The 57,671-nt window shown below is 34.8% G+C and carries 58 protein-coding genes, 2 pseudogenes, 1 CRISPR repeat array and 2 riboswitches (2 of these 63 running past the window's edge); of the genes and pseudogenes, 51 read left to right on the top strand and 9 right to left on the bottom strand.

Annotation, left to right across the window (positions count from 1 at the left end; genetic code table 11):
- From EDD62_RS06000 to rpsI, 11 genes are all read left to right on the top strand, one after another.
- On the top strand, positions 1-284 hold the 3' portion of the coding sequence (locus EDD62_RS06000) for a DNA-directed RNA polymerase subunit alpha (RefSeq protein ID WP_077139651.1). 664 nt of this gene lie to the left of the window's left edge; only the last 284 of its 948 coding nucleotides appear in the window; the start codon falls outside the window, past its left edge; its stop codon occupies positions 282-284.
- 19 nt (positions 285-303) lie between these two features.
- Entirely contained in the window at positions 304-672 is a 369-nt protein-coding gene (rplQ, locus tag EDD62_RS05995; RefSeq protein WP_077139652.1) for a 50S ribosomal protein L17, read from the top strand.
- Between the two features lie 161 nt (positions 673-833).
- Positions 834-1,595: an energy-coupling factor transporter ATPase gene (locus tag EDD62_RS05990; protein WP_123807930.1), complete on the top strand. Its 762-nt coding sequence runs from the start codon at positions 834-836 to the stop codon at positions 1,593-1,595.
- A complete protein-coding gene (locus tag EDD62_RS05985) occupies positions 1,592-2,431 on the top strand; it encodes an ATP-binding cassette domain-containing protein (RefSeq protein WP_123807929.1) in 840 nt (279 codons plus the stop codon). Before EDD62_RS05990 ends, EDD62_RS05985 begins: the two co-directional genes overlap by 4 nt.
- A complete protein-coding gene (locus EDD62_RS05980) occupies positions 2,418-3,224 on the top strand; it encodes an energy-coupling factor transporter transmembrane component T family protein (RefSeq protein ID WP_123807928.1) in 807 nt (268 codons plus the stop codon). Before EDD62_RS05985 ends, EDD62_RS05980 begins: the two co-directional genes overlap by 14 nt.
- 15 nt (positions 3,225-3,239) lie before the next feature.
- Complete coding sequence (truA, locus tag EDD62_RS05975) at positions 3,240-4,019, top strand: tRNA pseudouridine(38-40) synthase TruA (protein ID WP_123807927.1); 780 nt, start codon at positions 3,240-3,242, stop codon at positions 4,017-4,019.
- Positions 4,020-4,050: 31 nt separating this feature from the next.
- On the top strand, positions 4,051-4,719 hold the full coding sequence (gene deoC / locus EDD62_RS05970; RefSeq protein WP_123807926.1) for a deoxyribose-phosphate aldolase: 669 nt from the start codon (positions 4,051-4,053) through the stop codon (positions 4,717-4,719).
- Positions 4,720-5,180: 461 nt separating this feature from the next.
- Positions 5,181-6,497, top strand: a complete 1,317-nt coding sequence (locus EDD62_RS05965; protein WP_123807925.1) for a pyrimidine-nucleoside phosphorylase — start codon at positions 5,181-5,183, stop codon at positions 6,495-6,497.
- Complete coding sequence (deoB, locus tag EDD62_RS05960; protein WP_123807924.1) at positions 6,494-7,681, top strand: phosphopentomutase; 1,188 nt, start codon at positions 6,494-6,496, stop codon at positions 7,679-7,681. The genes EDD62_RS05965 and deoB overlap by 4 nt, the downstream gene beginning before the upstream one ends.
- A 256-nt stretch (positions 7,682-7,937) precedes the next feature.
- Positions 7,938-8,375: a 50S ribosomal protein L13 gene (gene rplM / locus EDD62_RS05955; RefSeq protein ID WP_077139661.1), complete on the top strand. Its 438-nt coding sequence runs from the start codon at positions 7,938-7,940 to the stop codon at positions 8,373-8,375.
- A gap of 18 nt (positions 8,376-8,393) precedes the next feature.
- Positions 8,394-8,786 (top strand): 30S ribosomal protein S9, encoded by a 393-nt coding sequence (gene rpsI, locus EDD62_RS05950; protein ID WP_077139662.1) that lies wholly within the window; start codon positions 8,394-8,396, stop codon positions 8,784-8,786.
- 177 nt (positions 8,787-8,963) lie between these two features.
- Here rpsI and EDD62_RS05945 read toward each other — a convergent pair whose 3' ends face one another.
- On the bottom strand, positions 8,964-9,362 hold the full coding sequence (locus EDD62_RS05945) for a GNAT family N-acetyltransferase (RefSeq protein WP_282957925.1): 399 nt from the start codon (positions 9,360-9,362) through the stop codon (positions 8,964-8,966).
- 218 nt (positions 9,363-9,580) lie between these two features.
- On the opposite strand from EDD62_RS05945, the gene EDD62_RS05940 reads away from it, so the two are divergent.
- The 12 genes and pseudogenes from EDD62_RS05940 to EDD62_RS05885 all read left to right on the top strand — a co-directional run bounded on the left by EDD62_RS05940 (position 9,581) and on the right by EDD62_RS05885 (position 20,555).
- Positions 9,581-10,117, top strand: a complete 537-nt coding sequence (locus tag EDD62_RS05940) for a hypothetical protein (protein WP_123807922.1) — start codon at positions 9,581-9,583, stop codon at positions 10,115-10,117.
- A gap of 569 nt (positions 10,118-10,686) precedes the next feature.
- Positions 10,687-11,052, top strand: a complete 366-nt coding sequence (locus tag EDD62_RS05935) for an ArsR/SmtB family transcription factor (protein WP_123807921.1) — start codon at positions 10,687-10,689, stop codon at positions 11,050-11,052.
- Entirely contained in the window at positions 11,045-13,453 is a 2,409-nt protein-coding gene (locus tag EDD62_RS05930) for a heavy metal translocating P-type ATPase (protein WP_123807920.1), read from the top strand. The genes EDD62_RS05935 and EDD62_RS05930 overlap by 8 nt, the downstream gene beginning before the upstream one ends.
- A 78-nt stretch (positions 13,454-13,531) precedes the next feature.
- The gene (locus EDD62_RS05925) at positions 13,532-14,149 is read left to right on the top strand and encodes a CadD family cadmium resistance transporter (RefSeq protein WP_123807919.1); all 618 of its coding nucleotides are present in this window, start codon (positions 13,532-13,534) and stop codon (positions 14,147-14,149) included.
- Between the two features lie 686 nt (positions 14,150-14,835).
- A pseudogene (locus EDD62_RS09340) lies at positions 14,836-14,964 on the top strand (group II intron reverse transcriptase/maturase); the annotation flags it as partial.
- Positions 14,965-15,156: 192 nt separating this feature from the next.
- Positions 15,157-17,010, top strand: coding sequence for a heavy metal translocating P-type ATPase (locus tag EDD62_RS05915; protein ID WP_123807918.1), 1,854 nt, complete (start codon positions 15,157-15,159; stop codon positions 17,008-17,010).
- Positions 17,011-17,203: 193 nt separating this feature from the next.
- Positions 17,204-17,437 (top strand): heavy-metal-associated domain-containing protein, encoded by a 234-nt coding sequence (locus EDD62_RS05910; RefSeq protein WP_123807917.1) that lies wholly within the window; start codon positions 17,204-17,206, stop codon positions 17,435-17,437.
- A gap of 47 nt (positions 17,438-17,484) precedes the next feature.
- Complete coding sequence (locus EDD62_RS05905; RefSeq protein ID WP_123807916.1) at positions 17,485-17,784, top strand: iron-sulfur cluster repair di-iron protein, ric; 300 nt, start codon at positions 17,485-17,487, stop codon at positions 17,782-17,784.
- 43 nt (positions 17,785-17,827) lie between these two features.
- A complete protein-coding gene (locus tag EDD62_RS05900) occupies positions 17,828-18,061 on the top strand; it encodes a heavy-metal-associated domain-containing protein (RefSeq protein WP_123807915.1) in 234 nt (77 codons plus the stop codon).
- Positions 18,062-18,125: 64 nt separating this feature from the next.
- Positions 18,126-18,833: a Crp/Fnr family transcriptional regulator gene (locus tag EDD62_RS05895; RefSeq protein WP_123807914.1), complete on the top strand. Its 708-nt coding sequence runs from the start codon at positions 18,126-18,128 to the stop codon at positions 18,831-18,833.
- A 394-nt stretch (positions 18,834-19,227) separates the two neighbouring features.
- Positions 19,228-20,094, top strand: a complete 867-nt coding sequence (locus tag EDD62_RS05890; protein WP_123808112.1) for a helix-turn-helix transcriptional regulator — start codon at positions 19,228-19,230, stop codon at positions 20,092-20,094.
- A 173-nt stretch (positions 20,095-20,267) separates the two neighbouring features.
- Positions 20,268-20,555, top strand: coding sequence for a type II toxin-antitoxin system death-on-curing family toxin (locus EDD62_RS05885; protein WP_211329116.1), 288 nt, complete (start codon positions 20,268-20,270; stop codon positions 20,553-20,555).
- A 174-nt stretch (positions 20,556-20,729) separates the two neighbouring features.
- Here the strand turns inward: EDD62_RS05885 and EDD62_RS05880 are convergent, their stop codons facing one another.
- Positions 20,730-20,915, bottom strand: coding sequence for a helix-turn-helix transcriptional regulator (locus tag EDD62_RS05880; RefSeq protein ID WP_123807913.1), 186 nt, complete (start codon positions 20,913-20,915; stop codon positions 20,730-20,732).
- A 5-nt stretch (positions 20,916-20,920) separates the two neighbouring features.
- Positions 20,921-21,250 (bottom strand): hypothetical protein, encoded by a 330-nt coding sequence (locus EDD62_RS05875; protein WP_123807912.1) that lies wholly within the window; start codon positions 21,248-21,250, stop codon positions 20,921-20,923.
- A 531-nt stretch (positions 21,251-21,781) separates the two neighbouring features.
- On the opposite strand from EDD62_RS05875, the gene EDD62_RS05870 reads away from it, so the two are divergent.
- Together EDD62_RS05870 and EDD62_RS09375 are read left to right on the top strand one after the other, a co-directional pair.
- Complete coding sequence (locus tag EDD62_RS05870; protein ID WP_148086841.1) at positions 21,782-21,976, top strand: hypothetical protein; 195 nt, start codon at positions 21,782-21,784, stop codon at positions 21,974-21,976.
- 137 nt (positions 21,977-22,113) lie between these two features.
- A complete protein-coding gene (locus tag EDD62_RS09375) occupies positions 22,114-22,239 on the top strand; it encodes a hypothetical protein (protein ID WP_282957920.1) in 126 nt (41 codons plus the stop codon).
- Between the two features lie 126 nt (positions 22,240-22,365).
- On the opposite strand, the gene EDD62_RS09290 is transcribed toward EDD62_RS09375, so the two are convergent.
- Positions 22,366-22,650, bottom strand: a complete 285-nt coding sequence (locus EDD62_RS09290) for a hypothetical protein (RefSeq protein WP_211329115.1) — start codon at positions 22,648-22,650, stop codon at positions 22,366-22,368.
- A gap of 760 nt (positions 22,651-23,410) precedes the next feature.
- Here EDD62_RS09290 and EDD62_RS05860 point away from each other — a divergent pair.
- The 6 genes from EDD62_RS05860 to EDD62_RS05835 all read left to right on the top strand — a co-directional run bounded on the left by EDD62_RS05860 (position 23,411) and on the right by EDD62_RS05835 (position 29,101).
- Entirely contained in the window at positions 23,411-24,016 is a 606-nt protein-coding gene (locus EDD62_RS05860) for a class I SAM-dependent methyltransferase (RefSeq protein ID WP_123807910.1), read from the top strand.
- Positions 24,017-24,217: 201 nt separating this feature from the next.
- Entirely contained in the window at positions 24,218-25,843 is a 1,626-nt protein-coding gene (locus tag EDD62_RS05855; RefSeq protein ID WP_123807909.1) for an AAA family ATPase, read from the top strand.
- On the top strand, positions 25,830-26,876 hold the full coding sequence (locus EDD62_RS05850) for a 5-methylcytosine restriction system specificity protein McrC (RefSeq protein WP_123807908.1): 1,047 nt from the start codon (positions 25,830-25,832) through the stop codon (positions 26,874-26,876). Before EDD62_RS05855 ends, EDD62_RS05850 begins: the two co-directional genes overlap by 14 nt.
- 129 nt (positions 26,877-27,005) lie before the next feature.
- Entirely contained in the window at positions 27,006-27,776 is a 771-nt protein-coding gene (locus EDD62_RS05845; protein ID WP_123807907.1) for a c-type cytochrome, read from the top strand.
- Positions 27,777-27,866: 90 nt separating this feature from the next.
- Positions 27,867-28,064 (top strand): hypothetical protein, encoded by a 198-nt coding sequence (locus EDD62_RS05840; protein ID WP_148086840.1) that lies wholly within the window; start codon positions 27,867-27,869, stop codon positions 28,062-28,064.
- Positions 28,065-28,165: 101 nt separating this feature from the next.
- Positions 28,166-29,101, top strand: coding sequence for an alpha/beta hydrolase (locus tag EDD62_RS05835; RefSeq protein ID WP_123807905.1), 936 nt, complete (start codon positions 28,166-28,168; stop codon positions 29,099-29,101).
- Positions 29,102-29,254: 153 nt separating this feature from the next.
- On the opposite strand, the gene EDD62_RS05830 is transcribed toward EDD62_RS05835, so the two are convergent.
- A complete protein-coding gene (locus EDD62_RS05830; protein WP_123807904.1) occupies positions 29,255-29,710 on the bottom strand; it encodes a hypothetical protein in 456 nt (151 codons plus the stop codon).
- Positions 29,711-29,714: 4 nt separating this feature from the next.
- Positions 29,715-29,906, bottom strand: a complete 192-nt coding sequence (locus tag EDD62_RS05825) for a helix-turn-helix transcriptional regulator (RefSeq protein ID WP_077139690.1) — start codon at positions 29,904-29,906, stop codon at positions 29,715-29,717.
- A 105-nt stretch (positions 29,907-30,011) separates the two neighbouring features.
- Between EDD62_RS05825 and EDD62_RS05820 the strand changes: the two genes are divergently transcribed.
- Positions 30,012-30,386 (top strand): GNAT family N-acetyltransferase, encoded by a 375-nt coding sequence (locus tag EDD62_RS05820; RefSeq protein WP_123807903.1) that lies wholly within the window; start codon positions 30,012-30,014, stop codon positions 30,384-30,386.
- Positions 30,387-30,442: 56 nt separating this feature from the next.
- Here EDD62_RS05820 and EDD62_RS05815 read toward each other — a convergent pair whose 3' ends face one another.
- Together EDD62_RS05815 and EDD62_RS05810 are read right to left on the bottom strand one after the other, a co-directional pair.
- Positions 30,443-31,732: an LLM class flavin-dependent oxidoreductase gene (locus tag EDD62_RS05815; protein WP_123807902.1), complete on the bottom strand. Its 1,290-nt coding sequence runs from the start codon at positions 31,730-31,732 to the stop codon at positions 30,443-30,445.
- 9 nt (positions 31,733-31,741) lie between these two features.
- Positions 31,742-32,491 carry a 3-oxoacyl-ACP reductase gene (locus EDD62_RS05810; RefSeq protein ID WP_123807901.1) on the bottom strand — a complete coding sequence of 250 codons (750 nt, stop codon included), beginning with the start codon at positions 32,489-32,491 and terminating at the stop codon, positions 31,742-31,744.
- A 96-nt stretch (positions 32,492-32,587) separates the two neighbouring features.
- Positions 32,588-32,693: riboswitch (TPP riboswitch) on the bottom strand.
- 135 nt (positions 32,694-32,828) lie between these two features.
- Between EDD62_RS05810 and EDD62_RS05805 the strand changes: the two genes are divergently transcribed.
- The 4 genes and pseudogenes from EDD62_RS05805 to EDD62_RS05785 all read left to right on the top strand — a co-directional run bounded on the left by EDD62_RS05805 (position 32,829) and on the right by EDD62_RS05785 (position 36,710).
- On the top strand, positions 32,829-34,067 hold the full coding sequence (locus EDD62_RS05805) for an aminoacyltransferase (protein ID WP_123808108.1): 1,239 nt from the start codon (positions 32,829-32,831) through the stop codon (positions 34,065-34,067).
- A 464-nt stretch (positions 34,068-34,531) separates the two neighbouring features.
- Entirely contained in the window at positions 34,532-35,086 is a 555-nt protein-coding gene (locus EDD62_RS05800; RefSeq protein WP_170152785.1) for an MOSC domain-containing protein, read from the top strand.
- 13 nt (positions 35,087-35,099) lie between these two features.
- Positions 35,100-36,320, top strand: a pseudogene (locus EDD62_RS09335) (DUF2254 domain-containing protein).
- An 81-nt stretch (positions 36,321-36,401) separates the two neighbouring features.
- Positions 36,402-36,710: a thioredoxin family protein gene (locus EDD62_RS05785; RefSeq protein WP_123807898.1), complete on the top strand. Its 309-nt coding sequence runs from the start codon at positions 36,402-36,404 to the stop codon at positions 36,708-36,710.
- A gap of 121 nt (positions 36,711-36,831) precedes the next feature.
- Here the strand turns inward: EDD62_RS05785 and EDD62_RS05780 are convergent, their stop codons facing one another.
- On the bottom strand, positions 36,832-37,179 hold the full coding sequence (locus EDD62_RS05780) for a DoxX family protein (protein ID WP_123807897.1): 348 nt from the start codon (positions 37,177-37,179) through the stop codon (positions 36,832-36,834).
- Positions 37,180-37,275: 96 nt separating this feature from the next.
- Between EDD62_RS05780 and EDD62_RS05775 the strand changes: the two genes are divergently transcribed.
- The 15 genes from EDD62_RS05775 to EDD62_RS05705 all read left to right on the top strand — a co-directional run.
- Complete coding sequence (locus EDD62_RS05775; RefSeq protein ID WP_123807896.1) at positions 37,276-38,025, top strand: GNAT family N-acetyltransferase; 750 nt, start codon at positions 37,276-37,278, stop codon at positions 38,023-38,025.
- Positions 38,026-38,254: 229 nt separating this feature from the next.
- Positions 38,255-41,434: a type II CRISPR RNA-guided endonuclease Cas9 gene (cas9, locus tag EDD62_RS05770; RefSeq protein ID WP_123807895.1), complete on the top strand. Its 3,180-nt coding sequence runs from the start codon at positions 38,255-38,257 to the stop codon at positions 41,432-41,434.
- On the top strand, positions 41,434-42,336 hold the full coding sequence (gene cas1 / locus EDD62_RS05765) for a type II CRISPR-associated endonuclease Cas1 (protein ID WP_123807894.1): 903 nt from the start codon (positions 41,434-41,436) through the stop codon (positions 42,334-42,336). Before cas9 ends, cas1 begins: the two co-directional genes overlap by 1 nt.
- Entirely contained in the window at positions 42,281-42,649 is a 369-nt protein-coding gene (gene cas2 / locus EDD62_RS05760; protein WP_331463352.1) for a CRISPR-associated endonuclease Cas2, read from the top strand. The genes cas1 and cas2 overlap by 56 nt, the downstream gene beginning before the upstream one ends.
- A gap of 53 nt (positions 42,650-42,702) precedes the next feature.
- Positions 42,703-43,644: a hypothetical protein gene (locus tag EDD62_RS05755; RefSeq protein ID WP_148086839.1), complete on the top strand. Its 942-nt coding sequence runs from the start codon at positions 42,703-42,705 to the stop codon at positions 43,642-43,644.
- 17 nt (positions 43,645-43,661) lie between these two features.
- Positions 43,662-47,260: direct repeats of the CRISPR family, unit length 36 nt; unit sequence GTTTTAGTACTCTGCGAAATTTAGTATAAGTGAGAT.
- A gap of 127 nt (positions 47,261-47,387) precedes the next feature.
- A riboswitch (SAM riboswitch) is annotated at positions 47,388-47,474 on the top strand.
- An 84-nt stretch (positions 47,475-47,558) separates the two neighbouring features.
- On the top strand, positions 47,559-48,662 hold the full coding sequence (locus EDD62_RS05750; protein WP_123807891.1) for a 5-methyltetrahydropteroyltriglutamate--homocysteine S-methyltransferase: 1,104 nt from the start codon (positions 47,559-47,561) through the stop codon (positions 48,660-48,662).
- Between the two features lie 112 nt (positions 48,663-48,774).
- A complete protein-coding gene (locus EDD62_RS05745; protein ID WP_123807890.1) occupies positions 48,775-50,496 on the top strand; it encodes an acyltransferase family protein in 1,722 nt (573 codons plus the stop codon).
- A gap of 70 nt (positions 50,497-50,566) precedes the next feature.
- The gene (locus tag EDD62_RS05740; RefSeq protein WP_123807889.1) at positions 50,567-50,749 is read left to right on the top strand and encodes a hypothetical protein; all 183 of its coding nucleotides are present in this window, start codon (positions 50,567-50,569) and stop codon (positions 50,747-50,749) included.
- 3 nt (positions 50,750-50,752) lie between these two features.
- Complete coding sequence (locus tag EDD62_RS05735) at positions 50,753-51,145, top strand: NUDIX hydrolase (RefSeq protein WP_077139705.1); 393 nt, start codon at positions 50,753-50,755, stop codon at positions 51,143-51,145.
- A complete protein-coding gene (locus EDD62_RS05730; RefSeq protein WP_123807888.1) occupies positions 51,142-51,597 on the top strand; it encodes a 2-thiouracil desulfurase family protein in 456 nt (151 codons plus the stop codon). Before EDD62_RS05735 ends, EDD62_RS05730 begins: the two co-directional genes overlap by 4 nt.
- Positions 51,598-52,413: 816 nt before the next feature.
- Complete coding sequence (locus EDD62_RS05725; protein ID WP_123807887.1) at positions 52,414-53,145, top strand: (Fe-S)-binding protein; 732 nt, start codon at positions 52,414-52,416, stop codon at positions 53,143-53,145.
- 2 nt (positions 53,146-53,147) lie between these two features.
- A complete protein-coding gene (locus EDD62_RS05720; protein ID WP_123807886.1) occupies positions 53,148-54,575 on the top strand; it encodes a LutB/LldF family L-lactate oxidation iron-sulfur protein in 1,428 nt (475 codons plus the stop codon).
- Positions 54,575-55,261: a LutC/YkgG family protein gene (locus tag EDD62_RS05715; protein ID WP_123807885.1), complete on the top strand. Its 687-nt coding sequence runs from the start codon at positions 54,575-54,577 to the stop codon at positions 55,259-55,261. The genes EDD62_RS05720 and EDD62_RS05715 overlap by 1 nt, the downstream gene beginning before the upstream one ends.
- A 154-nt stretch (positions 55,262-55,415) precedes the next feature.
- A complete protein-coding gene (locus tag EDD62_RS05710; protein ID WP_123807884.1) occupies positions 55,416-57,002 on the top strand; it encodes an L-lactate permease in 1,587 nt (528 codons plus the stop codon).
- 227 nt (positions 57,003-57,229) lie between these two features.
- Positions 57,230-57,671 carry the beginning of a PTS transporter subunit IIC gene (locus EDD62_RS05705; RefSeq protein WP_123807883.1) on the top strand. Its footprint extends 566 nt past the window's final position, so only the first 442 of its 1,008 coding nucleotides appear in the window; the start codon lies at positions 57,230-57,232; the stop codon falls past the right edge of the window.

Genomic DNA, 57,671 nt, shown 5'->3' with positions numbered 1-57,671 from the left:
ATATATTTGTAGGCTTGACAGATGAAGCGCAAAACGCTGAAATCATGGTTGAGAAACAAACAGATCAAAAAGAAAAAGTCCTTGAAATGTCGATAGAAGAATTAGACTTATCAGTGCGTTCATACAACTGCTTGAAGCGTGCAGGCATTAATTCTGTACAAGAATTAGCAGATAAGAGTGAGGCTGATATGATGAAAGTTCGTAATTTAGGACGTAAGTCATTAGAAGAAGTGAAAGTTAAGTTAGAAGACTTAGGTCTATCACTACAAAAAGAAGACCAATAGAGTAAAGGAGGTTACACATATGGGTTACAGAAAATTAGGTCGTACATCAGACCAACGTAAAGCATTGTTACGTGACTTATCGACATCATTAATCGTTAAAGAACGTATCGAAACGACAGAAGCGAAAGCGAAAGAAGTTCGTAAATCTGTAGAGAAATTAATTACTTTAGGTAAACGTGGAGATTTAAATGCACGTCGTCAAGCGATTAAAGTATTGCGTCCAGTTGAAATCACGAATGAAGATGAATCAACTCAAGATGCAGTTCAAAAATTATTCGCAGAAATCGCACCACGTTACGAAGACCGTCAAGGTGGATATACTCGTATCATGAAAAAAGGTCCTCGTCGTGGAGACGGTTCAGAAATGGTGATTATCGAGTTAGTATAGTCACTAAACCTAAAAGTGAAGAGTGTTACGATGATGTTTTGATAAAACATTCGTCTAGCTCATTCGTGCCCTGAATATCATTTCATATATACGCGTGATCCCTTCAGGGCACGCGCTTTTTTTATACATAATATACAATAGGTGTAAGGAGGTGTTTAGCAATGTTTGAGTTCGATCATGTATCATTCCAATACAAGCAATCATCAGAGCGAATTATTGATCAATTGTCATTTCAAATTCAACCGACGCAGCATATCGCAATCATCGGAGCGAACGGATCAGGGAAGTCAACCATTGCTAAACTCGCTCTATCCATATTGAATCCTACAGAGGGTAAGATTAAGGAGAAGCCCAATTTAAAGAAATCAATCGTCTTCCAAAATCCCGATAATCAATTTGTCGGAGTGACCGTAGAAGATGATATTGCATTCGGATTAGAGTATCATCAAATTCCACAGTATGAAATGAAAGATAGAATATACGAATCATTGGAGCTTGTTGATATGATCGATTATTTACAACATGAAGTATCGAAACTGTCGGGGGGACAGAAACAACGTGTTGCTTTAGCAGGGGCGCTTGCGATACAACCAGATTTGATTTTTTTAGATGAAGTGACCAGTATGTTAGATCCAAATGGACGTCAACAATTTGGTGATATATTAAAACGTCTTAAGCATAGACAACAGATGAGTATGATTCAAATTACACATGATATGGAAGAGGCAAAGCTTGCAGATTTAGTCATTGTCATGAATGATGGTCGTAAAATCATGGAAGGGTCTCCAGAAGAAATATTTACTCGAGTTGATGAACTTCGTGCTGTTGGTTTAACGGTACCGTATGCGATGCGAATTGCTCATGAGATGGGGATGGATACGTCTGTTTATATTACAGAAGATGAGTTGGTGAACAGAATATGATTCAAGCTAAACAGCTATACCACACGTATCAACCGAACTCACCGCTCGCTCATAATGCATTAAGTGACATTAATTTTACGATTGAGAAGCAACAGATTACCGCGATTGTTGGTCACACGGGTTCAGGAAAGTCTACGTTAATTCAACATTTCAATGGATGGTTGCAGCCGACGGATGGAATATTACATGTGCTTGATCAACACGTCACGAAACGAGCGAAGCCGAAACGATTATTTAATCTACGTCAGCGTGTTGGGATTGTATTTCAATCTCCTGAAACTCAATTGTTCGAAGCGACAGTGCTTGATGATATTATCTTTGGTCCAATGCGCTATGGGATGTCTAAAGAAGATGCGATTGACCGCGCTTATCGATTAGCTGATGAGTTGGGATTAGATCGGTCATTGCTTGATCGGAACCCTATTCAATTATCTGGTGGTGAGAAAAGACGTGTCGCATTATTATGTATTATTGCAATGAATCCAGACATTCTCGTATTAGATGAACCGACTGCTGCACTTGATTATAAAGGTGTTCAAGATGTTATGAAGATGATTCACACATTGAGACGCCAAGGGATTACGATCATTATCGTCTCACATGATATGGATTTAGTCGCTGAACTGAGTGATGCAACGATTGAACTCTCTGATGGACGTTTGTCATTCGTTGGTTCAACTGACCAGTATATAGATCATTTATATACATCAAATTTAGTTGAACAGTTGCCAACGATTGTTAGACTACAATTACGCGCGGGCTATTCAATCGATGACTGCATCATAAAAGAAAAGGACTTTATAGAGCAATGGAGGATTCGCCATGCTAAAAGATAATTTAGTCGGCAAATATATTCCTCAAGATTCTGTGATTCATCATTTAGACCCAAGAGCGAAATTTTTGGCGTTCTTTCTATTAATGTTAATCGTTTTTATTGCGAATTCTGTTGTGACATACGGTGTGTTAATTGCTGTCGCATTGATATTGACTCTATTTGCTAAATTTAATATTAGTTATGTATTGAATGGGTTAAAGCCTATTCTATTGATTGTATTATTCGCATTCTTTGTCCATTTATTCACAACAAAGGGTGGAGAGTTGTTATGGTCATGGAAGTTTCTATCAATCTATTCTCACGGATTAGTCCAAGGAATATTTATATCATTACGATTTATTTTATTGATGTATTTTGCAACGATTTTAACGCTATCAACGAGTCCAATCGAATTGACGCAAGGGATAGAATCGTTATGTGCACCACTTAAAGTTATCGGTATTCCCGTTGAATCGATTGCGTTAATGATGTCTATCGCGATTCGTTTTATTCCGACACTCATTGACGAACTTGATTTAATTCGAAGAGCTCAAGCGGCGCGTGGTGCTGATGTCGCAATGGGCTCATTGAGTGCACGATTTAAAGCAGTACAAGCGTTGGTCATCCCAATCTTTATTCAATCATTTAAGCGCGCTGAAGATTTAGCTAATGCGATGGAAGCTAGAGGTTATGATACGAATGTTCAGCGAACATACTATAAAGTACTGACGTGGAAATTTAAAGATACATTGATTATAATTTCAGTGATGTGCATTGGAGTACTATTAATACTGTTGAGACTTAACAACATTTAAGATAAGGAGATTCATATGGAGCGAATTTTAATGTCGTTACAATATAATGGTGCAGCTTATCAAGGGTTTCAGATTCAACACGATTTGAAGACGGTGCAACGTGAATTAGAACGCATTACACAACGGATGCATCAACAATTCGTCCGAATTCACCCAGCGAGTCGAACAGATAAAGGCGTTCATGCTTTGGAACAATTTATTCATTTCGATAGCCATTTAACGCTACCAGAAGATAAATGGATGCATGCGTTTAATTCAGCCCTTCCTAATGACATCGTTGTTACTCGAGTGAATAAGGTGGATGACCAATTTCATTGCCGATATGACACAATCGGGAAGATGTATCGTTACCGAGTGTATACGAATCCTTTGCGAGATCCATTGAAGGTTAACTTAATGACACATATGCCTTATGACTTGAATATTACTGACATGCAAAAAGCTGCTAGACTTTTTGAAGGAACGCATGATTTTACTAGTTTTTGTTCAGCGAAAACCGAAATCGATCGAAAAGTCCGCACCATTTATTTATCGAAAGTGATTGAAACAACATATGGATTTGATTTCGTCATTGTCGGCGATGGCTTTTTGTACAACATGGTTCGTATTATCGTCAATTTTTTAACCGACATAGCACAAGGATTTCGCGAAGTTGATGATGTCCATAAGGTCATCGAAGCTCGTGATCGTACGAAAGCACATAAGACCGCACCAAGTGAAGGGCTCTATTTAGAGCGAACATTTTATTCAGAAGATGAGTTAAAACATTGTGTTGCTGAATTAAATACGTTATAAAAGAATTAAGAAAGTATGAGGAGGAATGATGATGGAATATAATCAATATATTGATCATACGCAATTGAAGCAAGATGCAACATTAAATCAAATCAATACACTAATCGAAGAGGCAAAACAATACAACTTCAAAAGTGTCTGTGTTCAACCGAGTTACGTCGCACATAGTCGTAAAGCATTACAAGACAGTGAAGTCCTCGTATGTACAGTCGTTGGATTCCCATTAGGTCAAAACGCGACCGAAACGAAAGTCTTCGAAACAGTTCAAGCAATCAAAGACGGAGCCGATGAAATTGATATGGTGATCAACGTCGCGAAGTTAAAAGATGAATTATACGATGAAGTCCAATTAGATATCCAAAGCGTTGTGTCAGCAGCGCATAAAGAATCAAAAATCGTCAAAGTCATATTAGAAACGTGCTTATTATCAGATGATGAAATTAAGAAAGCGTGTGAAATCTCTGAAAAAGCCGGAGCAGATTTCGTCAAAACATCGACAGGATTTTCAACAGGCGGCGCAACGGTTGAAGCCGTTCAACTGATGAAGCAAACTGTAGGAGACAGACTTGAAGTGAAAGCAAGCGGAGGTGTTCGCTCATTAGAAGACATGAACAAAATGATCGAAGCCGGCGCAACGCGCATCGGCGCATCAAGCGGAGTGAAAATCATGCAAGGATTAGAGAGCGATAGTGATTACTAAAAAATACTAAACCCGATAAAATTTTATTTTATCGGGTTATTTCTTTGCCAAAATTTTAAGTGATTGAATTTAGTTTGCAATATTAGTTGAGTATAGTGGGTAGATTGAGTAACAAATGTTGAAACTACCTACTAAAAAAGGTTTATAGTGGGTAGATTGAGAGAAAAGTGTTGAAACTAACCACTAAAGTAGTTGTATAGTGGGTAGATTGAGAGAAAAGTGTTGAAACTACCTACTAAAAAAGGTTTATAGTGGGTAGATTGAGAGAAAAGTGTCGAAACTACCCACTAAAGTAGTTGTATAGTGGATAGATTGAGTAGGAAACTCAAAACGACCAACCAAAAAATTTTAGTCAACAGCATTTAATAAGAATATCGCGTTTGTTAAATCAATCACCATCGAGTGAACATCATCATCAATTAAGGTATAATATAATTAAAACAACCGAGGAGGTTATGACAATGAGAATGGTTGATGTTATTGAAAAAAAGCGTGATGGACATGCATTGTCGGCAGAAGAAATTGAGTTTTTCGTTCAAGGTTACTCGAAAGGTGATATTCCAGATTATCAAGCATCTGCATTAGCAATGACGATATTTTTCCAAGATATGAATGATGAAGAACGTGGTGAATTAACACGACAGATGGTCTTATCTGGACAGGAAATCGATCTCTCTGAAATTGATGGTATCAAAGTGGATAAGCATTCAACGGGTGGTGTTGGAGATACGACGACATTAGTGCTGGCCCCATTAGTTGCGAGTGTTGGTGTGCCAGTTGCGAAGATGAGTGGTCGTGGGTTAGGGCATACCGGTGGAACATTAGATAAGTTAGAGTCTTTCGAAGGCTTCAACATCGAGTTAGACCAACAATCATTTATCGATTGCGTCAATCGAGATAAAGTTGCAGTCATCGGTCAATCAGGTGATTTAACACCAGCGGATAAAAAATTATACGCCCTTCGAGATGTGACAGCGACTGTGAACTCAATTCCGTTAATTGCCTCTTCAATTATGAGTAAAAAAATCGCATCAGGTGCAGAACGGATCGTTCTCGATGTTAAAGTGGGTAAAGGTGCATTTATGAAAGACATCGAAAGTGCCTCTGAACTAGCAAAAGCAATGGTTTCTATCGGTCAACATATCGGACGTACGACGGAAGCGGTTATCTCTGATATGAATCAACCACTCGGTTATGCAATTGGTAATGCGTTAGAAGTGAAAGAAGCGATTGATACATTGACTGGCAATGGGCCTGAAGATTTGACTGAACTTGTATTAGAACTAGGCAGTCGAATGGTTGTACTCGGTGAAAAAGCTTCAACGATTGAAGAAGCCCGTGAAATGTTAATCGAAGCGATTGAATCGAAGAAAGCATTAGAAACGTTTAAAACATTTATAAAAAATCAAGGCGGTAATCCATCGCAAGTAGATAATCCAACGACATTACCAACCGCTCAGTATCAAATCGATGTACCGGCTGAATCATCAGGTTACATTACTGAACTGATCGCGAATGAACTCGGTGTTGCAAGTATGCATTTAGGTGCCGGTCGAGCGACAAAAGATGATGTGATTGATCTTGCTGTCGGCATCGTATTACACAAAAAGATTGGTGACCAAGTAGAAGCTGGAGAATCTATCGCAACGATACATGCCAATCAACAAGACGTTGAAGCGGTGAAGGAGAAAGTGTTGAATGCGGTGAAGATCAATGATGAACGTATTGAATACCCACTCATTCATAAAGTCATCACAGGAAAGGATGTTACACAATGACATATTCATTTAAACGTATCCATTTAATCGTTCTAGACTCAGTCGGCATCGGAGAAGCACCAGATGCGAAGGATTTCAATGATGAAGGCAGTCATACGTTAAAGCACATATTAGAGCACACACCAACAGAACTCCCTAACTTAGAACAACTTGGCTTAGGTAATATTGAATCGTTACCAACAGTGAAACCCGTTGATGAACCGAACGCTTTTTATACGAAGATGGAAGAGTCGTCTGTTGGTAAAGATACGATGACAGGCCATTGGGAGCTCATGGGACTAAATATTCAAGAACCATTCAAAGTATACCCGAACGGATTCCCGGATGATCTTATCAAGCAGATTGAAGAACATACAGGACGCAAAGTTGTTGCAAATCGACCAGCGAGTGGTACACAAATCATCGATGAATGGGGAGAGCATCAGTTGAATACTGGTGATTTAATCGTCTATACTTCGGCAGATCCAGTATTGCAAATTGCGGCCCATGAAGATGTCATTCCAGTGGATGAACTGTATGAAATCTGTGAATATGTCAGAGAAATTACGAAAGATCCTAAATATTTGATCGGACGAATTATCGCACGACCTTATATCGGAATACCGGGGCAATTTGAACGAACATCAAACCGTCATGATTACGCGTTAAAACCATTCGGTGAGACGACGATGAACGCGCTTAAAGATGCTCAATTAGACGTTATCGCAGTCGGTAAAATTAATGATATCTTCGACGGTGAAGGGGTCACTCAATCTGTCCGAACGAAAGATAATATGGACGGCGTAGATCAATTATTGAACGTCATGAAGCAACCTTTTACAGGACTTAGCTTTACGAATCTTGTCGACTTTGATGCGAAATACGGTCACCGAAGAGATCCGAAAGGATATGCGGAAGCGTTGAAAGCATTCGATGATCGACTGCCAGAATTGATGAATCACCTTGAGCAGGATGATTTACTCATCATTACAGCAGATCATGGTAACGACCCAACAGCACCAGGAACAGACCATACGAGAGAATATGTACCATTACTCATTCATTCACCGTCGATTGAATCGACACAGTACGGTAAAATTAGACAGTCTAAGACATTTAGTGATATCGCAATGACAATCGCTGATAACTTTGGCGTAAAGCAACCATCATATGGTGAAAGCTTTATGAATGAATTGAATAAATAATGACGAAAGCGACATGACATTTATGCTATAATAGGTGTTATGTTGCTTTTTAATTTTAATGAGAAACATACGAAATTTCATTGACAAAAACCGTCAAAAATTATATGATAGTTAACGGTATTGTTTTATATCACCCCACGATAAGCCCCGGAAACTTATTGTGTAACATGATATATGAAACGAAGACTCAAGCGAATTGAATAAAAAATGAATGAATCGATACATTTAATGTACGGAATTGAAGGAGGAATACACCATGCGTCAAACTTTTATGGCGAATGAATCAAACATCGAACGTAAATGGTTCGTTGTTGATGCAGAAGGTCAAACGTTAGGTCGTTTGTCTACAGAAGTGGCAGCACTTTTACGCGGTAAGCATAAAGTGACTTTCACACCACACGTTGATACTGGTGACAATGTCATCATCATTAATGCGGATAAGATTGAATTTACAGGAAATAAAGCGATGGACAAAATGTACTATCGTCACTCTCAACATCCAGGTGGATTGAAATCAATCTCAGCAGGTGAGTTAAGAGAGAAAAATCCTGAGCGTTTATTAGAGAATTCTATTAAAGGAATGCTACCTCACAACAAGTTAGGTAGAGCGATCGCGAAGAAATTATACGTATATGCGGGTAGCGAGCATCCACACGCTGCACAAAAACCAGAAAACTACGAGTTACGTGGTTAATAGAGGAGGGTACACATTATGGCAGTAGTAGAATACAAAGGTACAGGTCGTCGTAAGAGCTCAGTAGCACGTGTACGCTTAGTTCCTGGTGAAGGTAACATCACTGTTAACAAGCGTGACGTACGTGAGTACTTACCATTTGAATCATTAATTTTAGACTTAAATCAACCATTTGATTTAACAGAAACTCAAGGAAACTACGATGTAATCGTAAACGTGCACGGCGGTGGATTCACTGGTCAAGCACAAGCGATTCGTCATGGGATTGCAAGAGCTTTATTACAAGCTGATCCTGAACATCGTGGTGTATTAAAGCGTGCGGGTATGTTAACACGTGACCCACGTATGAAAGAACGTAAGAAGCCAGGTCTTAAAGGCGCACGTCGTTCACCACAATTCTCAAAACGTTAATATTGCCAAAGCTGTTGCGAGTTTATTCGCTTACAGATTTGGTATGCAAATTGCGACAGCAATTTGTGTTCAATTGAAGATACGTCTATAGCACTTCTCGAAAATATTCGAGAGGTGCTTTTTTATAATCTTTTCATGACTAATGCCCTTCATAGTTATTAAGACTAAATATATTTATTAAATATCCATATGAAGTCTAATCATATCAATAGCTTGTATATGATTTTCATAAATTTCATCATGATCGTTTTTTAAGAAAAAATCTTTGTCGATATAATTAATTCTGAATCCTACCTTCTGATATAAAGCTAACTGGTTAATACTTGAATTAGCAGTACCGATTTCAATATGTTTAAACCCTTTGTTTTTTGTATTATTTATAGCAAATTTAAGTAACTTCTTAGCATAACCTTTTCCTTGATAGTTTGGATCAATCGCAATATTAATTATTTCTAATGTGTTAGGGCGTGTAGGTAACAATACAATGACACCAATTGTCTGGTCTTTTTCAATCAACTTTTTATTAAAAGAAGATCTTCTTACTTTTAATGAAGACCAAAATCTTCTTTCAAGTATAACAAGGTTAATAAAAACAATCTCGAACGGATTTAAGCGTCTATTAGAAATATATTTTAAGGAACGGATGGAATTAAGAAAGAGGCAATTAAAGTTTCAAGCAAGAACTCCATTATCTTTGTTAACCGTAAAGACGGATATGGAAATTTTTGTACGATTAGTGCGTTGGCTTCAAGAGAATAAAAGTCATCTTACATCATGGGGATACTGTACAACAAGTGGATATACATACATTTCTCCTTAGTTTAACACCTAAACAACGTGAAATTGTAAGAAAGGATTTATTAGTGTTATTCAAATTAGCTAGAAGAAAAAGAATTATAACGCATATACCGATTTTAGATATTAAATCTAGAGAATTACCTCCAACAATTGAGCCTTTAACTTTTGAGGAACAAATTAAAGTAGCCAAAACAATAAAAAGTAATCTTTTTGAACAACCTTTAGAATGTCTACTAAGCTCTTTCTGTTTTTATCATGGTTTATCTTCGAAGATGATTAAAGAAATTAAACTGACAGATTTAGATATAGATAGAAAGGTGATTCATTTTAAGGATAGACCGCCGGTCTATTTATCTGAAGACGAGATAACATTGATAAATGAATATGCAAAATTAAGAACGAATATTAAAAATGCAAATAATAAAACACATTTAATAATAAGCTCCAACTCAACAATGATTTATGGGGATAAACCTGTTAATAACCGTTTCATATTGAGAAAGGTAAAGGATTTATCTGGTTTCACCCCGTAAGGCTTTGAGGATTACTTGTTTTAATGTAATAGCAAGTAATTTTGGCCCTCAACTACTTGTAGAAGGATTGGGTATATCTTTGACGCAAGCATCAAGATACGGAAAGTTAGAGGATTATCTTATCGAAGAACAAATACAATCTGGAAGAGAATTTTTACATGGTCAGTAAATTCAAATAGATGGATCTGAAAAGTCATATACTAATGGAGACTAAGTTTAACATCACCTTTTATTGAATGATTATAAAAAGTTTGTGATAAAGTCTACTTAAACTAACGGGCAGTTATGTTTAAGATACTTTAAAATTTGGTTAAAATCTCCGAAAGGATTGGTTTCTAACATTAGAAACCAATCCTTTTTATTGTAATATTAATTACATCTCAATCAAACAATCATTTGACTATTTGTTTATAGTAGGTTATATTATAATCTCAATCAAACAATCATTTGACTATTTGTTTATAGTAAGTTATATTATAATCTCAATCAAACAATCATTTGACTATTTGCTTATAGTAGGTTATATTATAATCATCAAACAAACAGTCATTTGAATAAGGAGGATAATTATGACAAAAGATATGTGTGAAGTTACCTGTATTCATGAAGATAAGGTAAACAGGGCTAAAAAAGATCTTGCTAAACAGAATCTTATGGATGTAGCGAAAGTTTTTAAGGCTCTATCAGATGATACAAGAGTTAAAATTGCTTATGTTTTGTCTTTAGAGGGAGAGTTATGTGTTTGTGATGTAGCTAATATCATTGAATCTTCAACGGCTACGGCATCCCATCATTTAAGATTATTGAAAAATTTAGGTATAGCAACATACCGCAAAGAAGGAAAATTAGTCTATTATTCACTGGATGATGAGCATGTTAAACAGCTCGTAGAAAAAGCTATCGAGCATCAGAAGGAGGCTATGAAAATTGGATAATACAGCAAAAACCTTAACAGAAGATAAAAATGTTTATCGTGTGGAGGGTTTCTCCTGTGCAAACTGTGCAGGGAAATTCGAAAAAAATGTAAAACAACTACCAGGAGTACAGGATGCTAAAGTCAATTTTGGAGCTTCTAAAATTGATGTAGTTGGAAATGTAACCGTTGAAGAACTAGAAGAGGCTGGTGCTTTCGAGAATCTTAAAGTGGTACCAGAGAAATCAAGAAGACGGGTCGAACCTGTTGAAGATAAAAATGTTTACCGTGTGGAGGGATTTTCCTGCGCAAACTGTGCTGGGAAGTTTGAAAAAAATGTAAAACAACTAGCTGGAGTTCAGGATGCAAAAGTGAACTTTGGCGCTTCCAAAATTGATATATATGGAAATGCATCGGTTGAAGATCTTGAAAAAGCAGGTGCTTTCGAGAATCTTAAAGTATTTCCTGAAAAACTGGCGAATCAAACGACAAAAGAGACCAGAGAGGACAACAAGGTTCAAAAAGAAGAGAAAATACCATTTTATAAAAAACATAGTACATTACTGTTTGCCGCATTACTAATTGCTTTTGGTTACCTTTCTCACTTTGTAAATGGAGAAGATAACCTCGTAACTTCCATGTTATTTGTAGGTTCAATTGTAATTGGCGGATATTCACTATTTAAAGTTGGTTTTCAAAATTTGATACGCTTTGATTTCGACATGAAAACCCTGATGACAGTTGCCGTTATTGGAGCTGCCATCATTGGTGAATGGGCAGAGGCGGCCATTGTTGTCATTCTATTTGCAATCAGTGAAGCTCTGGAACGTTTCTCTATGGACAGAGCAAGACAGTCCATTCGTTCATTGATGGATATTGCCCCAAAAGAAGCACTTGTTAGACGAAATGGTCAGGAAATAACGATCAATGTAGATGATATTGTTGTAGGCGATATTATGATTGTTAAGCCAGGGCAAAAAATTGCCATGGATGGGCTAGTTGTTAATGGCCTGTCGGCTGTCAATCAGGCAGCTATAACAGGAGAATCAGTCCCTGTTTCCAAAACAGTAGATGATGAAGTATTTGCAGGTACGCTTAACGAAGAGGGATTACTTGAAGTAAAAATCACCAAATATGTAGAGGATACAACCATTGCCAAAATCATTCATCTTGTTGAAGAAGCACAAGGGGAGCGTGCTCCAGCCCAAGCATTCGTAGATAAGTTTGCAAAATATTACACTCCGATCATTATGGTTATTGCAGCCTTGGTTGCAGTAGTTCCACCTTTATTCTTTGGTGGAGGATGGGATACATGGGTTTACCAAGGATTAGCAGTACTTGTAGTTGGGTGTCCTTGTGCATTAGTAATTTCTACTCCAATTTCGATTGTTTCGGCAATTGGAAATGCTGCTAAAAAAGGTGTGTTGATTAAAGGTGGTGCCTATTTGGAGGAATTGGGAGCCATCAAGTCAATCGCATTTGATAAAACAGGAACACTGACAAAAGGTGTACCTGCGGTAACAGATTTTAAAGTATTAAATAATCAAGTGGAAGAAAAAGAGCTATTTTCCATTATTACAGCTTTAGAATATCGTTCACAACATCCACTTGCTTCAGCAATTATGCAGAGGGCTGAGCAAGATAATATTCCTTATTCGAATGTGCAAGTGGAAGACTTCGCTTCGATTACTGGGCGAGGTATAAAAGGGGTTGTAAACGGAACAACTTATTATATTGGTAGTCCCAGACTTTTTAAGGAATTAAATGTTTCCGATTTTAGTCTTGAGTTTGAAAACAATGTGAAAATCCTACAAAATCAAGGAAAAACAGCCATGATCATTGGAACGGAACAAACAATCCTCGGTGTAATTGCCGTTTCAGATGAAGTACGTGAAACAAGCAAAAATGTGATTCAAAAACTTCACCAGTTAGGAATTAAGCAAACAATAATGCTAACTGGTGATAATCAAGGTACCGCAAATGCAATTGGTGCACACGTAGGCGTATCTGATATTCAATCCGAATTGATGCCACAGGATAAATTAAATTTTATTAAAAAAATGCAATCGGAGCATGGTAACGTAGCTATGATTGGCGATGGCGTTAATGATGCTCCTGCACTTGCTGCATCCACTGTTGGAATAGCAATGGGCGGTGCTGGTACAGATACTGCAATCGAAACAGCTGATATTGCCTTAATGGGAGACGATTTAAGCAAACTTCCATTTGCAGTAAGACTCAGTCGAAAAACGCTAAATATCATCAAAGCTAACATCATTTTTGCTATCGGAATTAAAGTAATTGCCTTACTATTGGTTATTCCAGGCTGGCTAACCCTTTGGATTGCGATTCTCTCCGATATGGGAGCTACTATTTTGGTAGCATTAAATAGTTTACGACTGATGAGAGTGAAGGATAAATAGGTACTATATGTGTGAAATTTACGGAAGGGCTTTTCAATTTGAAGAAAAGTCCTACCCTAAAATATTGGAGGTGGAAAAATGATCGCAACGATACTGACTGCAGCTGCGGTATATGTAGCAACAGGAATTGATTATCTCGTCATATTAATTCTTTTGTTTTCGCAAGTAAAAAAAGGTCAGGTAAAACATATTTGGATAGGACAATATATAGGGACTGTAATTGTGATAGGAGCAAGTCTTTTAGTTGCACAGGGGATTGTGAATTTAATTCCGCAGCAATGGGTTATCGGACTACTTGGACTTTTACCACTTTACTTAGGTGTGAAAATATGGATTAAAGGAGAAGAGGAGCAAGATGAAAGTAGTATTTTATCCTTATTCTCCTCTGGGAAATTTAATCAATTATTTTTGACGATGACTTTCATCGTATTGGCTTCCAGTGCGGATGACTTTTCGATTTATATACCGTACTTCACGACCTTAAATATGTCTGAAATCTTTATTGCTGTTATTGTCTTTTTGATTATGGTTGCTGTTTTATGTTATGTCAGTTATCGCTTAGCTTCCTTAGATTTTATATCAGAAAAAATTGAGAAATATGAACGTTGGATTGTACCTATTGTATTCATTGGGTTAGGGATTTATATATTGTTTGAAAATGGAACATTTAATGCTCTGATTTCATTTCTTTTTTGAATTGGCAAATCTAAATCATAAAGGATAACTTTTTCATTGTTTAACTATTTGGTGCTTTAGTTTAAGAACAGATAATTGATTTAATAAAAAAGAGTCCCTTTTGATTATTTAATATCAACGTATACGACAGTTTATACAACTGTACGAAATCCTAAAGTTTTTTGAATGTAAAAAATCAGGACTTAAAGGCGCTCGTCGTTCACCACAGTTCTCAAAATGTTAATGTATCAACGATTACAAGCACTTTCCAACTTTTTTGGAGAGTGCTTCTTTTTTGTAATAGAAATGACAAATAATCTTATAATTAAATATGTTTTTTATTACAATTTTGGTAATATGTATACTAATCATTACATATTTTCTCTTTAGTCCAGATATTTTTTCTATCAAATAGAAAATTAATAATTTAGTCTTTATTTCAATTCTTAATTACAGTAAAACAGAGCAATTTGCACTAAAATCTGTTCAAGCAAGCGAATGGTTAGATACATTAATTTTTGCAGTGGAATCACTTGATCCAGCTGAACAGAAATTAATAGAATTAAAGTACATGAAGAGGCGTAACGATGGTTCCAGATACTGTGATGAAGTTGTTTATCCTCAGCTGTTTATCGGAAAGACAAGATACTATGAGATGAAAAAGGAAGCTTTAGAAATGCTGGAAAGGAAAAGCGTGGGAATAGGCAAATTCAAGGAAGGCGTATTGGCGTATAGCCAAGAGCCCCATCTTGTCTAGAGCCCTTGGCAACCAATATTGGTTAGAGCAAGGGTTGAAGAGTCTATCCAAGCTATATCAGACCATGCGTTGGACCTAAATGAAACCGCCGTATACGGAATCGTACGTATGGTGGTGTGAGAGGTCGGAGGTTAGTCGCTCCCTCCTACTCGATTAATTTTTCACTTTTACAATAGAACTTGATCCTAATCAATTTTTATTTCATAGAAACATCCTATACTAGAGTCATCAACAAGTAATACAAATGAAAATGAAATTGGAGGGGATCAACATGCAAAGATATATATTAAGTAAAAAGAATTCCATTACACTGATCAGTGCAATTTTGATTGCACTTGCATTCTTCGGACGATTTTCCTTAGACAACATGGCCATTTTCAATTGGTCGCTCATCATTGCATCTATTCTTGGTGTAGCACCAATTGCGATTCAAGCCTTTCAGGCATTAAAAGTAAAAGTTGTCAGTATTGATGTTTTAGTTACCATTGCAGTAATTGCGGCAGTATTGATTCAAAATTATGAGGAATCAGCCATCGTTACTTTCTTATTCTTATTTGGTTCTTACTTGGAGCAACGTACCTTGAACAAAACACGTTCTGCCATTAAAGAATTAACAGAGCTGGCACCAGAAAGTGCTTTAAAGCAAATGGAAAATGGAGAATTTGAAGAAATTGATGTCGATGATGTAGATGAAGGTGACATTTTATTAGTCAAAACGGGTGCAAAAGTCCCCGTAGATGGAACCGTGTTAACAGGTGAAGGTCACATCAATGAAGCAAGTATTACCGGAGAGTCTGTTCCAGTAAGCAAAAAGGTCGATTCTGAAGTATTTGCGGGAACAATCTTAGAAAATGGAACGATTCAAATTCAATCTGATCGTGTAGGGGAAGATACAACATTTGGTAGAATTATCGAATTAGTGGAAGAAGCACAGGATTCCAAATCAGAAGCAGAGCGTTTTATTGATCGATTCTCTAAATATTATACACCAGCTGTTTTAGTCCTTGGTTTTATTGTTTGGCTATTCTCAAAAGATATTGAACTAGCTATCACGATTCTTGTTTTAGGATGTCCAGGTGCATTAGTTATCGGGGTTCCTGTATCCAACGTTGCCGGTATCGGAAACGGTGCACGTAATGGTGTCCTCCTAAAAGGTAGTGAAGTTATCAATGACTTTAGCAGAGTAGATACTATCGTTTTTGATAAAACGGGAACATTGACAGTAGGAAACCCTGAAGTTGCCGAAAAAGAATTTTACGGCAACAACACTGAAGAAATTCTAGGATACTTAGCAAGTGTGGAGCGCGAATCGGACCACCCACTAGCAAAAGCTGTCTTACAGGATATTGGAGAGACAACTTTCTATACTGTTGAAGAAACCGAAGTCGTTAAAGGTGGCGGAATTGTAGCAAAAATAGGTGTTCATCGTATAGCCGTTGGTAACGTAGCTTTAATGGAAAAAGAAAATGTGAAATTAAGCGAAAAAGCTAAAAAAGACGTCGAACGCTTTGAGAAAAATGGGAATTCTCTTGTGTTAACTGCGGTTGACGGAGAATTAAAAGTTCTGATGGGTATTCGAGATCAAATCCGTCCAGGTGTTAAAAAAGATCTTCAAAACCTAAAAAAACTTGGAGTCAAAAACCTAGTCGTTCTTTCAGGGGACAACCAAGGAACCGTAGATTTAGTTGCTCGAGAACTTGGATTAACAGAAGCACACGGTCATATGCTTCCAGAAGGAAAATCCGCATATATTGAAAAAATGCAAGCAAAAGGCCAACTTATTGCCTTTGTCGGTGACGGACTGAATGATAGTCCTTCATTAGCCTTAGCAGATATCGGAATCGCAATGGGAAGTGGAACAGATGTTGCAATTGAAACATCGGATGCTGTTTTAATGAATTCTGACTTTAGTCGTTTACCACACGCATTAGGCTTAACAAAATTAACTTCAAGAAACATGAAACAGAACATCATCATAGCAGTTGGTGTGGTATTAGTCTTACTTGCTAGCCTACTATTTAGTGAATGGATGAATATGTCAATCGGGATGTTGGTTCACGAAGCAAGTATCTTAGTAGTCATCTTGAATGGTATGAGATTGCTTCGATACCGTTTGAGAGGATAAATTTAATAGAAAGCGGTCTTGACGAATGATAAAGGGGAAGTATTCAGGCAGGAAGAACAAAATACTCCCCTACTTTTTTCTTAAAACTTGATTTGCGTCAATTTCATTTCGTAGAACCTCAGCTATACTTAAACTGTAAAGAAGAAAAGGGAAAACAAAAAAGTCAAAGATAAGATGAAAGGAGAAATAATTCATGCAAAAAGCAGTTATTCAATTAGAAACATTATCTTGTCCATCTTGTATGCAAAAGATTGAAAATGCAGTGAAAGGATTAAATGGGGTTAATCAAGATAGCTTAAAAGTATTATTCAATGCCAGTAAAGTAAAAGTAGATTTTGATTCAGAAACGATCACCGTTAACGATATTAATAAGGCAATTGAAGACTTAGGATATCCCGTTGTTAAATCAAAAGTAAAATCTGCCTAAGACAAACACACATAACAAAAATTATATATAGAAAGAGGGAAATAATAATGTCTGAACAAACATTTAACGAAGTAATAACAAACCATTTTGACAAACTGGATTTATACACTACTGCGATTACACGGGCCCATGGTAAGAACCATCCAGAAGCCTTTGAAGTACGTGAACTATTTGAAAAACTCAGTAAAAAGGTAAAAGATGCTGGTACAAACAAACCAGACTTGGATGTTGAATTTGCTCAGTTACGAAAAATCACAAACAACTACGCCATTCCTGGAGATGTATGTGAAACATATGCAGGCACCTACGAAATGTTATCAGAAGTAGATAAAGCATATCAGGCTTAAAAGTAACCCAAAAACAGTTAAAAAATGAAGGGAGAAATGATTTATGCAAAAAGCAACGATTCAATTAGAAACCTTATCTTGCCCATCTTGTATGCAAAAGATTGAAAATGCGGTGAAAGGAATAAACGGTGTGAATCAAGATAGCTTGAAGGTAATGTTCAATGCTAGTAAAGTAAAAGTAGATTTTGATTCAGAAGTAGTCGTTATTAACGATATCGAAGAGGCAATTGAAGACTTAGGATATCCTGTTGTCAAATCAAAGGTAAAACCTGCTTAATCGAGTGAATAGAAAGGAAGCCTAAGATGCCCTCTTAGGCTTTTCATAAAAAGGAGAGGTTATTTTGGAACAAAACCAATGTTGTCATCGCCAACATGGACATGCAGAATGTATTCGTATTGTTCCCATTTTCAACCATCTGGAAGACTCACAAATGGATTTGATTGCGGAATCTGCGAAGACACTTCATCTACAAAAAGGGGAAATGTTATTCCGTGCAGGTGAGAAAGATGATACCTTATATATTATCAATTCAGGTAAAGCTCGGATTTACCGCTTATCGGATTCTGGAAAAGAACAACTTGTTCGCATTTTAAATCCCGGTGATTTTACAGGTGAAGTCGCCATTTTCCAACCTGGAAGTAATCATGAGAACTATGCGGAAGCACTACAAAATACATCCATTTGTTTAATTAAACGAGAGGATTTACAAGAGTATTTGTTGGAATATCCGCAGATCTCATTAAAAATACTGTCAGAAGTAACGATGCGTTTGAAGGATTCTGAAAAACAAACCACACAAGTAGCGATTGAAAATGTAGAAACCCGCATTATATCCTTTTTAGCTGAGAATGTTGAAAAGGGAAGCGGCAATAGTCCAACGATTATCTTACCAATGTCCAAAAAGGATTTAGCCTCGTATCTTGGTACCACACCAGAAACAATCAGCCGTAAGTTTACTACTCTAGAAGAACTTGGATTGATTAAACAGTTACCGAAAAAGAAAATTAAAATAATGGATTTAGATCAATTGTTACTTCATACTGAATAAATATAAGAGAGTAGCGTGCCATCATCTAACTGGTTAAGTTTAATAGTACAAAACATAAAATAACAAACCTTTTAGCAATCCAATTAGCATATAAAATGGATTGCTAATTTTGTTGGTTTAACAATGTCTATCTACAAAAAAAGAAAAATGGCTCCTTATTTGGCACTTATTTTACCAAGATGACATAATTTTGTGTCAACTTCATTATTTAGCAGAACAACGCCCTAATAACCTAGCAAATTCCTCTGAAACAAAAGGGGGCATTTTGTTGCAGATATAAAACAGGGTTTTTAGAGCGTAGCCTCTACTTCGCAAGATATATCAAAAAAGGAATGTAGAACCTTGTTATCCTGTTAATTGAAGGGGGGAACTTTTGTTGTATAACCACGAGATTATGATTAAAAAGATTATTTTTTATGTGGAAGAAAACTTACATGAACCACTTACCTTGGAAAGTATTGCATCACAATCATATTTCTCAAAATATCATTTTCATCGGATATTTCAATCCTCGATTGGCATGACGGTAACTGAATACATTCGGCTGAGAAGATTAGCAAACGCTTCTTCAGACTTACTGTATACAAATGAACACATTCTTGATATCGCTTTGTATTATCGTTTTGAATCACAGGAATCATTTACAAGAGCCTTTAAGGAGATTTATAAGCTTCCACCAGGAAAATACCGCAAAGTGATGTCAGACGTATTAAAAAGCAAGGAGGAAACAAATATGGAGCTAAAAGTGAAAGGTTGGTTTTTGAGTGGATCAAATCCATTTAATTACGAAATGGGAATTGACCATGAAATTGTTCATCAGGGGAAAGCATCAGGTTATTTAAAATCCAAGGCAGTATTAGATTCAACTGAATTTGCTACCATGATGCAAACATTTAAGGCTAATCAGTTTGTTGATAAGCGCATTAGACTTTCTTGTTTCATTTGTACGGAAAATGTAGATACGTATGCTGGGATATGGATGCGAGTGGACGACACAATGGAAGACGTTCTTCAATTTGATAATATGAGCAATCGCCCCATAAAAGGGACTACAAAATGGAACCATTATTCTATTATTTTAGACGTTCCTCCTCAAAGTGCTGTTATTTCATTTGGCATCATTCTGTCTGGGCAAGGCACTATATGGGCAGATCAATTTATTTTTGAAGAAGTGAATAAAAGTATTCCAACAACTAATTTAGAAGTGCATGGTGAATTGCTGGACGAGCCAGTAAATTTGTCGTTTGACGAAGAAATATAATTTAAGAAAGGGTGATAACATGGCTAATTCCGGTAAAAAGGCTACTGGAGTAGTATTGAGTATAATAGTTATAATTTCAATTATGGCTATAAAATTTATAGGAATTAACACGCTTGTTCATTACTTGAATTTTTGGTGAGAATATTGCTTGGCTGTACCGAAAACGGGCGCGTTTGCTTAAGATTAAAAAGTCAAATTTCTCATCGAAGAAAAATGAAGATATGTATCCGACATTAGAATTAAAAGTAGCTAATTTATATAGAAATATTGTCATGAAGCATATTTTCTTTAATGGCAATAAACGAACAGCATTTATGGTGCTTAACCTATTTTTAAGAAAGAACGGTAAAAGATTGAAAGTAGATCAAATGGAAGCAGTCGAATTCACCGTAAAAATTGCTACAGAGCAATTGGAAGAAGCCGTTATAGCGGAGTGGATAGAACGATATATTGGAGATTAATGATAGATAAGCATTGCAAAAGTCTATTGGACATTGCAGCACACATTTAGAGTTTATCTTAAACTGAGCTGCTCCTTATTGATCCTTAAAGTGCAGAATACAAAATTTAATATTAGGGGAGCAGCTCAGTTAAAAGAAAAGTTTTAGAAAATTGATTATATTAAATTTTAATATTTATGAAAATAATTCGTCAACAGTGATGTTGAATTCTTTAGCAAGCTTAAAAGCTAAAGATAAGGTAGGATCGTATTTATCATTTTCAATGGCATTAATAGTTTGACGTGAGACTTTGATTCTTTCACCTAATTCTGCTTGCGACATATTTAGTTCTTTCCTTAGATAACGTATTTTATTCTTCACATGAATCAGCCTTTAACGGTATATTTACGCTTGATATAAAAATAATTAGTTAATAAAAGTGCTAATATAATAATTAAATAACCTATTTCTTGATAATTAACAAATAACATTTTATTAAAATCGGCCAAACCTGTAATTTTAATCAGTAAACTAAATAATAAAGCATATACTACCCAAACTAACGTATTCGAGAACACTTCAAGTAATATTCTACTCTCTCTTTCATCAAACTTATTATTATTACCATCAGCTATTTCATTAGGTAGCAACTTCTTTATACAGAATCCCCATAATCCTGCGAATAAGAAAATGCATAACAAACTTAAAAATTTCATATTAAATCCTCCTAAATGTCAAAAGCATTTTACATTTAGATAGTAACATAACCAGAAATTTTGTCAAAAGTATTTTACATATTTATATAAAATAATTTGTATTTCATGTTGCTTTTAAAGTTAAATATATTCACAATTAAGTTCGTTTTTAAAACTTGAGTGTGAATTTATATATTCAACCACAGGAAGAATAAAAAAATTATTATAAAGTATTAGCGATTATAATTAAAATAATGGAACAAATTAAAGATAATATGCCAAAAATAATTGCTTTATTAAAACTCACTTTTTTATTACTTTTGCTTATTATTTTATAAAGTTCATAGCCGGCATAATATATTGAGCAAATACCGAATATTACAAATCCTATACCAAAAATATAACCTAAAACATTTAATAACATTTAATTTCACCGTTACCTTTCATTCAAAGTATATATTTAGTATAACTGTGTGAGTTATATTTATTAACTTACAATTTTGTAAGATAAGCGATAATTTATCGGATAATTATTTTTCTGATTATATGAATATGTATATTGAAGTACTAATAAAGTATCAAGATCAAGACATTAGTAAATACCTAATTAATAAGTTGCATGATGAGATAGGACTTGATGTTGCTTTAACATTATTATCTTCATCTAGCACGATGGAATATTATTCAAAAGTAGGGTTTGAATATGTCGATAATGCATTTTTGAAAACAAGAAGATCTTTTGATTAGGATAGATTCTATTGATATATAAGCGGTTTATTTTATACAAAGTATTTTATAATGTACGTGATTACGTGCAAGTATATTTTAAGGATGTTTTCCAAGAATCATTACACACCGACAAGTACAAGGAATAATTTTTTAATATGATTAAATCAGTTAATGAAGAGAGTAAAGAAGTTTATATCTCATCAACAAAAGTGGAAGAAAAAGGTGCAATGTTAGTTGTAGAAGATGATTGGAGTGCAATACAAGAAACGTTGTTTCTATAAATTCAGATGTGTTAACACAGATTGAACTGCGTAAAGAAGATAGAATATTGACTTTAATAAAGTGTGGACTCAACTTTAATCAAAAAATCCTAACCCCAACATTCTTGAGGTTAGGATTTTAACGTTTTATTCCTCTACTCTTCGATCCAATTCACATGCTACGGTGTTATTTTCGCAACTTTTCTCCATGTCTTTGTAATCGCGTTCTGTCTCGGTTGTGGATGGGAGAAATCCCTTCTTGTCCATCTCAGAACGACGTCCGCGTTTAATGATATCCAATATAATCATCCCGTTGTTTGGCATGCCGGATAAAGTGCGCATTGGAATCGAGTCAAAGAGGACATAGAAGAATGCATAGAATACGAAGCGATCCCAGAACACAGTGTATTCTAATAAATCATCATTAATCATTTTGTTCACCGTAACACCAACAATGGCGTTGATGATAATTGGACTGGCGTAAATAATTGCATACGAAAGGTTCGTTTCACGTCGTAAGCTATCGAAAGAAACCCAGCTATAAATATGGAAGAATCTACGAATATCGAAGATCCAAAATTTCTTGAACCGAAGCCCAGAGCCGATTGTAATACGGACATTTTTTGCACCGACGATAAAGCAGGCGATTTAATAGCCAAGTGATCGTATGAACATCACTAATGGGAAGATAATTAATATGGATATGAGTAAATGTATAAAATCTGTATAGTTAAACATCATGTCACCTCGTGTGTTGATGACTTATATATACACACGTGTGAACATTTAAAACTTAGAAAGTGAAGTTTTAATGAAAGTGTAATCTATGTAACGTCTGTGTTGTTTGATAGAAAAGTATATAATGAAGATGTATATTTTTGAAAGAAGGAAATAGGATGATTTTTATTTATTTCATCTGTGCTTTTTTATTCATACTCGCGGTGTCCACGTTTATTAACTTTTTAATCAATCCAGAATATAAAATGTTGACACGTAAGCAAGTAGTGATGTTTAGTTTGATATTAGCATTCATTGTGAGTATTTTTATTGAGGTTTACGGTTAATTTAACTTTCTATGGACAGGTTTAGGTTGTTGGAGAGAAAACCTGTCCATAAAACGCCGATTAATGGACAGGTTTGTGGCGTTGGAGATGAAACCTGTCCATAATAAAATAAGAAAGGAATAAATGATATGAATCATTGGGATGAACGGTTTAAAGTATCTGAATATATTTACGGAGAAGCACCGAATGAATTTGTGAAATCTCACTTCAATCAAGGCTCAGGTCGTGTGGCATTATTTGCAGAAGGGGAAGGACGTAATGCGGTATATTTAGCAAGCTTAGGCTATTCGCCAATTGCATATGATTATTCAAAAGAAGGTTTGAAGAAAGCACGAGCCCTGGCAATGAAACATAATGTTGAGATTGATACACTAGAAATAGATTTAACTCAAGAGTTAGCAGTAGAATATGAAGCACATGACAATGCAGTGATGATTTTTGGACATGTCCATAAACAACACCAACAACAACTATTTAACAATTTAATTGATTGTGTAAAACCATTCGGACGTATTTACTTTGAAGTGTACGCAGAAGGGCAATTGGACTATGGTACAGGCGGACCTAAAGATCGAGAAATGTTGTATTCATTAGAAGATATAAAACAATGGGTGAAAGAATGGCCGATAGATGTCGTTGAATTATCAGAAGAAGTCGTTGAACGTTATGAAGGGGATAAACACTACGGTGAATCTCTTGTCATACAAGGGGTTTTACAAAAACGATCAAATTAGAAAGGCTGATAATACATAACAACATAATTTACAAACTAAGTGCAGTATAGTGACCTTCAATTTTAGACAAACCTCAAGACCAGGCGCCCTTAAGTTAGAAGATAATATCCTTCACTTTAATAGTGAAGGAATAGCAGGAATGAATTTGAGGAGATATATTTAAAAATTTTATATAAGACAATATAGAAAGAGTGACTAAATATGATTGGAAAATTTGATTGGTTACCATTTTATGAAGAATTTTCTGAAGTACTATACAATTATCGTGATAATCAAGATGAATTACATGAAATTATTGTAGATTATTTTAAAGAAGAAAGTCTATTAAGTTATTTAAATTTTAATCATGATGAATGGTGGCCAGAGGGGAAAGTTATTGATCCTTTTTCTATTTTTGGGATTTTCAATAGAGGAATAAATGATGAAAATAGGAGAAAAATCATTAGACACTTTATAGAAGTTTTTAATATGAGTAGTCATGTTCCAAGTGACTTTGATGGAATTCCACGGCTTAATAATATGAGAGCTTTTTATGAAAATAAAGATAATGTGATGTGGGAACTGTATATTCAAGCAATAAACTATGATAAAGACAGTAATAATTCGGATGAATTCCAACAAGCTTTTGATAATGCCATAGCAGTAAAAGGTAATGGTTTAACGTCGATTACGATGGGATTGTACTGGGTTCAACCTCATAACTTTTTAGCATTAGATCAGTTAAATTGTAAATATTTAATGCATGAATTTGGAATGGACATAAAATCGAATAACATGGGTTATGAAGAATATATAAATGTAATAGAAACAGTAAAGTCTATAAAAGGTGATACCTCTTTCTTTGAATTATCACTCGATGCCTATCTGAATAAAGAAAGTAAAGACAGTTCTAATCAAGATAGAGAAAGTGATGATAAAACTTCAATGGACATAATCAAAGAACCACAACAAACTGAAGATTATGTTGATAGATATAATAAGGAACAGTTTTTAGATGAAGTATTCTTATCTGAAGAAGACTATGAAACCTTAACGAGTTTACTATATCGAAAACAAAATATAATTCTTCAAGGTGCACCTGGTGTAGGTAAGACTTTTACGGCTAAGCGTTTGGCATGGTCACTGATTGGTAGTAAAGATAGTTCAAAGATTGAAATGATACAGTTCCATCAAAGTTATTCATATGAAGATTTTATTATGGGATATAAGCCGCAAGGTGATGGATTTGTGTTAAAGAAAGGAATCTTTACGACAGTTTGTGATAAAGCAATTAATGACCCAGACCATCATTATTTTTTAATTATTGATGAAATCAATCGTGGTAATATGAGTAAAATATTTGGAGAATTATTAATGCTCATTGAAAAAGATTACCGTGAAGTAGAAATTAAACTTCCTTATAATGCTGAAAAATTTAGTGTGCCAAAAAACTTATACATTATCGGTATAATGAATACAGCTGATCGAAGTCTTGCCATGATTGATTATGCATTACGTAGACGATTTAGTTTTTTTGAAATGAAGCCTGGATTTGACTCAGAACAATTTAATAACATTAGTATCAATTTAAATAATAGTAAATTTAGTAAAATTATTGATCTTGTTAAACAATTAAATGAAGAAATTAAGCTTGATTCATCTCTCGGAAGTGGATTCTGTATAGGACATAGCTATTTCTTAGGGAAAGATAATCATAAAGATGAAACGTTAAAACAAATAGTTCAATATGATATCATTCCTATACTAAAAGAGTATTGGTTTGATGATGAAGAAAAAATCGTTTTATGGGAATCTAGATTTAGGAGCATCTTAAATGATGATCTATAAAAGCATAGTTATAAAAAATATTTTTTATATGCTAAGTTATGCTTATAAGGTTTTAAATCAAAATCACTATAAAAAAATAGAATTAGAATCATTTGAACATATGTCTGATTTATTTGCAGAAATTTTAATAAAAGCTGTAACTAAGCAGCTGAAGCAAGGTCTTTTTAAAAATTATAATGAAATGACTGATTCAATTACTACTGTTAGAGGAAAAATAAATATTAATAAAACATTTCAAAATAGGGTGCAAAGAAATCAATTGATAACTTGTGAGTTCGATGAATTATCAGCAAATAATATTTATAATCAAATCCTAAAAAGATCGTTACTCGTACTTTTATATGATTATGATGTTATAGAAGCTAAAAAGGTGAAAATAAAAAGGTTACTTAATTACTTTGAAGATATAGATGCGATAGAGCTAGAGCGTATTGATTGGAGTCAACTTGAATATCATCGTAATAACGGATCGTATGAAATGATTCTTAATTTATGTAAAATTTTAATTGAGAGTAAATTGCAATCTACCGAATCTGGTGAATTAAAGTTTCAAATGTTTACGGATGATAATATGGCGTTGTTATATGAACGTTTTGTACGAGAATATTATAAGAAGCACTATCCAAACTATGAAATTACATCTACCCATATTAATTGGAGATTAGATAATAAAACTGAGCACAAAGACTTCAAATTATTACCTATAATGAAAAGTGATATTGTAATCACTCGAGGAAATAAAACTTTAATTATAGACACGAAATTCTATACTAATATCCTGACAGATTTTCAAAAATTTCATTCGCCGAACTTATACCAAATTTTCACTTATGTAAAAAATTATGATCGAGATAGCAAAAATGAAGTAGCAGGTATGTTGTTATATGCAAAGACTGAAAATGATATAGATATATCCAGTGTTTATAATATGGATGGCAATAATATTTATGTAAAAACGATAGATTTAAATCAAGATTTTAATCATATTAAGTATCAACTTGATAATGTTATAAATGAATATTTTAATTTATAAATTACTTCCTAAAATATCAATCTTTATCACATATTGAATGAACAAAGAGACAATTAGACCTGATAAAGGAATGAGCACAACAATCCAATCAGGTTCTATGTTGTTTCTGATGTTTCCATACTTCCGAAGTTGAGTGAGTTTAGTGAAGCGGAACAGGAAAAGATTAAATTAGGTCATCAATTGAACACGAGAACGAACACAATGCTACCTGAAAATGTAGGAAATAATTTAAGTTGTACGAGTTGTCATGCAGGTGCTGGTCGTGGTGAGAATTTAAATCTGATTGGTGTCACAAAGAAATATCCGCAGTATAAAAAACGTGAAGGTCGTGATGTCACGTTAAAAGAGCGTATTAATGGGTGCTTTATCCGTAGTATGAATGGAAAAGAGATCGATTCAGATGGAGAAGAAATGGAAGCTTTTATTAGTTATTATGAATATTTGAGTAAAAATATAGAATCAAAGGATCAATATGCATTTATGACAGAGAAGCATAAAGGAGATAATATACCAATACCAGATCCTGATCAAGGTGAACAAGATTTTAAGCGATATAATTGCATCAGTTGTCACGGTTCGTCAGGCCCTACCGCAGCATTTAGAGGACCTGCACTGTGGGGGAAAGATTCATTCAATGATGGTGCGGGGATGTCGAGATTTTCGAATATGCAGTATTACATTAAAAACTACATGCCTAAAGGGCGTGGTGGGACGTTAACAGAACAAGAAGCGTCGAATATTGCGGCTTATATTCTATTGCAAGATCGTCCTAAATTTACTGGTGTGAATAAATTCCCTAACGGAGATAAACCAGATGATTATATTAATGAAAAAACACGTGAAGCGTTGAAGAAAAAATATATGAAATGGTCTGATTTTGACCGTGTACAAGATGAATAAATGATCACAAAAGGAAGTATCTGTTGCAGATGCTTCCTTAATGTTAATGTGGGGGATTTAGAATTAAGAAATGTCAATAAAGATATGAGTATGAAAGGTGACGTTAATGTTGGGCATGCCGATATTTATTATAAAGAAAAGCCTGATAATGTCACAGTTCAAACGGATACGAACGTCGGTGAGATTGAATTGAATGATGTCTTCCCAAACGGAGGCACTGTAGGGGATGCAAAGTATAAGGTTGATTTAGAATCGAATGTTGGAGATATACAAGTAGAATTAGAGTAATGAATGAAAGTCATCAAGTTTCTTTTGGAGAGGGGCTTGATGTCTATTTTTTGATTTGTAGTACAATTGAAGTGAAAATAGATTAAAGTGGGGTGAAAAAGTTGAAATGGTTAAAGAGAGTCATACTAGGTATTTTGTTAGTCTTTATTTTAATGTTTATTGGATTTAATTTTTTAATCGCTTATAATTACAGTGCACAAATAACAAATCTTGTCCCTAGAGAACAGACTGTTAAGAATAAAGAAAGTTTCTTAAAAGAGCAAGATGAGGAGTATATATCTTTTAAGAATGAGCATAATATTCAATCTGTTACCGTAAAATCATCGAAAGCATCCCATGAAATTCCTGTGATGTATATTTCAACAGAAGAAAGTAAAGGTCATGTGATTCTTATACATGGATTAGGTGGAACGAAAGAAACAGTATTTCCGGTGGCTAAAATGTTTATAAAGATGGGATATTCTGTCGTGATTTATGATCAACGAAACTCTGGTGAGAACAAAGCCCCATCAAATACATTTGGACTAAAAGAATCAGAGGATTTAATCGATGTAACCCAATATGTTCAAAAGGAATTCGATTCAAAACAAACAATCATTTGGGGAGAATCATTTGGCGGTGCAACTGCAGCTTTTGCAAGTGATGATTTGAGTCAAACAGTAGATTATATGATTTTAGATAGTCCGATGAGTGATGGAGTGAAGCAGATTAATAAAGAAGTGAAGCCAATCAGTGAATCAACGGGTATTCCGCTAGATTACTTGAACTTCTTAGGTGATGTAGGACTAAAGATGAGAGAAGGTATTGGCTTTAATCAGTTAAACGCAGCAGATGAGATTAAAGATTCGACGATTCCCTTACTCGTTTTGCATAACCGTAAAGATAGTATTGTTGAATTCGAAGATGGTGTGTCGTTATATAAATCTAGTGGTGCTGATCAAAAAGAATTTTTTGAAATCAAAGATTCGAACCATACGGAGTTTATTATGGACCATCCAGAGAAGTATCAAAGGATTGTGGAAGGGTTTATTAAATAAGTGATTATTGATTCACGAGAAACATCATTATGAAATTATGAAAGACGAGAAATATTATATATAAAGTACTGAAAACTAGGTTCCCTTTATTCAATATAAATAAAGGGAACCTAATTAATGTTTTGGATTATCTAGATTTATTGCTACGAGCCTCTATAATAAATCTTTATTCTTCTTATATGAAGATTTCAAAGAGATAAAGCTAATAATTCCCCAAACGACTGAGAAACAAATTGTTAATCCGATGAAATCAATCCACGCTTCAGTCGTTGATGGTATACCTTCTAGTAGTAAATACATTAAAGCATATCCAAATAAAGCAAAGATACTTCTAAAACTTATAAATTTTAATTCTTTCTTATATTGTGATTTCGTACTGACTTCTGTATATTCTATCCCTGAAAAAATATATCGTAGGGTAACGTAGAATAAAAATATCATAATTCCAATAAGTACAATCGTCTGTCCGTCTATTTGGAACCAAAATAAGCCGAGTAGCATAAATACTAAATAGAGCATCAATAGTACAGATCCTTCTCCGAAAAAGTAGAGTATTTTCTTCTCTTTGTACTCATCCCTCGGCAAAAACAAAGAAATCCAAGACTTCATAATGTTAAACCTCCCAAAATAATTCATCTAATGTTTTGCTAACGGATTTAGCGATAGATATACATAATTGGAGTGATGGGTTATACTCACCTTTCTCAATCAAACCAATTGTCTGACGAGTCACCCCAACCTTCTTGGCTAATTGCTGTTGTGTCATGGAACATTGTAGTCTAGCAATTTTCACATTGTTCTTCATATCAACCTCTTAAATGTAATATATATATTACTTAATGTAATATATATATTACTTAATGTAATTTATATATTACATTATTGAATTTAAACTGTCAATTAGAGAAATATTGAACAGTTTGATGCGTTAGCTGATGAAGATGATGCATATATATTTGGCATCTTTATCAGTGAAACAGGTGAACATATTGGAAAGTTGGAATTCACGATACTACAACGCACTGGATTTGACTGGGCGATGTTCGGTTATTTAATTCATAATCAATATTGGAATAATGGTTATGGCAATGAAGTGTTAACTGCAGTTGATGAGATCGGTAAGCAATTAGAATTGCATAGAATTGAAGCGCATGTGAACCCTAACCATGAGATTTCTATGAAATTGATTGAAAGAAATGGCTTTGAATATGAAGGTGTTCGAAAGTCGTTTATTCATGAAAATGAACAGTGGAATGATTATAGAGTGTATGTGAAGGTTATATAATGGAGAATAAATTGTAAAACAAGCGCTACTATCATGTAGCGCTTGTTTCATGAGTTTTAGATTCCGAAATGTTCCCTTAATGTCTTCGTATCATAGTCCTCTCTAAAAAGTCCTCGTGATTGTAATTCAGGAATGATCATCTCTACAAAATCATCTAAACTGTTAGGCAATGTTGGTGGCATGAGATTGAATCCGTCTGCAATGCCTTCATTTAACCATTGTTCCATTTCATCTACGATTGTCTTTGGTGTACCAATCAGAGTTAAATGTCCGCCGCCTGCGGCTAAATATCCAAGAAGCTCCTTAACTGTTGGGTCTTTATCTTTAATGATTTCAAGGACGGTTTCATATCTTCCTTTCGGTCCAGTGAATTCTTCAACAGGTGGCAATTCTGGTACTTTATCATCTAGATTCCATTGTGATGTATCTTGTTGGATGAAGAATTCTAACATTTTTAACGAACTTTCAATGTCTAATAAATCATCCAGTTGTTGCTTTTTATCATATGCTTCTTCAATTGTGTGTCCGACATATGTGACAAGGCCTGGGAAAACTTTTATTGGTCTTGTTCTGTTGACGCTTGAAATTGCATCATCTAAGCGATCACGGTATCTTTTCGCTTGTTTCTTATTCCAACTGACGGAGTATACTGCATCTGCTTGTTCAGCAGCAAGCTTTAATCCTTGATCAGATGCTCCGGCTTGCATCGCAACAGGTTTGCCGTATTTTGAATTCGGTGTTGAAAGTGGTCCTCTGACGTTGAAATGCTCACCTTCATGATTTATTGGTCGAATGTTTTTATGATCAATTATTTGTTCATTTTGTTTATCACAAATGAAATCATCTTCAGACCATGATGTAAATAATTGATTCATCAATTGACCAAACTCTCTAGCTTTCTTATATCTGTCAGCATGGTTTGGAAGATTGTTCATACTATGGTTCATCGCTTCTTCATCAGTCATTGAAGTGACAAGATTCCATCCGGCTCTGCCTTTTGAGATATGTTGTAGTGAAAGCATTTGTCTAGCTGATAAGTATGGATTCATAAATGTCCCTGATATCGTACTGACTAATCCAATGTGTTCTGTCACTTGTGAAATGGCACTCAAATTCACAATAGGGTCTAACCACATTGCAGGCATTACTTGATCGTGTGTTGCGTTGAGTGCTTGGTTATCCGCAAAGAAAATTGTATCGAATTTTCCTCGTTCACATGTCTTAGCTAATTGTTGGTAGTATGATATGTCTCCTAGTCTTTCGATCTGTGAATCAGGCATTTTCCAAGCGGCTAGATGATGCCCAACACCGTAAATCAATATGCCAACATGCATTTGTTTCTTCATAAAAACCTCCTAATTCATCGTCAATCCACCGTCTACTGTAATGTTTTGTCCTGTAACGCCTTTCGCTTCGTCTGATGCTAAGTACGCGACCATATTCGCAACGTCTGTTGGTGTTGTCACTTTACGAAGTGGTGTAGAGTTTGCGATGAGTTCGAATACTTCTGGTGTTGTCACACTTGAAGCATCCGTTGTTTTCAACAATCCGCCGGATACCATGTTAGCACGGATGCCGTGTTGTCCGAGTTCACTGGCAATATTACGCATCATTCCTAACAAACCAGCTTTAGCTGATGTATATTCGTGGTAAGGTACGACTGGGTTTTGGAATAGATTCGTCCCGATACTAATGATTGCACCGTCTTGTTGTTCGATGAATTGATTGATTACGCTTTGACTCACATTGAATGCTGCTTTCATCGTTCCGTCGATTTGTTGTGCATAATCTTCCCATGATAAGTCTTTGAATGACTTCTGAGTCGAAGGATCGAATTTGAACCCAATGAGTGCGTTATTGACCACAACGTCAATTGAACCGAATTGATCGACAGCGGCTTTGACCATTTCATCCACTGCTTCACGATTTGTTACGTCTGCTTGATAAGCTAATGCTTTGTCTTCACCGAACTGTTGCACAAGTTCTTCTGCAGCTGCCTTACTTTTGTTGTAATTAATGACTACGTTGAATCCTTTGTCATGCATGGCTGTCACGATTTCTTTCCCTAATCCTCTTGCACCGCCTGTGACTAATACTGTTTTCATATGTTCTGACTCCTCTATGTTTTATTCCATAAAAAATACACCTTTCACGATAGAAAGATGCACAACAATCAGCATTGTAAATATGTATAGACGGATGCCTAGTGATGTACACTTTCCTACGCTAGTCTGAACTAGATCAGGTTCAAAGGGTTTGAGGACTACCTCATCTCGATTTATACATTAAATACCCCTAGTGTATTTCTTAAGTTAGTTTCAATATACAAATAATTGTATAGTATGTCAAGACAAGTCATTTTATTAGTATTCATGTACAGTTATTTTGTTTACATGTATAATGAGACGTAATAAAAATTTTAGTCATGAAGTGGGGATATATTTGAAGTTTTGTGAGTTAACGGTTAAAGAATATGATGGATTTGTAAATAATCATCTGAGTCATTATACACAGATGGGTCGTCATTATATGTATAGAGTGAATCACGATATGGAAGTATATCTTGTCGGGGTAAAAAAAGACGGTGAGGTTATTGCTGCGAGCTTGATAAATAGTGCTCACATTATGAGATTTTTTAAGTTTTTTTATTTGCAACGTGGTCCGGTAATGGATTATCAAGATGAATCAGTGGTGCAGTGCTTTTATGATGGGTTGACGGCATTTGCTAAAGAGAAAAAAGCAGTTTATGTATTATCAGATCCTTATATTGTACATCAGGTAAGAGATCATGATGGGAATATACTGGAATCTAAAAATACTAATCAATTTCTTCAACAAATGAAGTCATTAGGCTATCATCACCAAGGATTCCATGTTGGATATTCAATGAAGTATCAAGCGAGATGGTTATCTGTTTTGGACATTCAAGATAAATCATTAGATGATATCTTGCAAGATATGGATTACAATACGCGACGGAGTATTAAACAGACGTATAAAATGGGTGTTCAGATGAGAGACTTATCTCTTGATGAGTTTGATCAATTCTTTGAACTGTTTGAAATGGCTGCGGATAAGCACGGATTCGATTATGCAAGTATTGATTACTTTAAGCGACAGGCGAATACGTACGGTGATCAATGTCGTATCGTAATGAGCTATATTAATTTATCGGATTACTTAAATGAATTACAAGAGGAATTGGCTGATGTTGAAGGTGAGTATAATCAATCTAAGCAAGCGTTAGAAGAGAAACCAAATCATAAAAAGTTGAAGAATAAAACAGCTGAACTTGAGATGAGAGTAGGTAAGATTCGAAAGAAAATCGAAGACACTGAAACTTTAAAAGCATCAGACGGTGAAGTATTAAACCTTGCAAGTGCTATGTTCATTCACAACGCGCATGAACTGTATTACTTGTCGAGTGGATCTAATCCCAAGTACAAACAATTCATGGCACCTTACAATATGATGTGGGAAATGATTCAATACGCGAAGGAATTAGGGTTAAAGAGATATAATTTTTACGGTGTGTCAGGTGATTTTTCTGAAGACTCTGATGACTATGGTGTATTGAAGTTTAAGAAAGGCTTTAATCCAGTGGTTCATGAAATGATAGGAGACTTTGAAAAGCCAATTCGACCGATTTTATATAAACTATACAAACTGAAGACTCGATAAAAGCATAAGCTAACACTTATGCTTTTTTTATGGCTTTGTATTCAGAGTATTTGCGAGTTACTCTGAATACGGAGGTAGAGAAGTGCGGAAATCATCTGGTATTCAGAGTATTTGCGATTTACTCTGAATGCGGAGGTCGAGAGGGGCAAAAATGGTCTGGTATTCAGAGTATTTGCGATTTACTCTGAATACGAAGGTCGAGAAGTGCGGAAATGAACTGGTATTCAGAGTATTTGCGATTTACTCTGAATACGGCAACCCAATCAATATCCAAAATAACACATTCGATATTTTTCAATGTATACTGAATACAAAGGGAGTGAGATAATGAAGATTCATTCGATGTATATCGGAAAACCGAAAACAATAGGTGACAATCGTGAAAAAATCCATTTCATCGTGAGTGGACTTCCGCGATTTATAGAAGTCAAGTGAATAAAGGCTTTGTCACGGAGACGAACTTTGTGGGTGATGAGGTTGCGGATAAAGTCCATCATGGTGGAATTGACAAAGCGATATTTTGTTATCCATACGAGCATTATGCGAAGTGGCGTGATGAATTACAGTTAGAAATAGATGCCGGTGGATTTGGAGAGAATTTGTGCGTATTACATATGAATGAAACGAATGTGTGTATCGGGGATAAATACCGAATTGGTGAAGTGACGGTTGAAGTATCGCAACCACGCAAACCGTGTTGGAAACCGGCTAGAAAATATCAGACTTTAGAGTTATCAAAGTTGACCGAAGACAATGGTCGAACAGGGTGGTATTTCCGTGTGCTTAAAACAGGTGAAATAAAAAATGATGATATCATTGAGTTAATCGATCGACCAAATCCAGATTGGTCTATTGCACGATGCAATGAAGTGCTCAATCATTCTAAGAATCACGAGGATGCGAAGACTTTAGTAGCGATGGATCAGCTCGCTTTTGCGTGGAAAAAATCGCTAACGAAAATGATAGAAGGTCATTCAGAAAATAAAAATCCTAGATTGTATGGACCGAATGTAGAGTGAAGAGGTGTTGGAAATGGAGAAACTGAAGTTGAAATTGACGAATAATGTATGGATTATTCCACTCATATATTGTGTAATCGCTGTCTTGCTGGCAATATTAACAAACTTCATCGACAATAATTTGAAACAAGCACTTGTTGATAAATATTTCATCATATTTACGACAAAACCTGAGCTGGCAAAAAATGTACTGACAGCTATTTCTGGCTCATTACTTACGATGACAACGATTACTTTTTCAACTATTATGGTCGTACTAACAACATACTCTTCTCAGTTCTCACCTCGTATACTAAGAAACTTTATAAACGATCGTAGAACAATGAGTGTTCTTGGAGTGTTTATGAGTGGATTTTTATACTCTATCATATCACTCTTACTTATGAGAAATATAGAAGTTGAAGCAAACGTCATTTCCGGTACGGTGTCTGTCTTGATTGCATGTATATGTATTGTGTTCTTTGGATATTTCATCCAATTTGTTTCAAAGAGTGTCCAGATCTAAACATTATTGCACGATTTAGTTGAAGATACTAAAGAGCTGATAGAAGATGAACGTCAGTTGTTAGAACAAGACAATGTGTCACTATCCAACATTCATCCGATTGAAGATGTAAAATCTGAACGTGTGCTTCTGAAAAGTCATGAAACAGGTTACATTCAATATATAAATTATAATGGGTTGAAAAATTGTGCTAAAGATTTAGGTATTACAATTAATGTCCATTGTTCAATTGGGGATTACGTGTATAAAGGTACTGAATTAATAGAGTTACATTTTGTAAAAGAAGAAAAAGAGATTGACCTTCATCAATACATTGTCGTATCGAATGCCCGTCGTGAATTATATGACATTCAATTTTCGATTAATAAAATTGTCGATATTGCACTGAGAGCGCTGTCCCCAGGGATTAATGATCCAAACACTGCGATTGAATGTATTAATAATTTGAGTGCGATTATTATTCAACATAATCAAGTTTCCGGAGAATATATATTACTTAATGAAGAAGATAAAACATATGTTGTCTATAAACGACTCAGTCAGAGAGAATTGTTAGATATCGTTTTTTTACAAATTGTACATTATGGTCAAGGTGATCAAATGGTTATGCAATCGGTATATAACGCTTTAGAAGCGATTCGAAAGCATTCTTATGTAAGTGAAAATGTAGTGACAGAGTTTATTAAATCACAAGATCAACTCATGCATAAAGAAAACGGAGATCATTAGAGGTCTTGGTTTTATACATTGATTAAAATAGGAAAGATCACACAGCAAACAAGTAGAAGATTATATTTAGGAGGTGACAGGATGGAACAGATTAAAGATTATGACACATTATCAAAACGAATCGCTGATGGGAAGTTTGTCTTATATGTCATGGCACACGGATGTACAGTATGTCATGCAGATTTACCAAAGGTAGAAGCGTTGTTAGAACGATATGACGTAGACCATGCCAAAATAATGATTAACGAAATACCAGAAGCCGCAGGACAATTATCATTGTACGCATCTCCTGTTGTCATTTTATTCGATAGAGGTCGAGAGTTTCACCGACAAGCACGGATTATTAATTTTGAAGAACTAGAATATCGAATGGAGCAGTTTGTCGGGTGATTTTGGACGTGTGTGCTGAAAATCATCAACAACTTTGGAGATATTGTAGATGGAATTGTAGTGAATATAAAAATCCATCTACAATTCACACGAAATTGTAGATGGATTTAATTTAAAGTTTTTATTTCTTGAATGAATCAATGATTGTAATTAAGTTCAATAAGAAATACTTCATCGCGCTTTGAGTTGATTTCACACCATGACCTGCTTTTAAGTGATGATAAATCGCACCACCCATAATGACATTAATCATAAGCGCACCAAGACGGGCGAACTTTTTATTGAAAATGGATAAGATCAGTAATACAGAACCAATGAGTTCGAAATATCCAGCAATTTTCATCATGTTGCGAGATAAGTTAAACCCTTCTTTAAATTGAGTCGCCATCCCATCGTCATTTTTTACTTTTGGTAAACTACTTTTAATAATGTCATTGGCGACGTAACCGTTGACTACATGTTTATGCATATTTATTGCTCCTTTGGTTAAATTGTATACTTAATATAAACTACAACTATCTTGAAGTCAAGATAATTAAGTCTAAAGTATGAAAGAGGTAAGAACATGATCACATTTGAAAAAATTGATAACGATGCGAAAGTTTATTCAGAAAACGCACGATATATTCACTATCACACACCAGATCAATTGATTAAGTATTACGCGAATTACTATGACTATAAAGTCATGCCGACGATAGATGAATTTAAAGAAGATGTAACGACTCAACAACAGTTTCACGAACGTCACGGTCAAGAGCATTTACTGTTTATTTTTCCAGAGAATGAACAGTTAGATGAAGTATTGATCGAATATGGAAAAAGTATAGGGTGTCAGTTAGAGCATATGGAGTTATACCGACTGAAATCACCAAGACAGTTGAGACAGAATGAGAAAGTTCAATGTGAAATTGTGAAAGAAGAAGGCAAAGCATTCGATGATTTCTTAGCAGTCTGTTCAATTGCAGAACGTGAATTTGGTGATGAATTTGTCGAGTTGAAGAAGAAAACGCATTTACGAGATTTGTATGATGAGCGCATTATTCAAATTGTAGGTTATCTTGAAGGAAAGGCAGTCGGAAAAATTGAAGCGATTGTCGGAGAAGGAACGATAGAGATCGATGATTTCTATGTATTGGACTCAGCACGACGACAAGGTGTTGGTAGTAAGTTGCAAGAAGCGGTATATGAGCAACGTGGTGGAAGAGAAGTGATTCTCATTGCAGATGGAAATGATACCGCAAGAGAGATGTATGTCAAACAAGGTTATGAGAAAGTCAGTGAACGGTGGGAGATGTTGAGATCAGAAAAATAATAATATAATGTTGACAGAATAATTAAAATTGTATATAGTATAAGTACAACCGACGGGTTGTACTTATACTAGATTTCGCAGAATCTATTAAAACAAGGCTTTATGCCGTATTTAACTCCATCCTATGGGTGGGGTATTTTTTTTGCCTTTTTTAATAAAATATTCAAAAATTTTCTAAATAAGATATAATTGAATTATCAATTAATTTAGAATACAGGAGGGCATTATATTGAAACATAGTGGACAATACATATTAGGGTTAGATATTGGTATCGCTTCAGTAGGTTACGGGTTAATTAATAATGATACTAAAGAAATTATTGATGCTGGAGTTCGTTTGTTTCCAGAAGGTAAAAGTGATGAAAATGATGGGAGAAGATCAAAGAGAGGTTCTAGACGTTTACTCAGAAGGCGTAAACATAGAATTGCAAATGTGAAGTCGTTATTAGCGGAATATGGTATTTCTATAGAGAATAATAGTAATATGAATCCTTATGAAATTCGAGTTAAAGGATTATCAGAAAAACTTAGTGATGAAGAATTAGCAGCAGCTTTAATTCATCTATCAAAAAGAAGAGGAATACATAATGTCGATGTTACAGATGATTCTGAAGAAAGTTCAGAACTTTCGACAAAAGATCAAATTAATAGAAATGCCAAATTATTAACTGATAAGCATGTAGCGGAATTACAGTTAGAAAGATTAAATAATGAAGGATCAGTTAGAGGGCACTCAAACAGATTTAAAACCAATGATTATATAAAAGAAGCGGAAGCTTTATTAGATAAACAAATTGAGTATAACCAAAAGATAGATGGTGAATTTAAGAGAAAATATATTCATCTAATAAATAGAAGAAGAGCATACTATGAAGGACCTGGTGAAGGAAGTCCATTTGGATGGAATGCTGATATTAAGAAATGGTATGAAACTTTAATGGGTAAATGTACATATTATCCTGAAGAGTTAAGATCGGTAAGATATGCTTATTCTGCTTCTTTATTCAATGTCCTGAACGACCTAAATAATTTAGTCATTATGAGAGATGAAAATGATAAGTTAACAAAAGATGAAAAAGAACATTTAATTAATAATTTGTTTAAAAAGCAAAAATCAGCACCTACCTTAAATAAGATTGCTAAAGAGCTTGGGGTAAAAGAAGAAGATATAAAAGGATATCGAGTTGATAAAAAGGATAAACCTGAATTTTCAACGATTAAAATTTATCATGATATTAAAGGAATTACGAATAATCCAGAGATACTAGAAAATCCTGATGTATTAGATAAGATTGCCGAGATTTTAACGATTTGGCAAAATGAAAAACACATCTTAGAAGAATTGGAAAAGTTACAACTTAATTTAAACGAGCAAGAAAGAGTCAAAGTGGCAAATCTTACTGGATATACAGGTACGCACTCATTATCTTTAAAGCTTATAAAACAATTGAATTCAGAACTATGGGAGTCCACCCTAAATCATATGGGTATTATATCGAATATGAATTTAAGGCCAAAGAAAATGGAATTTAAGGGGTTAGATAAAATTCCGGTTGACTTTGTAGATGAGTGGATCTTATCACCAGCAGTAAAAAGAAGCTTAATTCAATCTATTAAAGTCGTAAATGAAATTATAAAAGTATATGGTGAGCCTAAAGATATCATCATTGAATTGGCAAGAGAGTCGAATAGTGATGATAAGAAAAAATTTTTACAAAAGTTACAGAAAGACAGTCAAAAAATAAATGAACAAGTTAGAGCTAAGATTTCTGAGATTAATGGGAAAGATAATTTTTCAAGTAGTCTCTTTGAGAAAGTGAAATTATGGCATCTACAAGATGGTTTATGTATGTATTCTACTGAATCGATAAAAATTGATGATTTAATACAGAACCCAAATGCATATGAAGTAGACCATATCATTCCAAGATCAGTGTCTTTTGATGATTCTCTTAATAATAAAGTATTAGTTAAATTAGAAGAGAATCAAAAGAAATCAAATATGACACCATATCAATATTTGAGTTCAGGACAAGGGTCAATCAGTTATGAAAAATTTAAAGCGAATGTCCTCACTTTAGCGAAAGATGGTAAAAGAATCTCTAAAAAGAAAAGAGGATATCTCTTAGAAGAACGTGACATAAACAAATTCGAAGTTCAAAAAGAATTCATTAATAGAAATCTGGTTGACACTAGGTATACGACAAGAGAGCTAATGAATTTATTAAAATTGTACTTTAAAGATAATGAAATGAAGACAAAAGTTAAAGCGATTAATGGTGGGTTCACTCATGCACTACGTAAAATATGGGGGTTCAATAAAGATCGTAGTGAAGATTATAAACATCATGCTGAAGATGCTTTAATAATAGCTATGGCAGATTATATTTTTGCAAATAAAGATATCTTTAAAAACCAAAATATTTTAATGCGAGACAACCAAGCGATAGATCTAGAGACTGGTGAAATTTTATCTGAGAAAGACTTTGTAGATAGATTTTTTGAAGATGAAGTGTTTAGTAACATTAGAGCAATTAAAAATTTTGATCGTTATAAATATTCTAAGCGTGTTGATAAAAAACCGAACAGGCAATTAATGAATGAAACAATTTATTCATCAAGAACATTTGATGATGGTGAATACATTATCGGGAAACTTAAAAATTTATATGATCCAAAAAATAAGGATGTTAAAAAGAAAATTAATAAAAATCCACAGGCATTTTTAATGTATCATCATGACCCACAAACATTTGAAAAATTACAAACAATTTTAGATCAATATAGTGATGCTGATAACCCACTCGCTAAGTACTATGAAGAAACTGGTGAATTCTTGAAGAAGTATAGTAAAGAAGGTAACGGACCAGTTGTGAAGAGTCTGAAATATAAATATAGAAAATTAGGAGCACATCATGATATTACTGATAAATATCAAAGATCACGTAACAAAGTATTTACATTAAGTTTAAAGCCTTTCCGTATTGATATATATAAAGACGGTGGGAAGTATAAGTTTGTAAATATTAATTATATTGATGTGAAAGATGTAGGATCTGAATATAATGTCGATGAGAATAGTTACAATGAAAAAAAGAATCGAAAGAATATCACTGAGCAAGCAGAATTTATTGGATCATTTTTTAAATATGACTTAATTAAGATTGATGATCAACTTTATAGCCTTATTAGTATTCATAGTGAAAGTTCCAATAAGCTAGAGGTTGATTTAGTGAATAAAAGCTATAAAGAATATGCAGAAAAAAACAAACTAAATAAACAAAAGTATATAAGTATAGGTTCTAAAAATAATATCACTAAGTATACAACTGATATACTAGGCAATTTATACCCAGTTTATAATGAGAAATTAAAAATGAAATTCCCAAAATACAAAGGTAATGAGTAATGGCTTGGAGAATTGTTTATGTGACGGAAGTTGAAAGCCTTAGCCTAAACATGAATAGTTTGAAAGTGCAAAAAGGGGATCTTGATATTAAGATCCCTTTACCAGATATATTCGCTGTTGTGATTGAAGATTTAACGGTCAGAGTATCAATAAGACTGCTCACAGAACTATCAAAATACAATATCTTGGTTGTAATGTGTAATCAACAACATTTACCAGAATGTTATATTCAACCAGTTTCAGGACATTATGGCCAATATAGTCAGATGCAAAATCAATTGAATTGGTCTCAGGATATGAAGAATATTTTGTGGCAAAAAATAATTAAACGTAAAATCGACAACCAAGCTAAAGTTATGGAACAACAAGGGGTTGAATATCATCGTATAGAAAAGATGAATAAGCTTAGCTTGATTATAGATCCGGAAGATTCGAAAAACTTTGAAGGACAAGCAGCCAGAATTTATTTCAATAGTTTTTATGATGATTTCTCAAGGGATAATGATGAGTTAGTTGAGAACGCAGCGATGAATTATGGATATTCTATTTTGAATTCTGCGATTGCCAGAACAATTGTTGCTAAAGGGTTAATACCTGCGCTTGGTATTAAACATATAGGAACTAGGAACCACTTTAATTTAGCCTCTGATTTCATTGAACCATTTAGGCCTTTAGTGGATTTATTCATATTAGAAAATCCACCAGGTTCATTCTTAACAAAGGAATATCGGCTTCAATTAATCAATTTAATGCATGCAAGAATACAAATAGATAACAAAAAGCAAACAGTTATTCGCGCGATTGAAATTATGATACAATCTATCATTGATTATTTTCAAAGTTCTGATGAAACCAAAATTCTACTCCCTAATCTTGAAAAGTATGAGTTTTATGAGCTATAGATTTATGAGAGTACTAATAATGTTTGATTTGCCAGTAGAAACAAAAGCACAGGTTAGGACATATACAAGGTTTAGGAAAGAGTTAATTAAAGAAGGTTTCTTAATGTTACAGTATTCAATTTATATCAAATCATGCATTAATAAAGAAGCTGCATTGGGTAGTGTAAGAAGTGTAAATCGTTTTTTACCAAGAGATGGGCATGTGAGGTCATTAATTATTACTGAGAGACAATACGAAAACATGATGATATTAGTTGGTGAAGAAGACCGAAATATAGAAATTTTAGGAGATAACCGAACGATAATGTTTTAGGTGATAATATGAGAAGTGTTTGGGAAATTACAATAAATAATGAGAAGTATAAGATGAATTTCGACTCTTATACTTCTATTTATAATGTACATGATACTAGAGAAGAAGAAATTTTGTTAAATATTCATGAGTTTTTCCAACCTAGGAAAAGTAAAGAGAATGAAGTTTTAATATATGATTCATTAAATGATATATCTTTAAATAACAAAACCTACCAGAGCTTTTATTGGGATAATAATACTTTGTTTGAAGAGTTCAAGTTAGCAAGTTCTAGTACGATGAATAAGGCGCTTCAAAGAAATTTATCTGAAGATATAGATGTAGGCATGTATTTAAATACTATAAATAGTTTATTGGATGAATCCATTGGAAATATTCAAGAATCAACACCAATAAAAGTCGAACATGTTGATTTTAAAAAGCTATTGAAAATGATTTATTTTGATTTAAATGAATCAGACCAATTCAAAGGCTATTTTGAAAAATTAAAACTTGTATTACCGATGCTTGTAGAAGAGGTAAAGAAAAGTGCTAAAAGTACGCCTTTAATCATTTTGAATCATCCAGAATCATATTTAAGTCCAAAAGAGCAAAAGATGTTTAAAGAAGTCTTAAATCAGCTAGATGTCACAATAATTGTACTGACTGAGTCAATATATTTCTTAAGTGATTCTCTTGAGGGGTTAAATCATTATAGTCGAATGAGGTTAGTTTTAGATCGAAACTTCATTGAAGATTTGTATTGGTCGGCCCCTATGGAGTTTGATGAAGATTCAATAAATCAAAGTTTATTAAACATCATTAAATTATATATTTCTAAGTTTGAAGTGTCTCCAGTTATTACAAATTATAAATTAAGTGATATAATTTTATTTGAACCTGTTGATATATATGTTTGCCTTAGGTATTTGAAACATTGTAATTATGATTTTGAAATAGACTTTGACTATTCAAAGATTCCTAAACCTTTGAAAGAATATATATATCATTTATGAAAATGTTTTCATTACAGGTTTTAGTACTCTGCGAAATTTAGTATAAGTGAGATTATATTTAGAGAGAATGAATCAACTGGAACGTTTTAGTACTCTGCGAAATTTAGTATAAGTGAGATGTTACCCACAATATAATGATAATTCAGATTGTTTTAGTACTCTGCGAAATTTAGTATAAGTGAGATAGAAGGCAAGGCGAAATACTTCTACCTACTGTTTTAGTACTCTGCGAAATTTAGTATAAGTGAGATGATGGCAAAGAACTTGAAATCTACGATAAAGTTTTAGTACTCTGCGAAATTTAGTATAAGTGAGATTATGCGTTCGACAGAGGTCACAGTTAATAAGTTTTAGTACTCTGCGAAATTTAGTATAAGTGAGATTGTAGCTCATGTCGTATTTAGAGTTGTGGAGTTTTAGTACTCTGCGAAATTTAGTATAAGTGAGATCACTGGAACTCCATGACAGCGGTTATTCCGGTTTTAGTACTCTGCGAAATTTAGTATAAGTGAGATTTATTTAATCGTGGGCGAGTCGAGTAGCACGTTTTAGTACTCTGCGAAATTTAGTATAAGTGAGATTCAGCAGTTCATTTGCCTGTTTATAACGGCGTTTTAGTACTCTGCGAAATTTAGTATAAGTGAGATCGTTACCTTGAGCTACTTGAGTAGAAGTGAGTTTTAGTACTCTGCGAAATTTAGTATAAGTGAGATTGAAGTGCTAGAATTAGTAATGTGTATTGAGTTTTAGTACTCTGCGAAATTTAGTATAAGTGAGATGCATGAGGATTTTCTCGGACGGTTCTAATGGTTTTAGTACTCTGCGAAATTTAGTATAAGTGAGATTTATACATCGCATATACAACGTAACCATTTGTTTTAGTACTCTGCGAAATTTAGTATAAGTGAGATATGCTTTCAATCAATGTATCTTCGTGTTTAGTTTTAGTACTCTGCGAAATTTAGTATAAGTGAGATAAGTGAATTGATTTCTTTTGATATTTCTTTGTTTTAGTACTCTGCGAAATTTAGTATAAGTGAGATAGTATCAGTCAACGATGTGCCAGTGTTCAGTTTTAGTACTCTGCGAAATTTAGTATAAGTGAGATAAAACTATACTGCTTATACAGGGTATGACAGTTTTAGTACTCTGCGAAATTTAGTATAAGTGAGATTCTGCTATTGATTTTTTCTTGAGTTCGTCTGTTTTAGTACTCTGCGAAATTTAGTATAAGTGAGATCCGTAGCCATCTCCTACTTGTTCGCCTTTAGTTTTAGTACTCTGCGAAATTTAGTATAAGTGAGATATACATACGATATATACATACGTATTACACGTTTTAGTACTCTGCGAAATTTAGTATAAGTGAGATAAAACTTGAAGTTACTTACAACAAAGAAAGGTTTTAGTACTCTGCGAAATTTAGTATAAGTGAGATTTTTTATCGACTAACCCCTTTAAATCATTAAGTTTTAGTACTCTGCGAAATTTAGTATAAGTGAGATCTGCACCACGAATACCATCCGCAATACTTGGTTTTAGTACTCTGCGAAATTTAGTATAAGTGAGATGAGGACTGAAACCTATTGGAGATTACAGTTGTTTTAGTACTCTGCGAAATTTAGTATAAGTGAGATCACGTTTCATGTTTGGAAGTCCGTGCCTTTGTTTTAGTACTCTGCGAAATTTAGTATAAGTGAGATTAACGAGTTCGCTCAAAGACTAGCTCTCTTGTTTTAGTACTCTGCGAAATTTAGTATAAGTGAGATGAAAAAATATATAAAAAATAACTGCAATATGTTTTAGTACTCTGCGAAATTTAGTATAAGTGAGATTTGAAGAATCTGTTGCAACAAATACAGAAGGTTTTAGTACTCTGCGAAATTTAGTATAAGTGAGATCGATGTATATCCTTGCTGGGTACTCACTAGGTTTTAGTACTCTGCGAAATTTAGTATAAGTGAGATGGAAATGTAATGAAAAAGTATAAATTATTAGGTTTTAGTACTCTGCGAAATTTAGTATAAGTGAGATAACAAATGGAAGAAATGTAATGAGAGTTACGTTTTAGTACTCTGCGAAATTTAGTATAAGTGAGATATTTTGGCTTAACCATTATTCACCACTCCCGTTTTAGTACTCTGCGAAATTTAGTATAAGTGAGATAGTTGACCGTAGCAATAATAGCGCTAATCAGTTTTAGTACTCTGCGAAATTTAGTATAAGTGAGATGCTTCTGCTTGTTTCATTAAAGAAGTGATGGTTTTAGTACTCTGCGAAATTTAGTATAAGTGAGATTTTAGATTTAGTTGAGTTTGGGATGGTGCGTTTTAGTACTCTGCGAAATTTAGTATAAGTGAGATCAAGAAACAAACGCCTCTAATGAAGATGTAGTTTTAGTACTCTGCGAAATTTAGTATAAGTGAGATACCAATCTGCATCCTTCGCTGTTGGTACAAGTTTTAGTACTCTGCGAAATTTAGTATAAGTGAGATTTGTTTCAGCATGTGAATTTAAACTGTTGCGTTTTAGTACTCTGCGAAATTTAGTATAAGTGAGATATTTGCGATTGATTCTTGACTACATACTTGGTTTTAGTACTCTGCGAAATTTAGTATAAGTGAGATACTTTGAAATCCATCCTGTAAACCATTGGCGTTTTAGTACTCTGCGAAATTTAGTATAAGTGAGATTTATAGTACCAGTGAAGGACAACGAAGGGAGTTTTAGTACTCTGCGAAATTTAGTATAAGTGAGATTTACTTGCATTGCAATTGAATAACGTGATAGTTTTAGTACTCTGCGAAATTTAGTATAAGTGAGATCTTTAGGGTTTATATAAAATATATTACCAGTTTTAGTACTCTGCGAAATTTAGTATAAGTGAGATCTATTCATGGTGATTATCAACACGTTGACAGTTTTAGTACTCTGCGAAATTTAGTATAAGTGAGATATATGGTGTCTTTTCAAATTTAATAATCTCGTTTTAGTACTCTGCGAAATTTAGTATAAGTGAGATGATGTGGACGGATAAGCATCACATTGACTCGTTTTAGTACTCTGCGAAATTTAGTATAAGTGAGATTACATGTTCCCAGAAAAACATGAGTTGAATGTTTTAGTACTCTGCGAAATTTAGTATAAGTGAGATTAACAAGCGTGGAATTGGTATCGAAATCATGTTTTAGTACTCTGCGAAATTTAGTATAAGTGAGATTTCTCTAACTTTCTTTCGTTTGCTAATCGGGTTTTAGTACTCTGCGAAATTTAGTATAAGTGAGATATCTATTTGGATAGTAGAAATCACGCTTTAGTTTTAGTACTCTGCGAAATTTAGTATAAGTGAGATTGGCCGCAAATCTATTTATTAGATCAAGGGGTTTTAGTACTCTGCGAAATTTAGTATAAGTGAGATTCAACTCATTGAAAATGAGTTTTATAACTTGTTTTAGTACTCTGCGAAATTTAGTATAAGTGAGATTTTTCGTTTTTTATCGTAATGCCATCTCACGTTTTAGTACTCTGCGAAATTTAGTATAAGTGAGATGAACAAATTGCAGTCAAGATGAGTTATGACGTTTTAGTACTCTGCGAAATTTAATATAAGTGAGATTTTGCACAAAACCTTAATGAGATGGTATGTCTTTTAGTTAGTAGAAATTTATCTATAAAAATATCAGAAAATTATTGCAAATAAAAAATCTCTATGCTATGATAATAAAAAATTAAATAACAACAAATTCTTATCAAGAGAAGTAGAGGGACTGGCCCGATGACACTTCAGCAACAGGCTAATACGCACTGTGCTAATTCCAGAGAGATGAGATGGGTGTTTTCTGCGTTAACCTCTACTAATCTCTTGATAAGTAGAGGTTATTTATTTTTTACAAAATTTTTTAGGAGTGATACATATGTCAAAATCAAACCAGTTGCCTCCGTTTAGAGCAGATCATGTAGGGAGTTTACTTAGACCTGAAAGAATTCATCATGCGCGTCGTGATTTCCAAAATGGAGAAATTACGGCAGATGAGTTGTATAATATTGAAACAGAAGAGATATCAAGGGTCATTGATAAACAAATTGAAATTGGCTTGAAAGCAGTGACGGATGGTGAATTTCGTCGTCGTTTTTGGCATACTGATTTTTTGGAATTGTTGGATGGTGTTGAGGGGTATGTTCCTGATCGTGGTTACCAATTTGTTGGGATTGAGACCGAGAAGTATAATGTAAGAAATGTTGGCAAGATTAAATTTAACCCTAATCATCCTCATGTGAGAGACTTCAAAGTATTTGATTCATTAGTGGATGGTCGTGCGGTGGCGAAGCAAACGATTCCGAGCCCGAATCAATTGTTTAATGCGGGTATTCGAGACAAATCTATTTATCCAGATATTGAAGAGTATGCGAAAGATGTAATTAAAACATATCAAGACGCGGTGCTTGCGTTCTATGATGCGGGGTGTCGTTATTTACAGTTCGATGATGTCTATATCGCTGGGTTAAGTGCGGATGACATACCGTTCAATGATACTGATTATTCACATGAAGAATTAATTGATCTTGCACTTCGTGTACTGAATGGTGTATTATCCGTCAAACCAAAAGACTTAGTGATTACAACGCATTTATGTAGAGGTAATTATCGTTCTAAATATGCTTTTGAAGCGAGTTATGAACGAATTTCACATCAACTGTTTGCGAATTTGAAATATGATGGTTTCTTCTTAGAATATGATGATGATCGTTCAGGGGACTTTAAACCATTAGAGAAGATTCCAAATGGAGGACCTCGGGTTGTATTAGGATTGTTTACGTCTAAGTTTCCGGAGTTAGAGGATGAGGCACTGATCAAAGCGCGGATCGATGAAGCTACTCAATACGTAGATCGTAGTCAATTGTGTATCAGTCCACAATGTGGGTTTGCATCAACACATCATGGTAATGAATTGACTGAAGAAGCGCAATGGGATAAGTTAAGCTATCTTATTGAGCTAGGTGAAAAATATTTGACATAACAATTTGAGTAGACATCTCTTTGGAGATGTCTTTTTAGCTTTAACTTAACCGGACAATTTTTAGAAAAAACTGTTATAATATAACCATTAAAAAGGGATATTGGGTGAAAACATGGAAAGAACAAAATATTTCCCGGGAATTGATGGGCTTCGGGGGATTGCGGTGATTGCGATTATTTTGTATCACTTAAATCCGAAGTGGTTACCGGGTGGTTTTTTAGGGGTAGATACGTTTTTTATTATCTCTGGATATATTATTACAGTGATTTTACTAAGAGAATATAATAAAGATGAACGTATTGATTTAGTGAACTTTTATCAACGAAGGATTCGACGGTTAATTCCAGCGTTGCTCTGGATGATTATGATTGTTTTAATGTATAGTATGCTGTTCGAACGACAGATTGTTCATCAGTTGAAACACGATGTTATTGCAGCAATATTTTACGTCTCGAATTGGTTTTATATTTATGATGGGTTGGACTATTTTCAATCTCTTGAAGTTAGACCACTCCAACATTTATGGTCGCTTGCGATTGAAGAGCAGTTCTATATTTTATTCCCAGTAGTATTATTGTGGTCAATGAAGCGGTTTGAAAAGATGAGAATTGTTCAAGTTGTATTCGGTATATCTTTACTCTCATTACTGTTAATGATGATTCTATTTGACCCAGCTGAAGGCAGTGCTCGCGTATATTTCGGAACAGATACAAGACTTCAATCGATGTTGTTAGGTGTCATGTTTGCATTCATTTGGAATCCAGATCGAATGAAAGAGAGTATTCCGAGTTCTACACGTCATGTCGTTGATGTCATTGGTGTAGTGAGCTTGATTGTTTTATTGTTGAGTTTTTACCTATTATCCGATACGAGTGAAGTGTTGTTTTACGGAGGCTTATATGGGTTAGGAATTGTGACGTTGCTAATCATCGGTTCAGTCGTTGTACCGGGAACATGGATGGCAAGTGTTGTCGGTCATCGGTCGCTTGTAACCGTCGGCCAATATTCGTATAGTTTATATTTATGGCATTATCCAGCGATTGTCTTCATGTCAATGCATTATGTGAAAGGTCAACTACCATGGTTCGTCTATATTGGTGCGTTCATCGTAACGGTTGCTATGGCGATGATCAGTTATCACCTCATTGAAGAACCATTCCGTAAATATGGATTGAAAGGATTGCTTGTTCGAATTGACACGTATAAATGGACGTTACTATCAATGGTGATCACATTGTTGTCATCAATCGGTATGTGGTTATTCATTGATACAACACCTAAGCCTGTTGAGAAACCGAAGTCTACAACACATAACTTAGAGTCGTATAATCAAAAGAAGCCATCATTAGATAAATTACATGAGTATGAAGTGTTTATGCTCGGGGATTCTGTCATGGTCGATATCGAAGATGATTTACGCAAATATTTTCCACACGCATATATTGACGGTGAAATTGGTCGAAATATTTATAAAGCCATTCCGCTCATAGAAGAGTATCAACAATTTAATACGAATGATAGTGTCGTTGTGTTAGAACTTGGTACGAACGGTGACTTTGAACAAAGACATATGGAACAGATGGTCAATGGATTTATTGATGCGAAAGTCATCTTAATTACGACGAGAGTCCCGAAAGCGTATGAGAAAAATGTCAATGAATTAATGAAAGAAGCAGCATCAAGGCATGATCATATTACGATTGTAGATTGGTATAAGATTTCTGACGGGCATCCAGAATATTTCGCACCAGATGGAATACACCTTCAACCAGTAGGTGCTGAAGTGTTAAGTCGAGCGATTAAGGAAGAAATTGCGAAGCGGATAAGTGAATAAAGTAGTGATTGAAATGTACTATGCAAAACAATATTAAATAGAAGCGTTTGATACATTAAGTGACTATACGTTGAAGCAAATCAATGGTGTGATCGGTATTCAAATTGAAGTGACAGATTGGACGTTGAAATATAAGCTAAGTCAAAACCGAGATGATGAAGATTACGTAAGAATTATTGAAGAGTTATATAAGACGAATAAATTAATGGATACAATGTTAGCAGATGAAATGAGGAAATTACGAGGAGTATAACATATGATAGATTTTCATTGTGCATGTTTAGTGCATATCGTTGAAGGAAGGTTATTGCTCGTTAAAGTGCGAGAAAATGAGAAGTATTATTTGCCAGGTGGAAAGATTGAACGTGGTGAAGCACATGAAGCCACATTGATTAGAGAACTAAAAGAAGAGTTGAAGATTGAAGTTGATTTGGATTCACTCGATTATATCGGAAAAGTTGTTGGACCCGCCTACCCAGATACGACTAAGACCGTTGCCCTTGAGTGTTACCGTATCAAAGGCCAACTGCCTAACGTCGAGCCGAATATGGAAATTACAGATGTGAAATATTTAGATATGAGTCAAACAGACCTCATGGCACCCGCAGTGATTCGTATGGTTGAAGATATGGGAATGAACTGTAAATGATTTTAATAAGTGCATGTTTAATTGGAGAGCGTGTAAGGTATGATGGTGGCCATAAGTTGAATCAAAAATTTAAAGATCTTGTGAATAACGGTGTTGCCAAACCGGTTTGCCCTGAAATTTTAGGAGGATTACCCACACCACGTGAACCAGCAGAAATCATCGGAGGAAATGGTGATGATGTGTGGGCTAATAATGCGAAAGTCATATCATGTAGTGGGGAAGATGTGACGTCATATTTTAAAGAAGGTGCACTTAAAACGTTAGATATTTGTAAGTCTGAGAAATGCGGCTTAATCGTGTTGAAACAAGATAGTCCATCATGTGGTTCAAGTACTATTTATTCCGGGAATTTTAATGGTGAAAAGAAAGAAGGTTTTGGTGTTACAACTTCATTATTGCGTTCACATGGTATAGAGGTGATCGATGAAGTTGAATTTGAAAAAAGATTATAGAACTCCTTGATGGAGTTCTTTTTTTATCGTCAGGTTTTGGAGGGGGTGGCGAAAACCTGATGATAAAAAGGAGGATAATCGTCAGGTTTTGGGTGGATGGGTGAAAACCTGATGATAAAAAGGGGGATAATCGTCAGGTTTAGGAGTGAGCGGTGAAAACCTGATGATTAAAGGACAGGTTTCCCACGTCTTCGACTAAACCTGTCCATAAAAAGGTGATTAATGGACAGGTTTCCCACGTCTTCGACTAAACCTGTCCATAAAAAGGTGATTAATGGACAGGTTTCCTACGTCTTCGCCAAAACCTGTCCATAAAAAGGCGATTAATGGACAGGTTTCCCATGTCTTCGCTAAAACCTGTCCATTAATAAGTTATAATATAATTATCTATTAAGATGGAGGGGTTTGATGGAGCCGATTATTCATATCAATCAATTATCAAAGCAGTTTGGTAGCATCGCGTATTTAATAATGTCTCATTAGTTATACAAAGAAGAAGCATCTTCTAGGTTATCCGTTCTATTTACTCGTGGTATTTCTCGATTTAAAGTATTTAGTACGACAATTATATTTGCACTCATTTCAAGTTTTATTTCTATGATTTTGGCTATATTAGTATCAGGGATTTTAGCATTATCGATGATGGAAGATAATGGTAAGTTGACGTTGATGTCATTTGTATCGGATGCTATCAGTATTTACGTCGGGATTTAGTATAAATTCATAAAAAAAACTTTGACAAAAACATTATTCTTCTGACTATACACGTGTTATAATCGGGGTAGTGAAGTCATAAAGAATATTAGGGGGATTACTATGAAAGTTAGTCTATTTAGTACATGCTTAGTGGACGTTTTGGATAAAGAGGTCGGTGTATCAACGGTTGAACTTCTAGAACGATTAGGTTGTGAAGTTGAATATAATGAATCACAAATCTGTTGTGGTCAACCGGCATATAACTCAGGATATTTCGAAGAAGCAAAAAAAGGTGCCCGCCATATGATTGAAGTATTCAAAGATAGTGACTACGTTGTAGCACCGTCGGGTAGTTGTATTACGATGTTTAAGCATTACCCTATGTTATTTCAAGATGAATTGATTTGGAAAGATCGTGCGCAGGAATTAAGTGATAAGTCATATGAAATCAGTCAATTTATTGTTCATGTACTAGAAACAAAAGACGTTGGTGCTGAGCTAAATGGTAAAGCAGTAATACACCCGTCATGTCATAATACACGTCTATTAAATAACTCAATGCCACCAGAAGCACTATTATCTAACGTTAAAGGATTAGAGCTTCTCGACTTACCTGGCGACTATAATTGCTGTGGATTCGGTGGAACATTCGCAGTGAAGATGAGCGAAGTATCTGGTGAAATGGTTGATGAAAAAGCGCAATCGATTATTGATACTGGTGCGGACTACTTAATCGGTGGAGATGTAAGTTGCTTAATGAATATCGAAGGTCGACTTAGAAGACTCGGTTCAGATATCGAAGTATTACATATAGCTGAAGTACTGAACAGAGCAATTAAGGAGGTTCAATAACGATGGCAATGAATATAGGGAACGAAACGTTCAAACAAAAAGCAAGTTCTGAAATGAAAGATGATTTTATGAGAGGTGCTGTATCTAGCGCCCAAGATAGATTGCGTAATCGTAAATTATCGATTCAAGCAGAGATTGGTGATGAAGAAGCGTGGCGTAATCACGCCGAAGAAATTCGCCGTCATACATTAGAAAACATTGATTATTACTTAAATATGTTGAGTGAGAACGTTGAAAAACAAGGCGGTCACGTATTCTTTGCGAAGACACCTGAAGAAGCGAACGAATACGTTCGTAATGTTGTAAAGAAGAAAGATGCTAAATATATCGCTAAAGCTAAATCAATGGTCACTGAAGAAATTGGATTAAATGATGCATTAGAAGAAATGGGCTGTGAAGTTGTTGAAACAGATCTTGGTGAGTACATTTTACAATTAGATGACCATAATCCACCATCTCATATCGTTGTACCGGCACTACATAAAGATAAAGAAGGAATTCAGAAAGTTTTCAAAGAAAAGCTCGGTTATGATGGATCAAGTGATCCAGAAGAGTTAGGTCTTTACGCGCGTAAAAAATTACGTGAAGAATTCTTGAAGGCAGAAGTAGGGATTACAGGGTGTAACTTTGCCGTTGCAGAGAGTGGAAGTTATACACTCGTAACGAATGAAGGTAATGCACGTATGGTGACGACATTACCGAAAACACAAGTGGCTGTCATGGGGATGGAGCGTATTGTACCATCTCACGAAGAACTTGATATTCTTGTCAGTATGTTAACGAGAAGTGCTGTTGGCCAGAAATTAACAAGTTATGTCACGACTTTAACTGGAACGAAGCGCGAAGGTGAAATTGATGGGCCTGAAGAGTTCCACCTAGTCATTGTAGATAATGGACGTTCAAAAATTCTAGGGACACAATTCCAATCGATTTTACACTGTATCCGTTGTGCAGCATGTATTAATGTTTGCCCAGTATATCGTCAAACAGGTGGACATTCATACGGTTCAATCTATCCAGGTCCAGTTGGTGCCGTCCTTTCACCATTACTTGGCGGATATGATCGATATAAAGAATTACCATATGCATCGACATTGTGTGCGGCGTGTACAGAAGCATGCCCAGTTAAAATACCATTACACGAACATTTATTAGAACATCGTCGTGTCATCGTTGAAGAGAAGAATATGGCACCAATCGGTGAGAAGTTATCGATGAAAGCATTCGGTGTCGGAAGCTCTACACCGGTATTATATAAATACGGAACGCAATCGATGAACACGATGTTAAGTCCATTCTCTAATGATGAGGATTATATCGAAGAAGGCCCAAGTTTATTGAAATTATGGACAAACTCAAGGGACTTCCCATTACCAGATTCTAAGAAAGAATCATTTAGAACTTGGATGAAAGAAAGAGAGGGACGCTAATGAGTAAAATATACAACAAAGACAGTTTCTTAGAAGAGTTATCAAGTAACTTAGGTCGACCAATGCCAACGAATGTTGACAAACCAACATACGAACACCGTCCACAAGATGAATTATACAGTGAATTAAGCCAAGATGATCTCGTTGAAAAGTTGAAATTGCAATGTGAAAACATTCATACGACATATTACGAAACAACGAAAGCTGAATTACCGACAGCCCTTAAAGATGCCATTGAAGAATATGGTGGCGGTTCAATCTTAGTGTCTAAAGATGATCGTTTTGAAGATAACAATTTGAACGGTGTATTAGATGATTATGATACGTTTGTTTGGGATTATATGAATGCTGAAGAGAGTCATAATCGTGCAATCGATGCGAATATCGGCATTAACTTTAGTGAATATACACTTGCTGAGAGTGGCACTGTCGTATTATTCAATGATCAACATAAAGGTCGTTCAGTGAGCTTACTGCCTAGAACATATATCGCAATTGTACCGAAGTCAACGATCGTACCAAGGTTTACGCAAGCGGCGCGTGAAATTAGAAAGCAAGGAATGGACATTTCTTCTTGTGTTAACTTAATAACGGGACCAAGTAACTCAGCAGATATCGAAATGAAATTGATCGTAGGTGTTCACGGTCCGATTAAAGCAAGTTATATTGTTGTGAATGATATATAGAAGAGTAGAAAGGGGACCCCCTTTCTATTCTTTTCATTCTTTGTGAAAAGTTTCACAAAATATTCACAAAATGATTTAATTTATACCCTCAAACATGTATTTATATGTTATATTAAGTAAACGCTTACTTTATTGATAGAGAGGAGATTGTAATATGTTAATGCTTGTTGCATTAAGTGCAATTATTGCCCCATTTTTATTTGTTGTCTTACTTCGAATGCCTGCAATGAAAGGGATGGCAATAAGCGCTTTAATCGTTTCATTATTAGGGATTTTTGTATGGGGTATGGAATGGAAAGTCATTCTCGCTGCGATTTTACAAGGGGCACATAAAACGTTGACAATACTATTGATTATGTTCGGTGCACTTTTATTACTCAATACGTTAAGAAATACTGGTGCTGTTAAACGAATTAACGAAGGGTTTAGAAGTATTTCAACAGATATGCGTGTACAAGTCATCATCGTAGCATTTCTATTCGGTTCACTGCTTGAGGGTGCTTCAGGATTTGGAACACCTGCAATGGTGACTGCACCATTAATGCTCGCACTAGGGTTTAGACCTTTAGTGGCGGTCACAACTGCACTAATCGCAGATAGTGTCGCGGTTTCATTTGGAGCCGTTGGAACACCTGTGCTTGTCGGACTCAGTACGTTGAAAGGTGCGCCTGAGAATATTATGAATAGTGCTACAGTGAATGTTACGCTCATTGATTTAATGGCGGGTGTTTTTATTCCGACGATATTAGTCTTTGTCATGACATGGTTCTTCGGGAAAGGTAACAACGTCAAAGCAACGTTAGAAATCTTGCCGTGGACATTGATGATTGGGATTGTCTATGTGTTAAGTTCGTTAGGTGTTGCTTACGCGATGGGACCAGAGTTTGTTGCAATATTAGCATCACTCATTACGCTGATTGTTGCATTGGTTACAGCACGAAAAAATATACTTATGCCGAAGACAGAGTGGTTAGATGCTATTGATGAGGACTACATTATTGAAGAGACGAAGTCTACGATGTCATTGGCGAAAGCTTGGGCACCATATTTAATCGTAGTTGTACTACTCTTGTTAACGCGTGTTGTGCCACCGATTAAAGAAGTAACAACATCACTCATTGACTTGAGCTGGAACAATATTTTAGGCTATGAAACGATTAGTTCAGGATGGGAATTTTTATATTCACCGGGGACAATCCTTGCGATAGCCGCTTTATTGACTGTATTCGTGCAAAAGAAATCGGTTGATAACTTTACGAAAGCAGCAACGAAGTCATTATTTACGATTAAAAATACAGGGATTACGTTGATAGCAACATTAGCGATGGTTCATGTCTTCACGAATTCAGGTTTGAATACGAATGATTTAGTCGGTATGCCGACGTATATTGCCAATGGAATGGCGAGTGCATTCGGAAATGTTTGGATATTCTTTGCGCCATTCTTAGGTGCACTTGGCTCATTTATTACAGGTAGTGCGACAGTATCGACATTGACATTTGCGCCAATTCAATTTGAGATTGCTGAATCTATTAATAGTAATCCAGAAGTTATATTGGCTGCTCAATTAATCGGTGCAGCATCAGGAAATATGATTTGTATTCATAATGTTGTCGCAGTATGTGCTGTCGTAGATATGGAAGGTAATGAAGGAAGCGTTATCCGTAAAACGCTTGGCGTTGCAATGGTGTATTGCTTACTCGCAGGAATTGGTGGATTCATTTTACTATCAATTTTATAATATGTATCTTTTCAAAAATATGTATCACAATATGTGATACATATTTTTTTGTTTATTTCTAAAGTGTTTATTTCTAAAGAAGGTATAAAGTTACCCGGAAAACAATTGATTGTGACGTCAATATTAGTGATACTTCTAATATGCATTCGCATGTTGTGATGGATATTTGTATAATAATGATATACATATTTAGAAATGTATGATCAAAATTGATTTGGGGGCACAACATGAAAGGGATTTTAAAGAAGTGGTTTATTGATGGTTTAAGTTATATGGCGTTAGGTTTATTTTGTTCTTTGATCATCGGTCTGATATTAGATACGGTAGGTCAACAAACGTTAGTAAAGCAGCTTGATTTGTCGATGCTGTCAGAGATTGGGAAAGTTGCAATGTCACTTACAGGAGCGGCAATTGGTGGTGCGATGGCGTATGGATTTAAGAGTAAACCACTCGTCCTTTTTAGTGCGATTATCGTTGGGTATTTAGCATACGATACATATTCAGGAGGTCCTGTAGGAGCGTATTTAGCGACTTTAGTTGTCTGTGAAACGAGTAAATTATACGCATCCAGGACATCCATCGATATTATTATAACGCCATTACTCTCACTTCTTATTGGAAGCGGTGTTGCAAAATTTGTCGGCCCCTTCCTAAATGAAGTGATGCAAA

This window comes from Abyssicoccus albus (assembly GCF_003815035.1).
GTDB classification, from domain to species: domain Bacteria; phylum Bacillota; class Bacilli; order Staphylococcales; family Abyssicoccaceae; genus Abyssicoccus; species Abyssicoccus albus.
Note: the sequence above shows the minus strand (reverse complement) of the source record. Positions and strands in the feature narration are given on the sequence as shown.

Excerpts from the sequence above, each read along its gene's own strand:
- EDD62_RS05860 (WP_123807910.1), top strand. The coding sequence starts at position 23,411 with ATGAATCATTGGGATGAACGGTTTAAAGTATCTGAATATATTTACGGA.
- EDD62_RS05890 (WP_123808112.1), top strand. The coding sequence starts at position 19,228 with ATGATTAAAAAGATTATTTTTTATGTGGAAGAAAACTTACATGAACCA.
- deoC (WP_123807926.1), top strand. The coding sequence starts at position 4,051 with ATGGAATATAATCAATATATTGATCATACGCAATTGAAGCAAGATGCA.
- EDD62_RS05825 (WP_077139690.1), bottom strand. The coding sequence starts at position 29,906 with ATGAAGAACAATGTGAAAATTGCTAGACTACAATGTTCCATGACACAA.
- EDD62_RS05910 (WP_123807917.1), top strand. The coding sequence starts at position 17,204 with ATGCAAAAAGCAGTTATTCAATTAGAAACATTATCTTGTCCATCTTGT.
- truA (WP_123807927.1), top strand. The coding sequence starts at position 3,240 with ATGGAGCGAATTTTAATGTCGTTACAATATAATGGTGCAGCTTATCAA.
- EDD62_RS05875 (WP_123807912.1), bottom strand. The coding sequence starts at position 21,250 with ATGAAATTTTTAAGTTTGTTATGCATTTTCTTATTCGCAGGATTATGG.
- EDD62_RS05915 (WP_123807918.1), top strand. The coding sequence starts at position 15,157 with ATGCAAAGATATATATTAAGTAAAAAGAATTCCATTACACTGATCAGT.
- EDD62_RS05925 (WP_123807919.1), top strand. The coding sequence starts at position 13,532 with ATGATCGCAACGATACTGACTGCAGCTGCGGTATATGTAGCAACAGGA.
- EDD62_RS05785 (WP_123807898.1), top strand. The coding sequence starts at position 36,402 with ATGGAACAGATTAAAGATTATGACACATTATCAAAACGAATCGCTGAT.
- EDD62_RS05725 (WP_123807887.1), top strand. The coding sequence starts at position 52,414 with ATGAAAGTTAGTCTATTTAGTACATGCTTAGTGGACGTTTTGGATAAA.
- EDD62_RS05735 (WP_077139705.1), top strand. The coding sequence starts at position 50,753 with ATGATAGATTTTCATTGTGCATGTTTAGTGCATATCGTTGAAGGAAGG.
- EDD62_RS05780 (WP_123807897.1), bottom strand. The coding sequence starts at position 37,179 with ATGCATAAACATGTAGTCAACGGTTACGTCGCCAATGACATTATTAAA.
- EDD62_RS05870 (WP_148086841.1), top strand. The coding sequence starts at position 21,782 with ATGTATATTGAAGTACTAATAAAGTATCAAGATCAAGACATTAGTAAA.
- EDD62_RS05720 (WP_123807886.1), top strand. The coding sequence starts at position 53,148 with ATGGCAATGAATATAGGGAACGAAACGTTCAAACAAAAAGCAAGTTCT.
- EDD62_RS05730 (WP_123807888.1), top strand. The coding sequence starts at position 51,142 with ATGATTTTAATAAGTGCATGTTTAATTGGAGAGCGTGTAAGGTATGAT.
- EDD62_RS05985 (WP_123807929.1), top strand. The coding sequence starts at position 1,592 with ATGATTCAAGCTAAACAGCTATACCACACGTATCAACCGAACTCACCG.
- rplQ (WP_077139652.1), top strand. The coding sequence starts at position 304 with ATGGGTTACAGAAAATTAGGTCGTACATCAGACCAACGTAAAGCATTG.
- EDD62_RS05710 (WP_123807884.1), top strand. The coding sequence starts at position 55,416 with ATGTTAATGCTTGTTGCATTAAGTGCAATTATTGCCCCATTTTTATTT.
- EDD62_RS05900 (WP_123807915.1), top strand. The coding sequence starts at position 17,828 with ATGCAAAAAGCAACGATTCAATTAGAAACCTTATCTTGCCCATCTTGT.
- EDD62_RS05715 (WP_123807885.1), top strand. The coding sequence starts at position 54,575 with ATGAGTAAAATATACAACAAAGACAGTTTCTTAGAAGAGTTATCAAGT.
- EDD62_RS05830 (WP_123807904.1), bottom strand. The coding sequence starts at position 29,710 with ATGAAGTCTTGGATTTCTTTGTTTTTGCCGAGGGATGAGTACAAAGAG.
- EDD62_RS05850 (WP_123807908.1), top strand. The coding sequence starts at position 25,830 with ATGATGATCTATAAAAGCATAGTTATAAAAAATATTTTTTATATGCTA.
- EDD62_RS05965 (WP_123807925.1), top strand. The coding sequence starts at position 5,181 with ATGAGAATGGTTGATGTTATTGAAAAAAAGCGTGATGGACATGCATTG.
- EDD62_RS05855 (WP_123807909.1), top strand. The coding sequence starts at position 24,218 with ATGATTGGAAAATTTGATTGGTTACCATTTTATGAAGAATTTTCTGAA.
- deoB (WP_123807924.1), top strand. The coding sequence starts at position 6,494 with ATGACATATTCATTTAAACGTATCCATTTAATCGTTCTAGACTCAGTC.
- EDD62_RS09290 (WP_211329115.1), bottom strand. The coding sequence starts at position 22,650 with ATGATTAATGATGATTTATTAGAATACACTGTGTTCTGGGATCGCTTC.
- EDD62_RS05745 (WP_123807890.1), top strand. The coding sequence starts at position 48,775 with ATGGAAAGAACAAAATATTTCCCGGGAATTGATGGGCTTCGGGGGATT.
- EDD62_RS09375 (WP_282957920.1), top strand. The coding sequence starts at position 22,114 with ATGATTAAATCAGTTAATGAAGAGAGTAAAGAAGTTTATATCTCATCA.
- EDD62_RS05905 (WP_123807916.1), top strand. The coding sequence starts at position 17,485 with ATGTCTGAACAAACATTTAACGAAGTAATAACAAACCATTTTGACAAA.
- EDD62_RS05815 (WP_123807902.1), bottom strand. The coding sequence starts at position 31,732 with ATGAAGAAACAAATGCATGTTGGCATATTGATTTACGGTGTTGGGCAT.
- EDD62_RS05775 (WP_123807896.1), top strand. The coding sequence starts at position 37,276 with ATGATCACATTTGAAAAAATTGATAACGATGCGAAAGTTTATTCAGAA.
- cas2 (WP_331463352.1), top strand. The coding sequence starts at position 42,281 with ATGAAACCAAAATTCTACTCCCTAATCTTGAAAAGTATGAGTTTTATG.
- cas1 (WP_123807894.1), top strand. The coding sequence starts at position 41,434 with ATGGCTTGGAGAATTGTTTATGTGACGGAAGTTGAAAGCCTTAGCCTA.
- EDD62_RS05990 (WP_123807930.1), top strand. The coding sequence starts at position 834 with ATGTTTGAGTTCGATCATGTATCATTCCAATACAAGCAATCATCAGAG.
- rplM (WP_077139661.1), top strand. The coding sequence starts at position 7,938 with ATGCGTCAAACTTTTATGGCGAATGAATCAAACATCGAACGTAAATGG.
- EDD62_RS05810 (WP_123807901.1), bottom strand. The coding sequence starts at position 32,491 with ATGAAAACAGTATTAGTCACAGGCGGTGCAAGAGGATTAGGGAAAGAA.
- rpsI (WP_077139662.1), top strand. The coding sequence starts at position 8,394 with ATGGCAGTAGTAGAATACAAAGGTACAGGTCGTCGTAAGAGCTCAGTA.
- EDD62_RS05980 (WP_123807928.1), top strand. The coding sequence starts at position 2,418 with ATGCTAAAAGATAATTTAGTCGGCAAATATATTCCTCAAGATTCTGTG.
- EDD62_RS05755 (WP_148086839.1), top strand. The coding sequence starts at position 42,703 with ATGAATTTCGACTCTTATACTTCTATTTATAATGTACATGATACTAGA.
- EDD62_RS05840 (WP_148086840.1), top strand. The coding sequence starts at position 27,867 with ATGAAAGGTGACGTTAATGTTGGGCATGCCGATATTTATTATAAAGAA.
- EDD62_RS05935 (WP_123807921.1), top strand. The coding sequence starts at position 10,687 with ATGACAAAAGATATGTGTGAAGTTACCTGTATTCATGAAGATAAGGTA.
- EDD62_RS05750 (WP_123807891.1), top strand. The coding sequence starts at position 47,559 with ATGTCAAAATCAAACCAGTTGCCTCCGTTTAGAGCAGATCATGTAGGG.